Raw genomic sequence first — 57671 nt, 5'->3', positions numbered from 1 at the left:
CCAGTCGGCGAAGCGTGTGCCACGATAGTCGTGTTCCTCTAGACGGTAGCTTTGGATCATAGTGCCCATGCCGCCATCGAGAATCAGAATGCGCTCTTTGAGGGCTTGCTGAAGTGCTTGGAGACGAGCGCTGCGGTCAGACATAGGACTACCTGTTAGAGCCATGCAAAAGATGCGAAATCATAACAAACCTGCGTGGGATTTGAGCGTCTGCTGATTTACATGAATTTGATTCATGTTGTGACGTTTGTTCGACGGGTAGAATCGCGACATATTTTTGATATCAGGACACTGGCACATGTTTTTTCGCCTACTCACCAGCGCCGTGACGCTGGTGGTGTGCAGTACAGCGTTGGCACAGGCCCCGTTGGTTAGCCCGGCTATTTCCTATACCAGGGACATACAGCCGATCCTTACCGAAAAATGCGTGGCCTGCCATGCCTGCAACGACGCCGCCTGCCAGTTAAACCTGGGCAGTGCGGAGGGCGCGACCCGGGGTGCCAGCAAGGTGCCGGTATACAAGGGTGATCGCGTCGATGCCGTGGCCCCCACGCGGATCTTCTACGATGCCAGCGGCCCCACTGAATGGCGCAACAAAGGTTTTTACTCGGTGCTTGACGCCCAGGGCGCGCAGGCGGCCCTGATGGCGCGCATGTTGGAACTGGGGCACAGCACGCCGCTGACCCCGAATGCCAAATTGCCTGAAGAAATCGTTCTGGGCCTGAACCGCGAGAACGTATGCCCGGCGCCCGGCGAGTTCAATGCCTATGCCCAGAGCCATCCCAAAGAGGGCATGCCGCTGGCCGTTACCGGCCTGACCGACCAGCAATACAGCACCGTGCAGACCTGGCTGGCCCAGGGCGCGAAAGTTGATCAGAACGCCATCAAGCCCACAGCGGTCGAGGCGGCGCAGATTGCCGAGTGGGAAGAGCTGTTCAACCGCCCGGGTTCCACTGAAGCCCTGGTGGCGCGCTGGTTGTACGAGCACCTGTTCCTCGCCCATACCTATTTTGACAACGGTGTGCCGGGGCATTACTTCCAGTGGGTGCGGTCGCGCACGCCCAGCGGGCAACCTGTTGACCTGATTGCCACGCGTCGCCCCAACGACGATCCGGGCACAGCGTTTTACTACCGCTTGCAGCCGGTGCAAGGTGTGATTGTGCATAAAACCCACATCACCTACCCGATGGGTGCGCACAAGCTGGCGCGGGTCAAGCAGCTGTTCTACAGCGGTGACTGGCATGCCACCAAGCTGCCTGGCTACGGGCCACGCGGGCGGGCCAACCCGTTTGAGACCTTTGAGGCCATCCCGGCGGTCGCGCGCTATCAGTTTATGCTCGATAACGCCGAATACTTCGTGCGTACCTTTATCCGCGGGCCGGTGTGCCGTGGGCAGATCGCCACCGATGTAATCCGCGACAACTTCTGGACCGTGTTCCAGGAACCGGCCCGCGACCGTTATGTCACCGATGCGGTGTACCGTGGCCTGGCAACACCCTTGCTGGCCATGCCCGGGCAGATCGACGACGTTGGCAGCGTGATTTCCCTGTGGCACAACTACCGCGACAAGCGCAACGACTATGAAAAGCTGCGGCAAAAAGCCTATGCCGACATGCCGCCACCGAGCTGGTCGACCCTGTGGGCGGGCAATGACAACGCCTTGCTGACGGTATTCCGCCACTTTGACAGTGCCAGTGTCAGCAAGGGCCTGATCGGCGAGATCCCGCAGACCATGTGGCTGTTCGACTACCCGTTGCTGGAACGGACCTACTACCAGTTGGCGGTCAACTTCGACGTCTTCGGCAATGTCTCGCACCAGGCTCAGACACGTCTGTACTTTGACTTGATTCGTAACGGTGCCGAGGTCAACTTCCTGCGCCTGATGCCCGCCGATTCCCGCGCATCGATCCTCAGCGACTGGTATCAGAACAGCGGCAAGCTGAAGATGTGGATGGACTACCAGAAAATCGACACCGACACCCCGACCGGCATGAAACTCGACCCGGCCGACCCCAAGCGTGACTTTGCCCTCAAGCTGATTGAGCGCACCGGCACCCTCAATGCAAGGCCCGACCCGATCAACCGCTGTAATGGTGCCTACTGCTCACGGCCTAATATCCCACAAGAGTTCAGGTACGCCGAGCAATCCCTGAGCCGCTTGACCTCGCGCCCGGCAGCGGGGCTGGCGGTGATCAACCAGTTGCCCGAAGCCACCATGCTGCGTATCGAAGGTACAGACGGCAAGCGTGAGATGTACAGCATGCTGCGCAATCGCGCGCACACCAACGTGGCCTTTATGCTGGGTGAGGAATACCGCCTGGAGCCGGGGCTGGACACCCTGACCATCTACCCGGGCGTGCTGAGCAGCTACCCCAACTTTATGTTCAATATCCCGGCAGGCCAGGTCGAAGCCTTTGTCGAGGCGATGGAGCAATGCAAGGATCAGGCAACGTTCGACACCATCGTCGAGCGGTGGGGCATTCGCCGCAGCCACCCGCAGTTTTGGCAGTACTTCCATGATATAGGCCAGTACATCAATGAAACCGACCCGGTGGAAGCAGGCGTACTGGACATGAACCGTTACGAAAACCTGTAAAGGGACGGTTGAAATTGAACGAATGGGACGCAGCTTTCCTGACAAAAACACTAGGACTTTGTCAGGCGCGCCGATTGGCGTAAACTGCGTCCCATGTCTGCGAGGAGATTCCATGAGCGCCATAACGATTACCGACGCTGCCCACGATTACCTGGCTGATCTGCTGTCCAAGCAGAATACCCCGGGTATCGGTATCCGCGTTTTTATCACCCAACCCGGTACTCAGTACGCTGAAACCTGCATTGCTTACTGCAAGCCGGCTGAAGTCAAACCTGAAGACACCGCCATTGGCCTGAAAAGCTTCACGGCCTGGATCGATTCGTTCAGCGAACCGTTCCTGGACGATGCTGTGGTGGACTACGCCACCGATCGCATGGGTGGCCAGTTGACCATCAAGGCGCCCAACGCCAAAGTGCCGATGGTCAATGCCGACAGCCCGATCAACGAGCGCATCAACTACTACCTGCAAACCGAGATCAACCCCGGTTTGGCCAGCCACGGTGGTCAGGTGAGCCTGATCGAAGTGGTTGAAGACGGTATTGCGGTGCTCAAGTTCGGTGGCGGTTGCCAGGGCTGCGGCCAGGCAGACGTGACCCTGCGTGAAGGTATCGAGCGCACCTTGCTTGAGCGTGTGCCGGAGCTCAAAGGCGTACGTGATGTGACCGACCACTCGCAGAAAGAAAACGCCTACTACTAAAAAGGCGTTCGCTGCGAAGCTGAAGAAAAACGGTGCCCCGTGAGCACCGTTTTTTTATGCCTGCGCGACGGCTCAACCCTTGTGGGAGAACGCTTGATTGTGGGAGCGGGCTCGCCCGCGATGGAATCGCTGCGGTTTACCTGACAGACCGCAGCGCCTGGATCGCGAGCAAGCCCGTTTCCACAGCAAGCCAGTTCCTGCAAGGGGAAGTGCCGTTTATGGCCGGTACAAATGCGCATGCCCCGCGCGGTACAACGACGAATCGGCAAAGCTGTCACTGGCCAGCACCCGGCCCACCAGAATCAGCGCCGTGCGCCTGAAACCCTTGGCCTCGACCTTGGCCACGATGTCTGCCAGCGTGCCCTGTACCCAGTCCTGATCCGGCCAGCTGGCCCGATGGATCACCGCAATCGGGCAATCGCTGCCGTAATGGGGGGTCAGTTCGGCGACGATATTTTCCAGGTTCTTGACCCCCAGGTGAATTGCCATCGTCGCCTTGTGCTGCGCCAGGCTGGCCAGTTCCTCGCCTGCAGGCATCACGGTTTTTTCCGCATAACGGGTCAGAATGACGGTTTGCGAAATATCCGGCAGGGTCAGTTCAGCCCCCAGAATCGCCGCGCAGGCCGCGGTGGCCGTGACCCCGGGGATGATTTCAAAGGCAATGCCCAGCTCCCGCAGGCAGCGGATCTGTTCGCCAATCGCGCCGTACAGGCTCGGGTCGCCGGAATGCACGCGAGCCACGTCCTGGCCCTTGGCGTTGGCGGCCTTGATCAAGTCGATGATTTGCTCGAGGTGCAGCTCGGCGCTGTTGATCACCTGTTCGGCCTGATGGCCTTGCAGCACCGCTTCGGGCACCAGGGAGCCTGCGTAAATGATCAGCGGGCAACTGCGAATCAGGCGCTGGCCCTTGACGGTAATCAGCTCTGGATCGCCGGGGCCGGCGCCGATGAAATAGACGGTCATGGCAGTCTCTTGAAAGGGTCGAGGTAGAGCTGTTCTTGAACAACGCTCATAGTGAGGCGGGGGATTATCGCGGGTTTTGCCGGGCGCAGGCCAATGCAAAGGTTGCTTCGGCCGTATGTTGGCGTGTGACCAGCAGGCTGGCAGGTGTGCCGGCGAGTTGTTCGGCCAGCGCCAGGGCAGCACTTTCGGCAATGCCAAAACAGCCGGTTTGCTCGTAGGCAATAGCTGAATGATGGCTCAGTTGCGGAGCATACCGATCCAGCTGTGCCGCGCTGAACACCTCAAGCTCTAGTCCCAGTTGCGCTGCCAGTTGCACCAGCCCCGGTTCGTCACGCTTGAGATAAATACTGGCGAGGGCCTGCACCCCATCCAGTGTGAGCCCGGCCCGGGCCAGTGATTGTTCGATCAGCGCCCGCAGCGCTTGCGCGCTGCACCCCCGGCGGCAGCCCAGGCCAATCACCAGGATTGGCGCTGTGCGAGTTGCCGTCATGCCGAGTACTGGCCTTCAGCTTTGCGGCGGAACAACCAGGCGCTGATGACACCCAGGGCCAGCCAGAAGGCCAGGTTGGTCAGTTGCGCGGCAATTTTGAACTGCGACTCCAGTGCCTCCGGTGCCAGGCTGGAATGCACCAGTGGCTGCGGTGCGCCAAAGATATGCGGCACTACCAGAATCGCTACACCCAGTACCTTGAGTGCCCAATGCTTGCCAAACACCAGCAAGGCAATGCCTACGGCCGTCGAGGCGGCAGTGCTGACCCACCAGAGCTGGCGTTGCAGCAGATCTGCCGCGGCGGTGCCCGGCAGTTCAGGCGGCAAGCCCATCGTCGGTGCCAGGCAAAACACGGCGTAGCCAGCCAGGCCCCAGAGCAGGCCCTGGGACGTGCGGGTAGGGGCGCGCAGGGTGTACAGGCCTGCCAGCATCAGGGCAAAGCCCACCGCCACCACCAGATTGCCACCGGTGGTGGACAGCACGCGCTGCCAGCCGTCTTCCGGCTCCCAGGCTTCGGCATCGTGCTCATGGGCAGGCATGGCCATGTCGGCATGCTCATGCACTTCACTGGCGGCAGGTTTTTCGTAGGTTTCGGCCTGCAAAATCAGCGGGGCGACCCACAGGCTTTGCAGCAGGGTCAGCAGCAGGGCAGCCAGCAGGCCGGTAAAGCCTGCGGTTTGAGCGATACGCTTGATCATGGCAGGCAGTCTCAATGGCACGGGAAGGCGGAGCTGTGACGGGTGTCATGAGCTGCGTTGTGAACGGCATCGATATGGGAGAAACCGGCGAAGTAGACGAGGAACGCGCCCAGTACGGCAGCGCCGACAGCAGCGACGATGCGTTGGCTCTGGGTGGTGCTGGTAGCGGCGGAATGGGTACGGCTGGTGCTGACGGACATGGCGCTTGCCTCGGGTCGGACGACGGGCAGCAAAGCGCAAGAAAACCCCGCGAACGAAGCTCGCAGGGTTTAACAGCGCCCGCCCACCGCGGGTTTGTTATTCGAAATAATCAGGCCGGTCTCCGGGCTTGCGAGGGGCTCGTGGGTTGAGCCTGCAAACATCTCCTTCCCATGCCTTCGGCACAGTGGACGTGATGTTTCTCTCGCTTACCGTTGCGGGGGCAGCGCCGGACTTGTCAGGGCATAACGCCTGACGCACCGGTTTCCCGTTTCACCCTGTGAAGGGCACCTGATACAAGATGTGTAGGAAACCACAGCCCGTGAGAGCCGTCAATTCAAGGGGCCGTTGTAGCCGCTGTCGCAGGCTGCGAAAAGGGCCGCATTACCTTCAAAAAGCAGGGCCGCTGCGCAGCCCATCGCAGCCTGCGGCAGCGGCTACAGGTCAGACGTTCACCAACATGCTTTTGACTTTGGCACGCAGTTGGTCAATGGAGAAGGGCTTGCCGATCACCGCCATGCCTTCTGCAACCTCAAGGGTCTCGGCGTAGCCGCTGGCAAACAGCACAGGCAATGTCTGGCGTAGTTCCCTGGCCCTGGTCGCCAGGGTGCGGCCGTCCATGCCCGGCAGGCCAACGTCGGTCATCAGCAGGTCAATGTTACGGGCAGTGTCCTCAAGCAGTTCCAGGGCGCGCTCGCTGCCGTCGGCTTCAAGCACGCTGAACTCCAGTTCTTGCAGGACGTCAACGATCAGCATGCGAACAATGGCGTCGTCTTCGACCACAAGGATGGTGGAGGGTGTTGCGGACATAATCATGATCTCGATAAAAAATTAAACGCGGTTCTCACAGGCAGCAAGGATAGCCGTCACCTGCATCTGTATGTGTGTAAAAACGTATATAAAGGTAAGAAAATAGAACTATTGCTCGATAATCCGGCAAACTCCAGTTTTTTTATGACTTTCACGGGCCTGAAAATGAACTCACCTGCATCAATCGACGAGCGAAGCTTTCGCAAGCTCCTGAGTCGCAACGTCGGTTTGCCGCTGGCCGTCGGCGCGCTCAGTGCCGCCCTGTTTGTGGTTATGGTCAGCTATTTGCTGTCGGTAATCCGCTGGGTTGAGCACAGTGATCGGGTCATCAGCAATGCCAACGAAGCGGTGCGGTTGACGGTTGACCTGGAAACCGGCATGCGCGGCTTTCTGATCACCGGAGATGAGCATTTCCTCGACCCTTATGCGGTCGCCAAGCCGCAAATCAATGTGCAATTGAAAGGCTTGCAGGAACTGGTCAGCGATAACCCGCAGCAGATTGACCGCCTCAAGCGGCTTGAGGCACTGCAGGATGAGTGGAACACCTACGCACAGTCGATGGTCGAGCTGCGCCGTCAGGACGGCGATTACCGCTCGGCCGTGCAAGCCGGCCGTGGCAAACGCCTGAGTGATGAAATTCGTAAGGAATATGACGACTTCATTCAAATGGAGCAGCAACTGCGCGTAGCGCGCAGCGAAGATGTGAGTCGTACCACGATTATCAGTATTGCCCTGTACTTGTGTTTTGTATTGGGGCTGGGCGGCTTTTTGGCTTATATCGGTCGCCGTGATTTGCTCAGTCTTTCAGAGAGTTACAACAATGCTTTCGAGTCGCAGATCAAGACTGCGCAGCGCCTTGAACAGCAGGCCTGGTTGCGTAACGGCCAGACTGAACTGGCCGAACAGGTGCTGGGCCGTCTGACCCTGAACATGTTGGGGCGCAATATCCTGCAGTTCTGCGCCCAGTATCTGGGGTCGGTGGTGGCGGCAGTTTACGTGCGTGAAGACCACGGTGGCCTCAAGCGTGTCGCCAGCTATGGTTTCTCCCGTGAGCAAGAAGCGCAAGACCAGCTGATTCACAACGATGAAGGCATTGTCGGGCAAGCCGCACAGCAAGATCAGCTGATTCGTCTGGATAACGTGCCTGCAGACTACAGCCTCAAGGTAACCTCCGGGTTGGGTCAGGGCAGCCCGCACAGTGTGCTGGTGATCCCGACCAGTGATGATGATCGGGTTAACGGCGTGATTGAGCTGGGCTTTCTGCGCCCGCTGAACGAGCGTGATATCGAGTTGTTTGAACTGATTTCTGACAATATCGGCACTTCGATCGAAGCCGCCCGCTATCGTCAGCGCCTGCAAGAGGTGCTGGCCGAAACCCAGCAGCTCAACGAGGAGCTGCAAGTCCAGCAGGAAGAGCTGAAAACCGCCAACGAAGAACTCGAAGAACAGTCGCGTATTCTCAAAGAGTCGCAAACCAGCCTCGAAACCCAGCAGGCCGAGCTTGAGCAGACCAACGAAGAATTGGCTGGCCAGCGCGATGCGATGGACCGCAAGAACACTGAGCTTAACCGGGTGCAAATCCAGCTCGAAGAACGCGCCGATGAGTTGCAGCGCTCCAGCAAGTACAAGTCCGAATTCCTCGCCAATATGTCCCACGAACTGCGCACGCCGCTGAACAGCTCGTTGATTCTGGCCAAGCTGCTGTCGGAAAACCCGCAGCAGAACCTCAGTGCAGAGCAGGTCAAGTTTGCCGAGTCGATCTATTCGGCGGGCAATGACCTGCTCAACCTGATCAACGACATCCTGGATATCTCCAAGGTCGAAGCCGGCAAGCTCGAAGTGCGCCCCGAGAACACCAGTGTGGCGCGGGTGGTAGAAGGTCTGCGCGGCATGTTCCAGCCGCTGGCCGGGGAAAAATCCCTGAGCTTTGATGTGCAATTGCAGCCCGGCACGCCGCCGATGATCTACACCGACAGTCAGCGCCTGGAGCAGATCCTGAAAAACCTGCTGTCCAATGCGGTCAAGTTCACCGAAAAAGGCCAGGTCAGCCTGGTCGTGTCCCGCCAGCCGGGGGAAGGCGTTGCCTTTGCCGTGACCGATTCCGGCATAGGTATCGCCCCGGATCAGCAGGAAAGCATTTTCGAAGCCTTCCGCCAGGCAGATGGCACCAGTAACCGTCGTTATGGTGGCACGGGCCTGGGTCTGTCGATCTCCCGCGACCTGGCGACCCTGCTCGGTGGCTCGATCACGGTCAGTAGCGAGCCGGGGCAGGGCAGCACCTTTACCCTGGTGTTGCCGGAGCAGTATGTGGAGTCGGCCCAGGAGCTGGCGCAACTGTCCGCTGCTCCTGCGCCACGGCCGGCGGCAGTGGCCCACAGGCCTCAGCTGCTGCCGGCCGTTGTGCCGCCGGTAGACATTGCACGCTTTATGGATGACCGTGAGCAGGCACCGTTCACCACGCGCTGCATCCTGGTGATTGAAGATGAGCCCAACTTTGCAAACATCCTCTTCGATCTTGCGCATGAGCTGGGTTATCGCTGCCTGGTGGCCCACGGTGCGGACGAAGGCTTCAGCCTGGCCGCGCAGTTTATTCCCGACGCGATCCTGCTCGATATGCGCCTGCCCGATCACTCGGGGTTGACCGTGCTGCAGCGCCTCAAGGCGCTGGCGCCGACCCGGCATATCCCGGTGCATGTGATTTCCGTCGAGGATCGGGTCGAAGCTGCGATGCATATGGGCGCGGTGGGCTATGCGGTCAAGCCGACCACCCGTGAAGAACTGAAAAACGTCTTCGCCCGCCTGGAGGCCAAGCTGACGCAGAAGGTCAAACGCGTGCTGCTGGTGGAGGACGACGACCTGCAGCGCGACAGCATTGCCCGCCTGATCGGCGACGATGACATTGAAATCACCGCCGTTGGCTACGCCCAGGAAGCGCTGGACCTGCTGCGCAGCAATATCTACGACTGCATGATCATCGACCTCAAGCTGCCGGACATGCTCGGCAACGACTTGCTCAAGCGCATGTCCACCGAGGATATCTGCTCGTTCCCTCCGGTTATCGTCTATACCGGGCGCAACCTGACCCGTGATGAAGAGGCCGAACTGCGCAAGTATTCGCGCTCTATCATCATCAAGGGCGCCCGTTCGCCGGAGCGTTTGCTCGATGAAGTGACATTATTTCTGCACAAAGTTGAATCTCAGTTGTCCCATGAGCGACAAACGATGCTCAAGACCGCCCGCAGCCGCGACAAGGTCTTCGAGGGGCGCAAGATTCTGCTGGTGGATGACGATGTACGTAACATCTTTGCCCTGACCAGCGCCCTGGAGCAAAAGGGCGCCATCGTAGTGATCGGGCGTAATGGCCGCGAAGCCATCGAGCGCCTCGATGAAGTCGAAGACATCGACCTGGTGCTGATGGACGTGATGATGCCGGAAATGGATGGCTACGAGGCCACCGTCGAAATTCGCAAGAACCCGCGCTGGCGCAAGCTGCCGATCATTGCGGTCACGGCCAAGGCAATGAAGGACGATCAGGAGCGTTGCCTGCAGGCAGGCTCCAATGATTACCTGGCCAAACCTATCGATCTGGACCGACTGTTTTCGTTGATCCGGGTCTGGCTACCGAAAATGGAACGACTCTAAGTGCAACGGAACACCGATATCGAGTTACGGCTGCTGATTGAAGCGATCTATCTCAAATACAGTTATGACTTTCGCGATTACTCCGGTGCGTCGATCAAGCGCCGGGTCAATCATGCGCTGCGTCAGTTCGACTGCAACACCATCTCGGCCCTGCAGGAGCGCATCCTGCACGATCCCACGGCCTTTATGCAGTTGCTGCAGTTCCTGACCATCCCGGTGAGCGAGATGTTTCGCGACCCGGAGCACTTCCTGGCCATTCGCCAGGAGGTGGTGCCGATCCTCAAGACCTACCCGTCGCTGAAAATCTGGATTGCCGGCTGCAGCACCGGCGAGGAGGTCTATTCAATGGCCATCCTGCTGCGCGAGGAAGGTTTGCTCGATCGCACCATCATCTACGCCACCGATATCAACCCGCGGTCCCTGGAAAAAGCCAAGCAGGGGATTTTTTCCCTGGAGAATATCCGCGCCTATACCCACAACTATCAAAAGGCCGGTGGTCAGCGCTCGTTTGCCGATTACTACACCGCCGCCTACGACTACGCGATTTTCGACAAGAGCCTGCGTGAGAACGTGACCTTCGCCGATCACAGCCTGGCGACCGATAGCGTGTTCTCGGAAACGAATTTAATTTCGTGTCGTAACGTATTGATTTATTTCAATAAAGATTTGCAAAACAGAGCCTTTGGTCTGTTTCACGAGTCGCTGTGCCACCGCGGGTTCCTGATGCTGGGCAGCAAGGAAACCCTGGATTTTTCGGACTACAGCAAGCAATTCACCCCCGTGCTCAAACACGAACGGATCTACCGCAAGCTATGACAGCCCGGCACAGCCCTGTGGCTGACAACAGACAGGTAGCGGCAGTGGTGATCGGCGCGTCGGCGGGTGGGGTCGAAGCGTTGTTGACGATTTTTGCCGAGCTCACGGCTGATTTTTCCCTGCCGATCATCGTGGTGCTGCACTTGCCCGACGAGCGACGCAGCCAGCTCGCCGAAGTGTTTGCCCAGCGCGTGGCCCTGCCGGTCAGGGAGGTGCAGGACAAACAGCCGATTGTGCCGGGCACCTTGTACTTTGCCGCGCCCGGTTACCATGTCTCGGTGGAGCAGGATCAAAGTTTTTCCCTGAGTCAGGAGGAACCGGTGCATTACTCGCGGCCTGCAATCGATTACCTTTTTGAGTCCGCGGCCGATGTGTATCAACAGCGCCTGGCCGCGATATTGTTGACAGGTGCCAATCGCGATGGTGCGCGAGGGATGAGCCAGGTCAATCAGGCGGGCGGCCTGACCATTATCCAGGACCCGGACGAAGCCCAGGTGGCGACCATGCCCCGCGCAGCCCTGGAGCTTTTTCAACCGGACTGCATCCTTCCCTTGCGCGGCATTGGCCGTCTGCTTGTCGAGCTGGAACATAGCCAATGCTACTGAATGAAATCAAAGCCAAGCTGCTGATCGTCGATGATCTGCCGGAAAACCTGCTGGCCCTCGAAGCGCTGATCAAGCGCGAGGACCGCATCGTGTATAAGGCCCTGTCGGCTGACGAAGCGCTGTCGCTGCTGCTGCAGCACGAGTTCGCGATGGCCATTCTGGATGTGCAGATGCCCGGCATGAACGGTTTTGAGCTGGCCGAGCTGATGCGGGGTACGGCCAAGACCAAAAACATCCCCATCGTGTTTGTCAGTGCCGCCGGGCGCGAGATGAACTATGCCTTCAAGGGCTATGAAAGCGGCGCGGTGGACTTTCTGCACAAGCCGCTGGATATCCATGCGGTCAAGAGCAAGGTCAATGTGTTCGTTGAGTTGTATCGCCAGAGCAAGGCCATGAAGCAGCAGGTCGAAGCCCTGGAGCAGAGTCGCCGTGAGCAGGAAACCCTGCTGGCGCAGTTGCAGCTGACCCAGGTGGAACTGGAGCATGCAGTGCGCATGCGCGACGACTTTATGTCGATTGTCTCCCATGAGGTGCGAACGCCGCTCAACGGGCTGATTCTGGAAACCCAGCTGCGCAAGATGCACCTGGCCCGGGACAATGCCGCGGCATTCACCCTGGACAAGATGCAGGCGATGGTCGAGCGCGACGAGCGCCAGATCCAGAGCCTGATCCGCCTGATCGAAGACATGCTCGACGTGTCGCGCATCCGCACCGGCAAGCTGTCCATTCGCCCTGCGCCAGTTGACTTGACCCAGGTCGTGGCCCGGTTGCTGGAAAACTTTGCCGCGCAGATCAGCGCGGCGCAATCGAGCGTTAACTTCACGGCCGGGCAACCGGTTGTGGGGCAGTGGGATGAATTCAGGATCGAGCAGGTCATCAGTAACCTGCTGACCAATGCCTTGCGCTATGGCGCGAAAAAGCCCATTGATGTAGCGGTTTATATCGAAAATGACCAGGCCGTGGTGGATGTACGCGACCAGGGCATTGGCATCAGCGCAGAAAACCAGCAGCGGGTTTTCCAGCAATTTGAGCGGGTATCGGCCAGCCATGTGACCGCAGGGCTTGGCCTGGGGCTGTTTATTTCGGAGCAGATTGTCACTGCGCACAGCGGCACCATCAGCGTGCAGAGCACGCTGGGTGAGGGGGCCTTGTTCAGGGTTTGCCTGCCGTTGGTACAAAAGGCATAAACTGGGCGCAACCTATGACCGCGCCCGGGGTCATACTGGCAGCGATGGCATGAATTAAGGTTTCCCATGAGTGAAGATGCGCAAGATGTTGTTTTGATTGTCGAAGACGATCCCTCGATCCTGATGGTCCTCAGTGCCTATCTGGCGGGTGAGGGCTACAGGGTGTTGCAGGCCGAAAATGGCGAGCAGGCGTTCGAGATTCTGGCGAGCAAGCCGCATCTGGACCTTATGGTCACCGACTTCCGATTGCCGGGAGGGATTTCCGGGGTACAGATCGCCGAGCCTGCCCTCAAGCTGCGCCCGGACCTGAAGGTGATCTTTATCAGCGGCTACCCGGCCGAGATCCGCGACACGGGCAGCCCGATCACCCTGACTGCACCGATCCTGGCCAAGCCGTTCGACCTCGATACCCTGCAGGCGCAGATCCAGAAATTGCTGGCTTGACGCTTGATACCTTTGGGGGTGCGCTTGTGGGAGCGGGCTTGCTCGCGATTGCATCACCCCGAATGCTTCAGACAGACCGGGTTGCCTGCATCGCGAGCAAGCCCGCTCCCACAGGTTCAGCTGTTCACAACCCCTGCTGCAGCGCCGGGTCATCCGGGTTCTGCTGCTCCAGTTGCGCCAGCAGTACCTGCACATTTTGCAATTGCCCGGCCTCTTTCCAGTAACGAATCAACAGCACCCGCGCCCGACGATTGGCGGGCTGGCGTTGCAGCAGCTCCTCGAGCTGGCGTTGCGCGGCTTCCAGCTGGTCGAGGTCATGCAGGGCCGTGGCCAGTTTGTAGCGGTAGTCGCTGTTGTCGGGCTCAAGCTCCACGGCCTTGGCCAGGCCGAGCAGGGCGTACTCAGTCTGGCCGTGGTTGAGCAGCCAGATGCCCAAGGCATGTTGCAGGTACGCTGAATCCGGGTGCGCTTCGAGCTGACGGGCCAGCAATTCACGGGCCTGGTCAGGCTTGCCGCGCTTGTCCAGCAGATCGATCTGCGCCACCACGGCCTTGAGGTTGTCCGGGTCCAGGCGGGTGACCTGTTCCAGCGCCGCCTGGGCCTCATCCAGCTGGCCTTCGTGCAGGTACAGGCGAGCGAGCTGGCCCTGGGCCTGGGGGTCGTCAGGGCGGGTCTTGAGGTCGCGTTCGAACTCGTCGATCACTTGCTGCAACGGCCCGAAGTACAGGCCCTGTTCATCTGGCGACAGGCCGAGCAGGGCGTTGGCCGCGGCAAAGCGCACGCTTTGTTCCTCGTCATCGAGCAATGGCCCCAACAACAACGTGCGCTGGGCACTGGGCACGAGGCCGACAATGCTCTGGATCGCCGCTTTGCGCACCAGCGGTGACGGGTTGTGCAGGTCGGCGTCGGCCAGCTTCAGGGCTTGCGGGCTTGGGTAGTTGGGCAGTTCGGCATGCAGGCTGGCGCGACGGCTGTCGCTCAGGTCGGTGCGGGCCAATTGCTGATAGAGCACGCGGGCGGCACCGGGTTTGCCGTTGTGGGCCATGTCCAGGGCGATGGAATAGCGCTGGCTCACGGAGGGCGTGGGGACGGCAGGCGCAGGGGCCATCGAATACCAGAGGCCGGCGGCAACGAGTGCTGACACCAGGCTGATTACGAGGTAGCGGCGGGGCTGGGTCATCCAATATCCAGAAACAGGCTTACGTATGGGCTGCAAGAGTGGGTGAGTCGGGGGCTTGAGTCAAATCGCCATGCCCTCACCCCAACCCTCTCCCGCAGGGAGAGGGAGCTGACTGCGCAGAGATTCAAGACCGCCACAAATCAGTCCCCTCTACCTCCGGGAGAGGGTTAGGGTGAGGGGCTCTTGATGTTCAGGCAAAAAAAAGCCCCGCGACCGAATGTACGCGGGGCCAAAAATTTGGTTGGTTGCGGCCAACCAAAGGAGCTCGTTGAATCAGTGCGCGCTGGCCACGGTCTCGGCTTGCCAGCCACCACCCAGTGCCTTGTAGATGGCTACCACGCCGCGATACAGCTCAACCTCGGCTTGGGCCTGGCTGTCTTCGGCCGCCAGGCGCTCGCGCTGGGCATCCAGCAGCACCAGGAAATCCACCGTGCCTTCGCGGTAGCGAATCGCCGCCAAGTCCGCCGCAGTACGGCTGGACTCGCTCTGGCGAATCAGCGATACCAGACGCTGCTGACGTTTGCCGTAGTCACTGAAGGCGTTTTCCGACTCTTCCAGGGCCAACAGGACTTGCTGCTCGTAGCTGGCCAGGGCGCCATCGGCCTCGGCGTCAGCCCCGCGCAGGCGTGCCCGCACGCTGCCCAGGTCAAACGCCGGCCAGGTAATGCGCGGGCCCAGGGCCCAGGCATTGGCCGCCGCCGAGCCGATTTGCGAACCGCGCCCGGCGGTAAAGCCGAGGAAACCACTGAGGCTGACCCGCGGGAAAAGGTCGGCCTTGGCCACGCCAATCCGCGCCGTCGCCGCTGCCAGCTTGCGCTCGGCACTCATGATGTCCGGGCGACGTTGCAGCAAGTCGCCGGGGTTGCCGATATTCAGCGCCTTGGCAATGGCCGGCAGCTGTTTGGGGCTCAGATCGACGCTCAGTTGCTCAGGGCGCTGACCGAGCAAGGTGGCGATACGATTGCGCTCGCGCACCTGCTCGGCCTGCAACTGCGGCACGCTGGCTTCAACCGAGGCAAGGCGGGCATCAGCGCGGACTACGTCCAACTGATCGCCAACCCCGGCATCACGCAGGCTTTCGGTGATGGCCTTGGAGTCTTGCTGGTTTTTCAGGTTGTCCAGAGCGATGCGCTCACGCAGTTGGGCACCGCGCAATTCACCATAGGCATCGACCAGTTCGGCAATCATGGTGACTTGCAGCTGATACAGATCGGCTGCAGCGGCCTGTTCGTCAGCGTCGCTGGCTTCCAGCTCGCGCTGGATACGGCCAAACAGGTCGACTTCCCAGGCCATGTCCAGGCCCAGGTCGTAACGCTCGCTGTTGACGCGCTTTTCAGTCTGGCCCGGGATTTGGCCCTTGCCCAGATCGCTGCTGGCACGACTGGTGATGGTCGGCATGGCGTCGTTGCTGACATCATCGCGAATCGCCCGGGCCGCGCGCAGGCGGGCAAATGCCACGCGCAGCTCGCGGTTGCCGGCCAGTGACTGGGTCACCAGCTGGTTGAGGGTCGGGTCATCAAATTGCTGCCACCAGATCCCTTCAAAATGCGCCCGGTCAAAGCCCTTGAGGTTATCGGCGCTGATCTGTGCCGGTTCAGTGGCCGGGGTCTTGTAGTCCGGGCCCACGGCGCAGGCACTCAAGGCCAGCACCAACAGGCTCGGAAGAAAAACTTTCACGCTCATTGTTGCGACTCCAGCTTGAGGTGTTTGGCCGCCTTGCGCGCTTCACTGCGCTCCACATAACGGCGAATCAACACATAGAACACCGGCGTCAGCAGCAGGCCGAAGAAGGTCACCCCGAGCATCCCCGAGAACACCGCCACACCCATCGCATGGCGCATTTCGGCACCGGCACCGCTGGACAGCACCAGGGGCACCACACCCATGATGAAGGCGAACGAGGTCATCAGAATCGGCCGCAGACGCAGGCGGCAGGCTTCCAGCACAGCGGCCAGCGGGTCGAGGCCTTCTTCCTGTTTGTCCTTGGCAAACTCGACGATCAGGATCGCGTTCTTGCACGCCAGGCCCACCAGTACGATCAAGCCGATCTGGGTGAAGATGTTGTTGTCACCCCCCGACAGGATCACCCCGGTAATCGCTGACAAAAGTGTCATCGGCACGATCAGGATCACCGCCAGTGGCAGGCTCCAGCTTTCGTATTGGGCGGCCAGTACCAGGAACGCCAGCAGCACACAGAGCGGGAACACGAACAGCGCAGTATTGCCCGACAGGATTTGCTGATAAGTCAGCTCGGTCCATTCGTAGGTCATGCCGTTGGGCAGTTCTTCCTTGAGCAGTTTTTCCATTGCCGCTTCGGCCTGACCGGAGCTGTAGCCCGGTGCTGCGCCGCCGTTGATTTCAGCGGTGACAAAGCCGTTGTAATGCATCACGCGGTCAGGGCCTGCGGTGTCGCTGACCTTGATAAAGGTCGCCAGCGGGATCATTTCGCCCTTGTTGTTACGCACTTTCAGCTGGCCAATCTGCTCAGGCTCGAGGCGGAACTGCTGCTCAGCCTGCACATTCACCTGATAAGTGCGACCGAAGCGGTTGAAATCGTTGGCATACAGCGAACCCAGGTAGATCTGCAGGGTGTCGAAGATGTCGCTGATGGCAACGCCGTGGGTCTTGGCTTTTTCGCGGTCGATGGCCGCGTCGACTTGCGGCACGTTAACCTGATAACTGGTGAACAACCCGGCGAGTTCCGGCACGTTATGGCTCTTGGCGATCACGTTCTGCACTTCTTTGTACAGTTCGTCATAACCCAGGCCGCTACGGTCCTCGACTTGCAGGCGGAAACCGCCAATGGTGCCCAGCCCCTGTACCGGCGGCGGCGGGAAGATGGCGATATACGCTTCCTGAATATCGGCAAACTCCGCATTCAGCGTGGCGGCAATGGCCGCAGCTGACTGGCTCGGATCCTTGCGCTCATCGAAGTCCTTGAGTGCAACAAACACAATGCCGCTGTTGGGGCTGTTGGTGAAACCGTTGATCGACAGGCCGGGGAAGGCGATCGAGTTGGCCACGCCGGGCTGCTTGAGGGCCAGCTCGGACATGCGCTTGATCACTTCTTCGCTGCGATCCAGGCTTGCTGCGTCCGGCAACTGGGCGAAGGCCACCAGATACTGCTTGTCTTGCGGCGGGACAAAGCCTGTCGGGGTGTGGGCAAAGCCGGCCCAGGTCAGCGCCATCAGGCCTGCGTACACCAGCATGGCGATGCCACTGCCACGGATGATCCGTCGCACAGTACCGACATAACCGTTACTGGCCTTGACGAAGAAACGGTTGAACGGGCCAAACAGCCAGCCACCGAACAGGCGGTCCAGAAAGCGGGTAAAGCGGTCTTTGGGCGCGTGATGGCCCTTGAGCAGTACCGCCGCCAATGCCGGGGACAGGGTCAACGAGTTGAAGGCCGAGATCACCGTGGAAATGGCAATGGTCAGGGCGAACTGCTTGTAGAACTGCCCGGTCAGGCCCGAGATAAATGCCGCCGGAACAAACACCGCACACAGTACCAAAGCAGTGGCGATGATCGGCCCGGTCACTTCGCGCATGGCGCGCTTGGTGGCGTCCACGGGGTTGAGCCCCAGTTCGATGTTTCGCTCGACGTTTTCCACCACCACAATCGCATCGTCGACCACGATACCGATGGCCAGCACCAGACCGAACAGCGACAAAGCGTTAAGCGAGAAGCCGAACATATGCATCACTGCGAACGTACCGATCAGCGATACGGGCACAGCGACCAGCGGGATGATCGAAGCGCGCCAGGTTTGCAGGAACAGGATGACAACCAGTACCACGAGGATCAGCGCTTCAAACAGGGTGTGGACCACAGCCTCGATAGAACCGCGTACAAAGATCGTCGGGTCGTAGACGATGTCGAAGTCCATGCCTTCGGGGAAACTCTGCTTCAGCTCGGCCATCTTGGCGCGAACGTCATTGGAGATCTGGATGGCATTGGAACCCGGGCGCTGGAAGATCGGCAGCGCCACGGCGGGCTGGTTGTTGAGCAGCGAACGCAGGGCGTACTGGCTGGAGCCCAGCTCGACCCGGGCGATGTCCTTCAGGCGAGTAATCTGACCATCTTCGCCGGAGCGGATGATGATGTTCTCGAACTCTTCTTCATTGACCAGACGGCCCTGGGTGTTGACCGACAACTGGAAGCTGGTGGCATTGGGGGCGGGCGGGGCACCGAGGGCGCCGGCGGCGACCTGGCGGTTCTGCTCGCGGATCGCTGTCACCACATCAGTGGCGGTCAGGTTGCGCGACGCGGTTTTGTTTGGATCGAGCCATACCCGCAGCGAGTAGTCGCCCATGCCGAACATCTGTACATCGCCGATACCGTTGAGCCGCGCCAGTTCATCCTTGATATTGAGGATGGCGTAGTTGGACAGGTACAGCATGTCGTAGCGCTTGTCCGGCGAGGTCAAGTGCACAACCATGGTCAGGTCGGGGGAGGCCTTGTCCACCGTGATGCCGATACGCGTCACTTCTTCCGGCAGCTTGGGCTGGGTGCGGGTCACGCGGTTTTGCACCTGCACCTGCGCATTGTCCAGGTCAGTGCCCAGGGCGAAAGTGATGGTCAGGGTGATCTTGCCGTCAGCGGTGGACTGCGAAGACATGTACAACATGTTTTCAACACCGGTGATGGCTTGCTCCAGAGGTGCGGCGACGGTTTCGCCGATCACCTTGGGGTTGGCCCCGGGGAAGTTGGCGCGCACCACGACGGTAGGCGGGACCACTTCCGGGTATTCGCTGATCGGTAACTGGAACAGCGAAATGCCGCCCGCAATCAGGATAAGCAAGGAAAGTACAGCGGCGAAAATCGGCCGCTGAATAAAGAACTGGGAAAAATTCATCGGAGTTATCGTCCCTTAACCGCGAGGAGTCGCGACGCTGGCCAATTTCGGCGCGCCAGTGGCGGGCTTGATTTGCGGCAGGTTGCTGGCTTCCAGGGCTTGTCGTTGTTGTGCCAGTGCGGCGAGGGTCTGTTCGTTGGCCATCGGGATCACTTCAGGCGTTACCGGCGAGCCGGGGCGCACTTTCTGCAGGCCCTTGACGATGATGGTGTCGCCCTTGTTCAGACCGCTGCGAACAATGCGCAGGCCTTCGATTTTCGGCCCCAGGTCCACGGCGCGGTAGGTCGACTTGTTGTCGGCATCCATCACCAGCACGAACTTTTTGCCCAGGTCGGTACCCACGGCTTCGTCATTGATCAGCACGGCGGAGTAGGTGGCGCTGCCGACCAGCTTCAGACGCGCATACAGGCCGGGGGTGAAGCTGCCGTCGGTGTTGTCGAACACCGCGCGACCACGGATGGTGCCGGTCTGCGGGTTGACCCGGTTGTCGACGAAGTTCATCTGGCCCAGGTGCGGGTTGCCGTCTTCGTTGGACAGGCCCAGGTATACCGGCGTGGTCTGGCCGCGCTGGCCCTGGCGGGCAAGCTGGTTGTACTTGAGGAACACACGCTCGTCAGCGTCGAAGTAGGCGTACACCTTGTCAGTGGACACCAGGCTGGTCAGCGGCGTGACATCGGCAGTGACGATGTTGCCTGCGGTGATTTCGGCACGGCTGACACGGCCGCTGATCGGTGCGGTGACGCGGGTAAAGCTCAGGTTGAGTTTGGCCAGGTCCAGTTCTGCCTGGATGGCCGCGACGCCGGCACGGGCTTGCTGGGCAGCGGTGGTGCGCGAGTCGGCCAGCTCTGCCGAGATGGCATTGCTCTGGCGCAGGCGCTCGCCGCGCTGGGCTTCGTTATCGGTACGGCTGGCATTGGCGCGGGCTTGTTGCACCTGGGCTTCAAGCTGGCGCACGGTGGCCTGGAACGGGCGCGGGTCGATCTGGAACAGCAGGTCGCCCTTTTTCACCAGGGCGCCCTCGGTAAAGGCGACCTGATCAATCTGGCCCGACACGCGTGGACGAATTTCTACGGTCTCTGGTGCTTCCAGGCGCCCGGTGAATTCATCCCATTCATTGACCGGCTGTTCAAGCACCTTGGCCACGCTGACTTTTGCAGCTGGAGCCGGAGCAGTCGCTTGGGGAGTTTTGCCGCATGCGCTCATCACCACGATGGCCAGGGCCGCGAGTGGGAAGCGCAAATGTTTAAGTGACTGTTCCATGAGGGGGAGTCCGCCAATCTATTGAGATGGGCGGATAATGCTGGCGCGCGTGCCGGGGCACGAATCGAACCCAGCGAAGATCAATATCATCCGGAATGATACAAAGCGTTACCAAGCTCTCTAGCCTGCGCTTTTTGTTAGGACACTATCAATTAAATTCTGTGTCATGACGTGACGAAGGGTGTTGCCTATGCGGTCAGAACGGCCTGGTAAAAAAACCAATATGTACCGCCTGTGGCGATGCGGGTCTACCTAGGCTGGCTAAATCTTGCTGCCAGTCAGGTATGTGCTTATGGCTTCTCTACATCGTTTTACCCCTTCACTGACCGCCTTCGATCCCAGAGGGGCGAGTGTGCGTACGGTGGCCTACCAGCGCTTGCGCGTCGAGGATCAACCCGTGGCCCGGGTCCGCCGCAATGTGTTTGGTATCACCGGCGCGCTGCAGCAGCAGTGGGATCCGCGACTGCATGCCTTGCAAGGTCACAGCCCCGGTGGGCGGCCCGCCATCAGTCGTCAATACAGCCTGTCCGGGCGGGTGCTGCGCACTGACAGCGTGGATGCCGGGTGGCACATTGTCTTGTCAGGCAGTGGCGGGCAGGGATTAACCCGCTGGGACAGTCGGGGCTCCCGGCAACGCCATCAATACGATGGCTTGCTGCGCCGGGTGGCGGTGTTCGAGCAGGCGGGCAATGACGTGCGCGAGCGTTGTGTCGAACGCCTGGCATATGCGCCGACCAGTGCCGGGCATGCGGCGTTCAACTGCTGTGGCCGGCTGGTGCGCCACGATGACCCGGCAGGCAGTGTGACAATTGAACATTACGGGCTCGGCGGGGTCATGACGGGCCAATCGCGGCGCCTGCTGAAAGCCGATACGCCGCCTGACTGGCCGGCAGCCGAACACTTGCGCGAGCTGCAACTGGCCCCTGAGCGCTTTGCCAGTAGCTGGCACTACGATGCACTGGGCGGGTTGCAGCAATTGACCGACGCCAGGGGCAATCAGCGGCTGTGGCAGTACGGCGTGGAGGGTGAGCTGGCCCGGGTCGAACTGGTGTTCAGCAGCGCCAGGCGCAAGGTGCTGCTGGAACGCAGGGATTGCAACGCGCAGGGCCAGGTCACCCGCGAGCAGATGGGTAACGGTATGCTCGCCGAATTCAGCTACGACGAAAAAGATGGCAGCCTGCTGCGGTTGGCGGCCTATCGTTCGGCGCGTCGGGAAAACGCGCTACAAGACATGACCTATGCCTACGATCGCGTGGGCAATGTGCTTAGTATCCGCGATGCAGCACAGCCCACCACCTGGCACAGCAATGTGCGCAGCGATGCCACCTGTGTGTACGGGTATGACAGCCTGTACCAGCTGATAAACGCCAGTGGCCGGGAAAACGCCCGGCACGCTGGCGGTCCGGCCTTGCCCGGGCTGGTCGTGTTCGGTGCCGCCCAGGCTGACCTGTGGCGCAATTACAGCCGCCATTATCAGTACGATGCGGGAGGCAACCTGGTGCAGATGCGCCATGTGCCCTCAAGCGGACAGGGCTACACCCGGCGCATGGCCGTGGCCGCGCACAGCAATCATGCCTGGATCCAGGGCCAGGCCGTGGGCTTCGACCGCTGTGGCAACCAGCAGACGCTGACAGCGGGCCAGGCCCTGAGCTGGAACCTGCGCAACCAGTTGGCGCAGGTAAGCCAGGTGCTCCGTGACGACGGTCAGGCGGATACCGAGAGCTATGCGTACGACGCCCACGGCCAGCGGCTGCTCAAGCGCCGCGTGAGCAAGGCTGCAGGCATGACGCATCTGCGCGAAGTGATTTATCTGCCGGGCCTGGAGCTGCATCGCGACCACGCCACCGGCCAGTGGCTCAATGTGCTGACAATTGAAACTGGGCGCACGTCGATCAGGGCCCTGCAATGGCAGAAGGGCCGCCCTGCGGGAGTCAACGACGAGCAGTTGCGTTTCAGCCTGTCGGACCTGACCGGCAGTTGCACCCTGGAACTGGATGAACAAGCGGTGTTGCTCAGCCAGGAAGGCTTTTACCCCTACGGGGAAACTGCCTGGTGGGCCGCGAAAAATGCCGTCGAGGCCAGTTACAAAACCCTTCGCTATTCGGGCAAGGAACGCGATGCCAGCGGGTTGTATTACTACGGTTTCAGGTACTACGCGCCGTGGTTGCAGCGCTGGATCAGCCCTGACCCGGCGGCAGAGGTCGATGGCCTGAATCTTTATGCAATGGTGAGCAATAACCCGATGACGCTGGCTGATGCCGACGGACGTGCGGGCAGCACGATGAGTGAGCGAGTGAGTCTCGGCCTGTTTTTTGTTGGCTTTCTTGGCCTGGCGGGTCTTGCGCTGGGGGCTTTGGTTGATATGCCGGCCATTGGCGCGACGGCGGGTGCCTTGCTGGGTGGAGTGTTGCTGGGGTTGCTGGTGCATGAAGGATATCGCAATGCCAGAAGAAGGGCCGTGCACAACTCCGCCGAGAGCATTGCCGAATGGTTGTCGCAACGGGCCATCGACATTGCAGAGTCCCGGGGGTTGACCCATGAGGAAACCCATCGGCTGGTCAATTTTTTCTACGAACACCAGGGGGACAATGCCTTGTTGTCGGTCGCGGCCCATAGCACGCCAGAAGGCAAGATTTATGGTTTTGTCGGGCCGGCAGTCTCTGCGCAAGTGGCCAATAATCTGATGCAAGCCGGCAAGCCCATGGGCAGGGACATGCGCCGGTTGGGGTACAGCAATATCCTGCTGCGTGACCCGGTTCGGGCACAACCCGAACAACCTGCGGGGCCTTCTACTGCCGGGGCAGTCAGCACCTTTGACGTACAGGCCACCACCGGGCTGGCCAGGCGCAAAGTGGCCAGGGCAGGTGCGCCAGCCGCGAGCAGCGACAGCCCCGGCGTGCTGGCACGGGCACCTGCTTCGGCGTTCAGTGCCGATATGTCCGCGGTTGAACACTTGATGGGTGGCCCTGAAGGGCGAAGCATTGCCCTGACCATCGGGCATCTGCGTGAGGGCCGTACAGCCGCCGTGCATTGGCACAAACATCAGGACGAAGGCGGATTGTGGTCGGCGGACTTGCATGCTTACCCCGGTGGCGGCACCGGGCGTGGCGCATTCAGGCTGATGTTCGAACATCTTGGTGGGCGTCGCTACCGGGTGGTCGGGGTGCGCAACCCCCATCGGTAGGCGGCCCTTCCAAGCCTCTGTGAGAGCGAGCAGGCTCGCTCCCACAGAGGCGGTTTTTTGCTCTAGCCAAGTGAGCACCCAGCATTGGAGGCCGGGCGCAAGTTGGTGAAGGGCTTGCCCGCGATGGATGCTTCAGGAGTCGTCCTCTTCCCAGGTATCGTTTTCGTCCTCGCTGATGGTGTACCAGGTGCAATAGGTCTGGCGGCTTAAATGCCCTTTGCCGTTGAGCCTGCGGACAGGGCGGCCCAGGGGGTCATGGAATGTCTGGTCGCTGTAGCCATCCTTGCGAAGGGTTTCATCATCGATGTAGCGGTAGTGATCGGCGAAATACGCCCGGTAGTTTCTGACCACCAGCCCTTTGTTGTTGTATTCGACCCGGCCGCTGACACGCCAGCGCTGCTCGCTGTCCTGGCGCAATGGCTTGCCATCGCTGTCGAGGCTCAGGCGCCCCGACGGGGTGACCGCATAGGCCTGGCCCGGCGAGGTTTTCTGTTTGGTTTGCAGTTCGCGGCCAAAACCGTCGCTGAACGTCAGGTTTATGCGGATCTGCCGGGTAACGCCGACATCCTCAGCGGGGTACTGGTCTGCCTGTAGCACTGCGCTGCACACCGGTTCGCGACGGGCCTCAAGGATCTGTTCGGCGAGCTGGCGGTTGGTCGGTTGGGCCATGTCCAGGGCTGCAAGCCGGCTACGGGTGCTGGCGCGGATATGGCCGCCCGGGGTCAGGTAACCCTGTGCGATCCATTGCTCGCGCAGGGGCGATGGGGGGATGTGCCCCATCCAGTTGTAGGGGGCGTAAAAGCAGGCGCTGGCGGCATCGAGCAGCGCCCCCCGGGGGTTGTCGATGGCGGCCCGGGGGCTGTCGTCAGCCGGGCGCCGGTAGCTCGCCAGCGGGGCGAAGCCCGCCGCTTTGCCCTGTTCCTGGCCAAAAAGGCTGCTGGCCTGCAATTGCCCGAAAGCGTCATAGCGGGCCTGCTGGACACTGCCCTGGGCATCGGTGATGGCAATGGGCAGTTGCAGGCGATAGTCATACACCGCTTGCGTGCTGCAGCCGTCAGCGCCGGTCACCACGGCAAGATGGCAACTGTAACGGTCATGCTCCAGGGTGGTGGCCGCATGGCTTTCGGAGGGGCGCACCTGTTGGGGCCGATAGAACAACTGTTCGCCGGCATAGCGGGTAAATCCCTGTTTCAGCGACCACAGTGGGGGCGCCGCGGTGCCATCCGGGGTGTCAGGCAAAAACAGGCGCATGGGGTGGTAATGCTCCTGGGACAGGGTGGCGGCCAGATCGAAGGGGCTTTCTGCGGGCATGGTCGGCACCTCGTCATAAGCGCTGAGTGCCTGCTCGTCCAGTTCGGCGGTTTCCCGGTGTGCAGCCAGCGCCTGGAAACTGGCCTGGCCCGGTGGCAAAGAGGTATCGCTGTGGGGCAGGCAGTAGTGCTGCAGGCTCAACCCGGCCAACGTGCGTGCGGCTTGCGGCCCCAACGGGTTGTCGGCGGTGTTGCCAATCAGGTGTTCGTAGCTGATCCGCGTCGGGTCCAGGGCCGCCTTGGCGAGCACCAGGGCATTGCTGCGCTGGCGGTAAGGCAGTTGCAGGCGCCAGCGCTGGGCGTTGTCCAGATGGATAAATTGTGCGCGGACTTCACTGATGTAGTACGCCTGCTGGGCCGGGTCGTGGGTGTCGCGCCACCATGTCTGCTGATGGGGCTCGCTGAACGGGGGCGTGTCGCTGGCCTGCTTGCGCCGTGCGTAGTCGATGGTCAGGCCGTGGACCAGGCAGCCATAACGATCCCGGCGCAGGTTGATGGTGTGCTGGCAGGCCGGATCGGCGGGCTCGCGTTCGTAACGGTACACCTGCGACTCCAGCGGCAGTACCAGCATGCTGGCCGAAGGTTGCAACAGGCGTAGCAGGTAACGATGCTGGCTCACGGTATAGGGCACCCGCGACGCGGGCGGATCATCGGCGGCGAATACCTCTTCGCGCAATACCAGGCCGCTGAGCGCATGGCGTGCCTCGTCCTGCTGCGCCACAGGCAGGGCGGGCAGCACGCTGTCCTGCGTGGCGTTCGCCTCCAGACGGGTCAGCAGGGTATGGCCCGGCAGGTGGGCGTGGGCATCCCCCGCCCAGTAATCGTCGCGGGGCATGTCGAGGGATTTACCGGTGTGATACCAGGTTTTTCGCAATAGTGCCGCAGTATGGGCCTGGTCGTCGGGGGCTGTGGTGGAGTGCTCGGTGTCGGTGGCCAGGACCAGGCCATAGCCCTGGAAGCGGCGTTTTTTACCATCGTAGAAAGCGTCCCGGTATTCAAATCGCTGGGTCTGCTGGTTACCGCTGATCTGGTCAAGTTGTTGCTGCTCGCTGACCAGGTGCAGGGCAAAAGGCAGGCCGCTGCGGTGTGGCAGGCGCCTGGCGCGGCGTAGCTGTTTTTCATCCAGCCACTGCTGGGCGCTGCTGCGGTAACGCAGGCGGGCGACTGCCCCCATATTGTTATCGGTGCCTGTCAGCAAGTAGGGCTTTTGCGTGACAAAGTCGTAGCGCCAATGGCGCGGCACGGGGTGGGTCACGCTCAGGACCAGGCTGGTACAGCCCAGCCCTTGCAGGTCGGTGACGCTGACTTGGCACAAGCGGTCGTACCTCACCCCCGTCGGCCAGGGCAGCGGGGTGGGGGCCGTTTGCAAGCCGTTGCCGCACTGGTTCATGAAAATCAGCGCCTGGTCGGCTTCGAGATAGATCAGGTCGCTGGCGCCGGAGCCGTCAATATCGGCCAGCAACACCCGCGATGCCTCGAACCCGGTATATGAAAAAGGCAGGCTGGCGAATACAAAACCTTTGCCAAACCGGCCCCGGCCCAAGTTCGGCCAGCATTTGATCTCGTTGTGGCGGATACGCACCAGGTGTTGCTGGCCGCTGCCCAGCAGATCACTGAAGGCCAGGACTTCGCTGGCCTGGTCACCGGGCAGCGGCAGGCGGTCATCGTCATGGGCGTGGGGGATGTGCGTGGCTGCAGCAAAGCCCTGCTGGCCCTGGTTGGGGTATAAGCGCACGCTGTTGCTGCCGATCAGGACCAGGTCCTGCAGGCCACTGCCCATCAGCTCGGCGAGCTGGCCCATCGGCTGGAAAAATTCTTGCGGCAGGGCGGCGAAGGGGGTGAAAGGCGCCCATTGGCGATTTTGCTCAAGGGTGAAAAAGCCGCTCATGCCTGGCTGGGCAACCACCCACTCCAGGCGACCGTCGCCGTTGAGGTCTGTCAGGGCCTGCCGCAGCGGGCGGTTGCGGTCCGTCACGGGGATGCGTGCCAGCGTCTGCAGCGGGCCATAGGCCACATGTTCGGCGGTTGCCGCTGGCGCCCCCCGGAGCGGTTCACGGTAGTGCCACGCCTTGTCGCTACGGTAAAGCACCCCTGGCAAACCGTCGCTGTACAGGTCAACCAGTTGGTAGCCCTGGCCGTCGTGGGGCCCGTGCAGGGCATCAAATGGCTGATACCGCGCGCGGTCGGGAGCCAGCTCAAAACCGCTGTAGGTCAGCTCCAGGGGGGGCCAGTGGTTGATTGCTCCCGCCGTGTCCACTGCCTGTTGATGCACGGCCTGCAGCAGGCTGGCGCCAGTGCCGGTGGTGGCGTACTCCAGCAGCATGCGTCGGGTAAGCACCGGGGCGGGGCCGAGGCTGGCCTCTTCGGGGAAGTAGTGGAACATCAGGATCTGCCGGCACAGCCGCCGAGTGCCCAGTTCAAAACCGCAGGCATAGCTGCTGAACGGGTCGCTGCGCACCGGCCAGGGCTGTTGTTCGGCGTAACCGGGCGTCTGGTCCGGGGCCGTGGTGCGTTCGCCGTAGTCCAGGAGCAGCTCAAAATGCCACTGCCCGGCGGCCGGTGCGCGGTCGGTCCAGAGTGCCAGTTGCGCCCTGGGCGTGATGTTGCCATAGCCTATACGGCTCAGGTAACGCTGGGCGCTGTAGTCATGGGGGCCATCGCCGCGGGTATCGGCCTTGTAGCGATAGAGGATCTGCTCCCCGAGGGGGTTCAGGCTTTCTTCGAGCAGCCATTGCGCAACATGGGTGGGGGCCTGCGGATCGGCGATGCGTGCCGAAGCGGTTTTGCCAAACAGATGGACGTTGCCATCCGCGCCCTGAACAAGCCAGAACCCTGCAGGGTCTGCCGTCGAGGACCAGTGTTCGATGCGGTCGAAGCTGGTTTCAGTGCGTGGCAAATAACGCACCACGTTGTAGTCCGCGCCCAGTACCAGGCCGTTGAACTGGTTCACGCTGCGGCTTTGCAAGGCCCCGCTGGCCGCCCGCTCGGGCACCAGTTCCACGCCCGAAGGGCCGATAAAGCTGTCTTCATGGTCCCAGGCGGGCACGCCCCTGAGGGTGCTGCGCAGGATGGCACCGGCACTCGCCGTCCAGCCTGTGCCGAACGGACCGTTGCCCAGCGGGCTGTGATAGTTGAGGTCAATGGCCGGGGTGAACCCGCGCCCGGGGGACAGGGGCAGGGGAATCTGCAACGACGCCGCTCCGGTCATCCCCACCGCGCCCCAGCTGTTGCCGATACTGTGGATGGCACCCCCGCCCTTGGGCAGGGAAGGAGTTTGCACCTGATCATTGGCCGGTGTTTGAGTGCTCATTTCGGCTCTCCGGTACTCTGCGCGGTGTAGCGGATATGCACAATGATGTCGCTCAATGAGTTGAGCATGGGCAACTGGGCCGTGTGCTTGGGGAAGGCAAGCTGCCATGCGGACACCGCCCCGGTGTACTCGAAGGGCAGGTAGCGTTCGTCACTGTCGAAGTTGAGGGTGAACAGGCCGCTGTCATTAAGCCCGGTTGAGAGCACGACCTGCTCCCTGACCCGCAGGTCATCGCGGGTGTCACTGCTGGTTGCGGACAGCTGAATCTTGCTCGAGGTCTGGGTCAGGGTCGCGCGGATGTCTTCATAGGGGCCGAGCGTGGCTGGCAGGGATATGCTGATGCTTTTGATCCTGCGCAGGTAATGCCCGGGGTAGTCGTCGTCGAACAGGGCCTGGGTCAGCTCGAAGGCCACGCTGCCCTTGTCGAGCAGACTCTTGTGCATTTCGGCCCAGTCCTGGTTTACGTTCCCGCTACTGTCCTTGGCGCGCAGCAGGCGCAACGACACGGTCTTGCTGATCTGCAGTTCACGCTGGTTGCGCTGCAGATACGCGGCGAGCATGTGCTGCAGGTCAAGCTTGAGGGTTTCGCCTGCGATCATGCCCTTGAAGTGGTTATTCCAGCTGCCGCTGCGGATAAAGCGTGTGTCCCAGTCGGCACGCTCGAACTGCCAGCAGGCCTGGGCGGTCAGGCACAGCGCATGGGCCACGTCATAGGCCTGATAGTAGAGCGCCGCCAGTTGGTTGTTCAGCCACTGATACAGTTGCGCGTTGCCAAAGCGCCTGCTCAGCAGTTCGTAGGTTTGCCGTGCCTGTTCCAGGGCTGTTTCGCTGTACCGCAGTTGCAGGCGCAGTGCCGCGCTTTGCTGGGCGTGGGCCTGTAGTTGCATGTCGACCTGATGCAGTTCCAGCCTGCACTGTTCCAGGGCCTGGGTCCATTCCTGGGCGCGCCGGTTGAACAGGGCGGTGCGGTCCAGATGGGCAGCACTGGCGCGTTTTTCATTGGCAACACTCTGGGCTCCGGCCTGGACCGCATGAAAGGCGCCCTCATAACGCATCCCGCCGTTGGAGGTGCCGAAAATATTCGGTGCCAACATCGCCAGCCCCGCGCCGGCCTGGGCTACCGAGGCGGCCGTGTCCCATTGCGCGCTTTCCAGATAATGCTGGGTGGCCTGTGCCTCGGTTGCAGAAATTTTTTCCTTGAGCAGGCCTTCGAAGTACCGCATGCGGCCCTCGATCACCCGTCGCCCGGCCAGCAGGGCATCATGGCTGCTGGCGTCTGCGAGCAAACCCTGACGCTGCTGGTCGACGGCAATCCGGGCCAGGTCCCAGGCCTGCTGTTGCTGCAATTGCAGGTGCTCGCTCTGTTCCTTGCGTTCGAACAACAGCAGCAAGGTGTTGCCGAGCTGGATGACATTCTCGATCAGGCTCATGGCGTGTGCCTGGACGGTCTGGAAGCGGTAATGGCCGATGTCGGCGGCCGGAGCTGCGGGGAGGGCTGCAGCGCTGGTACCGCCGCCGCGGGCGTAGTGGCTCAGCAGCGTATGTGCTTGCAGGGCCGGGGCGAACAGGGGCTGCTGCAGGGGCCTGGCATTGATGTCGAGGTGATGCCTGAGGTTGTACAGGCGGCTTTCAATCTTGTCCCAGCGTGTCAGCAGTTGCGGGTTAAGGGGCTTGCACAGGGTGCTGGCGGGTTCGGTGGCCAACTCGTGCAGGGTTCTGGGCTCCCAGGGATCGCTGCGGGTGATGTCAGGGCGTGGCCCCAGCAGGCTCTTGACCCGCAGGTACCACAGCTTGGCTTCAGCCAGGCTGTCGCTGCTGGCCTGGCGAAAAGCGGCATCGCCGCGATTGAGCAGGATGTCCAGGTACAGCATGTACAGCGCCTGACGAAAATGCAGTGGCGTGCTGAGGGCGATCTGGTGCGGATCGTCGGGGTTGTCCAGGGCATAGCTGGGGTCGGGTGGGTCTGCGTGCAGAATATGCAGGCGCCAGTGTTGGCGATGCGCGCGCTGGCCTTGCGGGTCGAAGATATACCGCAGCCAGGCTTCGGCTTCGGCGTAGCGCTGTTCCATGTTCAAGCGGCAGGCCACCATCCAGGGCAGGTACAGGAACAGCTCCCAGAAGTACTTGCCGTGGGCACCATGAAAATCCAGTGGCTGGGGCGCGGCCCGGTTGCCCATGCCGGGTTCGTGCCAGTGGCTGGCCGTTGTTGCGAACAGATGGTCGAGGCTGACGTTGGCGGCTGCACTCAGTTGTCGGCCAACCCCAGTGTTCATGCGGATCGGTGCTCGCGGCTGGCGGGCCTGGGCATCGTCACCAAAGTGGATGAGCGAACCGCTGAAATCGATGTACTCGGCTGTTCCCTCGAATTGCACCCTGCTGCGGCTTATTCCGGGAGCAAGCGAGATGACAGGTGTGGCGTTGGCCGGGTCCAGGGTCAGTTGCAGGGCTTTGAGGGCGTAGCCGCGGATCACGCGGTCGTTGTGGCGGGTATCGGTGTCGTAGATCAACACCCCGTGGATGATCGTGATTGCCCCTTGGCCGGTGCCGCTTTGTTCGTCAAGAGGGCGCAGCGTACGGGGGTTGAGTTGAATATGGGCGTTGAACGGCTGCGCGGGGTCCAGGCTGGGGAACGTGCCGTTGAGTTCCCGGCGGGAGGTATTGGGCTCGCCGACCAGATGGCTGTTGCCACGATGGATATTGGCCGGGTGCGGGGTGCCCTGGTGACGGGGGATCATGATCACCCGCTTGTAATGGCGGGCATACAGCCTGGCCTCGGCATTGTCGAACAGCCAGTCGTTTTGCGGGTTGGCAGTGTCGTTTTGCAGTGAGTGAAAATGAACGGTAATGCTGTAGTCGGTATTGGTGTTTTCAAACAGGAAGTTGAAGGCGTCGTACTCGATGAACTTGTCATGCAATGGAACTTGCCAATCCCTGCGTATGGGCAAGGTTTGCTGAGGCCTGGGCAGGCCATCAGGGTCCTTGGCGGCGTCATAGATCAGGTTTTTGTAGCTGAGACCAGTCTTGTTGCAGGTAATGGCTAGCGAGACCCAGATGCACGGCGGCTTGACTTCGGTCTTGAGGGTCAGTTGCGAACCGTTTTGCAGTGCCACCTTGTCGGTCATGTTTGCCGGGGGGCTCGGCACGCTCAGGTTCAGCTCCAGGCTGAGTTCAGCCCAGTTGGTACGCGCCTTAAGCACGATACTGCGGTGCTCCTCGAATGGCTTGCTGAGCCTTGAGGTGACCTCCAGCACGCAGGATGTCTTGTTGAACACGATATCGCTGTTATCGCGCACTTCGCTGATATGCTCGTGCTTCTTGTCGAAGTTCCACCCGTCTGGTACGGGGGTGGGCGTACTGGCAGCAATGCCCGTCACGGCCACTGTTTCGCTGTGCGGTGCATGAAAATTGAAGCGTCGGGTGTTGCTGTAAACAAACTGTGACAAATAGCGCTTTGCCAATTTTTCATGCTCGGTAGTGTGCCGAGCATCCCACACGGTCCCCCTGGAAAACAGTCGCTCGATGGCAAAATCCTGATCGATGCGTACAGCCTGGTAAAAATCGCTGCGGGTGTGCTCCTGGGCTGCGGCAGGCAGTGGGCTGGCATGGGCGTTCAGCCCCAGGAACAGTGATGGAGGGTGGGTCGTGGAGTCGAGCACGGCCACGGTTTCAGTCGCCTGTTTCAGGGCTTCCTTGTCCAGTTTGTTGAGTTCTTTCATGACGCAGTATTCGTCGCTGCACAGCTGCGGCACGCTCCAGGTGCCATCGTATTTCAAATAAATAAAGTACAGGCGAAACTGGATAAAGCGGTTTTTGAGGTAGCTTTCCAGGCGAGCCTTGTAGTCCTTTTCCGTCTCATCGGGCTCCAGCCAGGAGTATTCCGCGCTGCCACTGACTGTGGTCGGGGACATGCACTGGGCCCAGACCACAAACAGGCGATGGTTGAAGTACACCGGGCGGATGCTGTGGTCCGGGATGTTTTCCGAGGCGGGCAGGGGGATTTTCTTCCAGTCCGACCAGGCGCCAGGCTCGGGGGCATCCTGCTTGTACCCTTGGCTTGCACCAGCTGGCAGGCTGCGCCGAGACATGTCCAGCGACCGCCAGTGATAGGTGTTGTCGACATTCGAGCGGGCAACAAAGCAGTAGGTGCTGTTGGCAAAGTTGTCCTTGTTGCCATCGATATAGCCATTGAGCGTTCTGAGGGTGGCGATCTGCTCGAAACGGGTCAGATAGCGCTGTACGGCCGGGAGCACGCTATCGGGCTCGATGCGACACTGATTGATGTCGTTTTCCAGTTGCTGAAAGCTGTCGCTTTTTTGGCTGCGCAGCATCGGGCTCAGGTAGTTGGCCGGGAAATGACGCAGTTGTTGCACCGTGCGCCAAACCGAGTAGGCGTGCAGGTTGTCGCGCCAGGTGGCGTGCTGGGCGGCGCTCATGCCCTTGATGTCATAACCGGGCTCCAGGCCCAGGGAAATGGCGTTGATGTATTGCTGCAGGCTGGCAATGGCACTGGCCACGCGACTGGTGGGCACGGCCTGGCTGACCTGCACGTCCAGCAGCCACCAGGCATGCAGGTCGTCATCAGTGACGGGCTTGCCATCAGTGGGCACGGCGGGCAGGGTGCTGTCATGACCCGATACATGGGTCAGGCAGAATGCGAGCAGGGCGTCGCGGGTCTGTTCATTGAGTTGTTGATGGATGTATTCAGACATGGTTACTCCTTGGCAGGTCCGCCACCGGCTGCGTTGAAGTTGGAGGAAGGGCCGCGAGAATGGCGTTGCCGACCCTGGTCCAGTCATCGGAGCCAAAGGTGGCGGTCAAACCGGTTGTCATCAGCAACATGCTGGTTGAGAGCCCTGTTTGTCGGGCGGTGTCATGGCAGCGCATCAGCCAGTCCAGCTCAGCCATCGAGCGCACGCGTTTTTCCGGTAGCCGATTGGCCAGCACTTCGATTTCGCTGATGCTCCAGCCCAGGAGCACGGACAGCTGCTGGCAGGTCTGCGCGGTCAAGCCCTCGCTCTGGCCTGCAGAGTTGGCCAACTGCAGGTAATTGAGCAAAGCTGGTTGCTGCACACCATAGGCATGGCAGCAGTGACGGAACCGTTCAAACAGGTACAGCGTGCCCAGGGTCAACTTCAGGGGCGCACTGGCTGGTTGTTCGTGATCCAGCCAGTGCGGGTTGAGCAGGAAGGCATGCAGAGCCGTGCGCTCAAGGGGCAGTAGCAGATCGGTCTCGGCATCGGGCAAATACAGCAACAGGTGCTTGAGTATTTCCTGCGGGTTTTCGCTGCCCAGGGCATTGGCGAAAATGCGCGCCGCCTGGCGGCACCCCTGCCTGAGCAGTTCACTGGTTTCAGTGGCAGTGGAGGTGTCTTTGAGCAGTTTTTCCAGCACTTGCTTGAACGGCAGCAACCGTGCATAGGCGTCGGCCAACAAGGGGTTGAGCTTGAGCTTGATTGTGGATTTGAAGGCCAGGTTACGCCCGGAATCCACACTCAGGTTTACATAACGATCGATGATGTAAACCAAACCCTTTTCCAGGCTTCCGGGCCTGGTTTCTCTGGGTAAGTGGGACTGGGCCCTGAGTAGCCCTTTGGCCAGCAAGGCGCTCCAGGTGTAGGCCAGAGGGCGTGCGCCAGCTTCGGGCTGCGGCAAGTCCAGGGCGGCGAGGGTGGCCTCGGGCATCATGAATTGCTGCATGCCATGCAAAATATCCTCGAGCTGCCTAAGCCGCAGCTGTACCCGCGAGGGGGGCGCTGCGCCGTCCAGTATCAAGTGTCGGCGTATCTGCTGCACGTCGGTACCACTGCCCTTGAACCAGGTTACTGCCCAGTCCAGTTGCATCAGTACATCAAGAAAATCCGCCGGGGCGTTGCTGCCCGAAAGCCGCAGGTTGGGGCTGACCAGTTGCTGGCGGTAGTCTTCGCCACCCAGCAGTTGCGCCAGGTGGTCGATGTCCTGCAGGGGCAGGCCGAACAGGGCGGGTATCGTGGCTTGCCGGTAAAAGCTGGAGAAGGTTGCCAAATCCCGGCGCAGCCCCTTCAGGTGCTTGTGGCTTCGCGCGGTGAGCAGACCCAGTGACTGCGGGGTGTCTTCCAGGCCCAGCGCCGCGCACACCTGATAAAGGGTCGCCGCGTCGGTGCTCAGGTCCAGACGACGGTTGTCCAGGGTCAGTGGTGAGCTGGAGCCGTGGGGCGGGTTGAAAACCCGGTCGAACAATGCCGGCGTCTGCCCTACGCCATGCACGGGCAACTGGTAAAGCCATGCAGCAAAGGTTTCGGGGGTGATGCCATAACGGCGGCGCAGATAACCAAACACGCCCAGCGCCCGCAGGCTGTTGTCATTGATGAGGATTGGCTCCTTCGCGCTGCCTTCGCAGGCCCTGGCGCTGTACAGCAGGGTGTCGAGGTCGGCATAGGGAATATCGAGCCAGCGTTGCAGGCGGATCATTCGTTGCAATCGGTCGTGCCGCTCAAGGCTGGTGTTGAGCAGGTGAACCGCCGCCGCAGTATCGCGGCCCAGCGCCAGGTTCTTTTGCCCCTTGTGGTGGGGGCCATTGATAAAACGGGCACCCACGGTATGGTCCTGGCTCATTTGATCTGCGGTTTGCACCACATTGGCAGACAGTCGCGGCCGAAAGCTGCCGCTAGCCAGCAGCTCCTGAAGCTGAAGGCTGTTGAGCCCGGTGTGCTGCATGAACTGCTGCTGCTCGGTGATCGGCTGTTCGTGGCCATAGTGTTTTTTGTAGAAGGCCGCAGGGTCGTTCTGTGCCTGCTGCCCGCCAATGTCTTCGGTTAGCAGGTTCTGCTGTGCCGGGCTGAGCAGGGTTAGCAGGCGCTGGGCAACATAGGCTTCCTGCAGCACAGTGCCGTACCTGTTTTCCGGCTGCTGGCTGTGGGGTAATTTAAGGCTGATGCGGTAGTTCAGCTCGCCCAGCCCCGGTTTTTTATCCCCCAGGCCCAGTACGCACTGGCGGTGGGCCAGATCGAAAGGCAGGGTAAAGGGGTAACGCAGTTCGGCCAGCACTTGCTCGACCGTACTGTCGCCATAGATGTCGCGGTTCTTCTTCAGGTATGCCTTGACGGGCTCGAGCAATGTTTCATTTACCAGGGTCAGCAGGGGCAGTTGCCGGGTGGTGTTTTCGGCGTCCACCAGCAGATCCTTGAGCATGGGGCGACGCCGAGCCAGGGTGATTTTTGCTGCAGTGCCCTGGCCGCTGCCCTCCAACTCCAGGGCGAACCGGTACAGCGCCTGTAAATACGCGGCAGGGGAGTCGACGGCGGCCAGGGAGGAGGGTGAACAGAAGCTGTTCCAGTCGTCCTTGAACAGGGCCGACCAGGTGGGGGGGGATTCGGGCACAAGGCCCGAATCAACGGGCGAGTCCGTCGGGGGTGAAGTTTCCTTGGGCATATTGAACATTCCTGTGCACACAGTGGGTCATCCACCGCGGTTACAGAAAATTAGCATTGCCGGGGGCCGCTTCTCGGCCAGCGACAAGCCCGGCAAACGCCAGGATTTGTCGCTGTTTTCAAGGCCCTTCTGGTGTTGGCAGCGCAGGTTTTTTTAAATTCACCGTGAAGGCAGCGTTACCGTCAAAAGTTGATCGATGCACTCAGGCGCGCGGTCAATGGCGCCCCCTGGAATACATAGTTATCGCCCATGTATTCCCCCACGTCGCGCCAGTAGCGCTTGTCGAACAGGTTGTCGACGGTCAGGCGAAACACCGTGTCATAACCTTCGATACGGGTGCTGTAGCGGCTGCCGATATTGAAGATGGCGTAGGCGTCGGCCTGTACCGTACCCACCTGGCTGGCGTATTTCTTGCCGCTGTACTGCACGCCGCCCAGCAGGGCCAGGCCGTCGACCCAGGGCAGGGCGTAGTCGCCGTAGAGGCTGGCGCGCAGGGTCGGGACGTTGATGGTCTGGTGGCCTTCATATTCGGGGGTGCCGCTGCCGCTGACCCGGGAGCGGATCGCCGCGACGCTGGCCGCAATCTGCAGGCGCTCGGTGGCCCAACCGTTGGCCGCCAGCTCAATGCCGGTGTTTTTCTGCTGGCCCTGTTGTACGTAAGTGAACTCGCCATTTTCGGGGCGAGCATACTGGTAAGCCTGGCGGATCTGGAACAGCGTGGCACTCAGGCTGATGCGCTGCCAGTCGTATTTGATCCCGGCCTCGATCTGCCGCGACACAGTGGGTGGCAGGATGTCAAAGGCATTGCTGGCAAACCACGGCGCTGTGCCACCCAGGGACAGGCCCTTGCTGTAGCGCGTATACAACGTCATGTTTTGCACCGGTTTATAGATCAGCGCGGCCTCGGGCAGAAATTCATAGCGTTGGGTGTGGCGGGTGGTGTCGCCCTGATCGTCGAAGGTCTTTTCATCCAGACGCACTTCGCGCCCGCCGATCAGGGTCTGCCAGTGTTCGTTGAAGCTGATCAGGTCATTGAAAAACACCCCGTACTGGCGGCTGTCCAGGCGGCGATGGCTGTCGTTGAGGGCGCCGTTATAGCGCTCGAGGTTGTCAGGCTCGCTGTCGATATTGCCACTGCCAAGCCAATGGTTGATGGCTTCACGATTATTCACTACGCGCCTGAACGCACTGCTGCCCACGGTCAGTTCATGGCCGATGGTGCCGGTATCAAAGTGGCCGCTGAGCGCTGCCTGTAGCTCATCATTACGCCGGGTATCGTCAGGGCTGCGAAAGTCGTAGATGTCGTAACCGCCCTCGGGGGTGAAGTAGTTGCCGACATTCGGTGTGACACAGCCGACCGTGCAGCCGCCCCAGGCAAACGAGCTGTAGTCGTCGATCACTACCTTGCTGCGCGAGGCGCTCAGGTTGCCTTTCCAGTTGTCGCTGAAGCGGTACTCGAAGTTGCCGTTGATGTTCAGCGAATCAATGGTGACCGGCTTGGAGCCGCTCTGGTGAGCCAGCAGTTTTTTCGGCGAAGCGTGGTGCGGCAACTCGCTGCCGCCGAGCAATTGATAGCCCGGTACCGAGCGCTGCTCCTTGTTCTGATATTCCACATCCAGTTGCAAAAGTGCGTCGGGGCTGATGTTCCAGTCGAATGCCACAGAGGCAAAATCGCGCTGGCCATTGGCGTGCTCGACGTAAGAGTGGATGTCTTCGTGGGCAACGTTGGCCCGCAGGCCGAACTGCTGTTCGCTGCCGAACCAGCCGCCCACATCGGTGGCGATGTAACCGCTACCGCGATCGTCGGTAGACACGGTAACAGAACGCACATCGGCGGCCCGCTTGGTCACGTAATTGACCGCGCCGCCGGGCTCGGAGACGCCGCTTTGCAGGCCTGAAAGGCCCTTGAGCAACTCTACCTGCTGCTTGTTTTCCAGGCCAACGTTCTGCTCGCCGGTGATGGTGCGGCCATTGATCTTGTAGCTGCTGGCCGAGTTCAGCGAAAAACCGCGCACCACGAAATTTTCGTAATAACCGACCGGCGCGTAACTTTCGCCTACCGAGGCATCGTTTTTCAGCACATCGCTGAGCAGGCGTGCTTGTTGATCTTCAATCAAGGCATCGGTGAACACCGCAATGGCGGCAGGTGTATCGAGCAAGGGCGCTGCTTCGAAGCCGCCCACCGAGGCGTTGTCGGCCTGCCAGGTGCCGGTTTCGTCGGCGGTCACGGCGGTGGCCGGCAGTTCGGTTTTGGCCGCGTATGCCGCAGGCATGGCACTGCCCAGCAGCAGGCTGAGGCTGAGCAAACTGAGAGTGAATCGCGGGGCGGACTCTCCCTCGGTGAAAGTCCGGTAAAGCATGTTCATGCACAGCTCCTGAACGATGGGCAGGCTTGAGACCCGAGCCTGTTTCTCAAGCCCGCCATCATACAGTTGCAAGCCAGGTTTCGCTTGGCGCCTGGCCACCGGGGAGGCTGCAGCTGTGGGCGGGAAGTGGCAGTCTGGCGGGAATTTTCCGAATGGGTCTTAGACCCTGCGGCGCAAGGCAAGCCTTGATTTAGACGTGCTGCATGGGTTATAGCTAAAAAGGTCTCCAGTGCTATTACAGGAAATATCAACGTTCTTATGGATGGAATCACACGTATCAATCGCCAGTTGGGCTCACACTTCGCATCCCTGATTGCAAGCTGTGGGCCTCACGTCAAATGCTGCATTCGTGCAGTCACAGGGTTTGTTCCCCGCCTTCTCGCCAATTTCGCTTTTCCTCACCTGAGACCCTGCTTCTCGGGCAGCTGCGCCAACTGGCGCCATTGTTACGTCCCTCCGCCTGACTATTTCTGATCACCAGCCGTTCCGGTGCACTCACGCCCCGCTGTCAATGGTGCGTTCTGCTGCCCGGCATTTGTATTTGAAACCACGTTTTCGATCCAAAGCGTTTGCGCGAGCAGCCAATAATCCCTCGCGCTACAAGGAGCTGTGTTCATGATTTATTTTCAGGGTAAACGAATTTTCAGTGCCATCTTCGATATGGACGGCACCATGTTCGACACCGAGCGCTTGCGCTTCAAGACGCTCAAGCAGGCCGCCGAGGAGATTTACGGTACGCCGCTGAGTGAAGCAACACTGATCGGCTCATTGGGCCTGAGTGCCAAAAAAGCCGAGGCGCTGGCCAGGGCCAATCACGGCGAAGACTTCCCCTATGCCCAGGTGCGTCGGCGCGCCGATGAGCTGGAACTGGCCCACGTCCGCAATCACGGCGTGCCGATCAAGGACGGCCTGCTCGAAGTACTGGAGCGTTTGCGCAAGTACGGCCTGACCATGGCGGTGGCCACCTCCAGCCGCCGGGCGATTGCCGAGGAATACCTGATCAACGCCAATGTGCTGAAGTACTTCGACGTCACCGTGTGTGGCGATGAAGTGGACCAGGGCAAGCCTCACCCGGAGATTTTCCTCAAGGCGGCCAGCGCGCTCAATTGCCTGCCTGAGCATTGCCTGATGCTGGAAGACTCGCAGAACGGCTTGCTGTCGGCCATTCGTGCCGGCGGCCAGCCGATCCTGATCGAGGACATCAAACCGCCGGCTCCTGAAGTCGCAGCCTGTGCCCTCAAGGCCTACACCGGTATGCACGGTTTTTTGGGTGACCTGAGCGAATGCATGCCCGACCTCGGCACCCCGGCACTGACCGAGAGCTTCCCGCCCACCCTCAACCAGTTCAGCGCCGCTATTCATGGCTTTGGCGCAATGGGCGGTGGCTACCTGACGCAGATTTTTTCCCACTGGGACGGCTACACGCGGCCCTGCGAGATTATTGCCGCGACCCGCTCGCGGATGCTGCGCGAGACCATCCAGGCGTTTGGCCGCTTCAGTGTGCGTTACAGCGCCACGTCCTTCGACCAGACCATCGATAACCTGCGCATGATCGACATGGACGACGCCGAAGCGGTGATCCGCATGTACGACGTGGCGGAAATCGTCGGCCTGAGCCTGCCTGAAACCGCTATTCGCAAGCAGGCTGGCGTGATTGCCCAGGGCCTGGTGCGTCGCTACGAGCGCCGGGGCCGGGAGCTGACCATTCTGATTGTGTTGAACAAGGTCGGCGGCGCGGACTTTGTACGCCGCCAGGTGCAGGCGCAGCTTGAACGGCTGGTTTCGCCCGAACTGTGCGGCAAGATTCTGGACAACACCCATTTTGTCGAAACGGTGGTCAGTCGGATCGTCTCCAAGCTGTCCAATGAAGCCTTGGTGCGCCAGTTGCGGATCAAGTCGAAGATGTTCCAGAACAGCCTCAACGACGAACCCGACGCCCCTCGCACAGCGCCGCGCACACCGGTGCCCGAGTACGAACGGTTGATCAGCCGCTTTCGGCCTTTTGCCCAGTCGAGCAACGCCTTGAGCCAGTTGCACCTGATCCTGTTTAACAGCGAGCCGGACATGCCCCTGTATGCCCAGCGCTGCAGCAATCTGCTCGAACGCTTGCGTCAGGTGAAGACGGTGGACGATATCACCCAGACCCAGGTGATGAAGAACCTGCTGTGGAATGGCCCCCACGCGATCATTGCCTGGTACGCCAGCCTGCTGGGGCATGACTGGTTGGGGCAGGGCATGGGCGATCCACGGGTCAATGAGCTGGCGCAGCGCCTGATCGGCGAGGCCGTCGGCCCGGCACTGGTAGCCGAAAACCCGCATATGGCTGAGGCTGTGGCCGCGTTTTCGAGCACTTTTCTGGAACGCTGCAACACCTCGTTCAAGGACCCCTGTGCCCGGGTCGGGCGTGATCCGCTGCGCAAACTGCAACGCAACGAGCGGATTTTCCGCAGTATCGACCTGGCCAGAAAACATGGCATCGACAGCAGCGCCCTGGAGTTCGGCGCCGCGCTGGCCCTGCACTATGCGCTGCGCAGCACTGACAGCAAGGATCTGGAGTGCCAGCAAATGCGCAGCCTGTATCGGGAAAGTGGCAGCATCGAGGCGGTACTGACCTGGACCGGCAGCTATAACGGCCAACCGTATCCGGGGCTCGATCCGCTGCAGGATGCGGCGCTGATCGCGTCCATCGCCGGGCACTTCCACGGCCCGCTCTGTGCTGAATTCGTCATGCAGGCGGCCTGAATCGATCAAGCCGCAAGCTCGGCGATGGTCCAGTCTGAAAGGTCTGTTCAAGGAGCTGACCATGAAACGACTGACCCTGGCCCAGGCTTATGAGCTGGCCGAATCGATCTTGTTGCATAACGGTTTCAACCCGGCCCATGCGCGTGCAGTGAGTGCCACGGTACTGGCCGGGGAACGCGATGGCTGCGCGTCCCACGGCTTGTACCGGGTGCTGGGCTGCGTCAATTCACTGCGCGCGGGCAAGGTGTCAGCCGATGCCGTGCCCCGGGTAATCGACCAGGCGCCGTCGATTGTGCGCGTGGATGCAGCAGGCGGTTTTTCCCAGCTGGCCTTTCAGGCGGGTTTGCCGTTATTGCAGGAAAAAACCCGGGGCAACGGCATTGCGGCACTGGCGATCAACCACTGTGTGCATTTTTCGGCATTGTGGGTGGAGATCGAGCAGTTGACCGCCGCCGGGCTGGTGGCGCTGGCCTGTAACCCGAGCCATGCCTGGGTGGCGCCGGCGGGGGGCAACCAGCCGGTGTTTGGCACCAACCCCATTGCCTTTGGCTGGCCACGGCCGGGGCGCGACCCGTTTGTCTTTGACTTTGCCACCAGTGCCATTGCGCGTGGCGATATCGAGCTGCATCGCCGGGCCGGCAAGGCTATTCCTGAGGGCTGGGGGGTTGATGCGCACGGGCAACCGAGCACCGATGCCAATGTGGTGCTCGACAGCGGCGCGATGCTCACGTTTGGCGGGCATAAAGGTTCGGCGCTGGCGGCGATGGTGGAGTTGATCGCAGGGCCCTTGATCGGCGACTTGACCAGTGCCGAATCCCTGGCCTGGGACGGGGGAAGCAAGTCGTCGCCATATCATGGCGAGTTGATCATCGCGCTGGACCCTCAGCGTTTTCTGGGGGCAGCAACCGAGGAACACCTGGCCCGGGCCGAGGTATTGTTTACCGGTATCGAAGGGCAGGGCGCGCGCTTGCCGTCGCAGCGCAGGTATGAGGCGCGGGCGCGCAGCGAGGTGGAGGGGGTGCAGATCCCGCTAGCCCTGTTCAATGACTTGCAGGCGTTGCTGAAGGGATAGGTGTGCGGGGTGGCGCTGGTTGTGGGAGCGGGCTTGCTCGCGATGGCAGCGCCGCGGTTTGACTGAAACACCGCAGCGATCCCATCGCGGGCAAGCCCGCTCCCACAGGGCATCCCCTATGGGTCAGGCCAGCGAATCGCCCTGACGTGCAGTCGCCACCGCCGGCTCATCCAGCGCCGAAATACGCGCTGCCGATTCGGCGTCCACCTGATGCAGCGACTTGCCCCGCGTCTCGCGGGTCAGGCCCACCGCCACGATGGAGATCAGCGATGCCCCCACCAGGTACCAGGCGATAGGCGTTGAGCTGTGGTACTTGTTGAGCAGGGTGATGGCGATCAACGGCGCCAGCGAACCGGCAAAGATCGGTGCCACCTGGTAGCACAGCGACAGGGCGGTGTAGCGCACATGGGTGGGGAACATTTCGGCCATCAACGCCGAGTAAGGTGCATAGGTCATCGACTCAATGGCCAGGCCCAGGGTAATGGCCGCCATGATCAGCCAGTTGTTGCCGGTGTCCATCATCGGAAAACCGACAAACCCCCAGAACGCTGTCAGCACCGCACCCACCAGGTACACCGGCTTGCGGCCCACCAGGTCGGACAGATAACCCATCAGCGGAATCATGAAAAAGTGCAGCAGGTGGGCACCGAACATCAACAACAGGATTTCTGAGGTGTCCTTGTGCACCACCAGTTTCAGGTAGGTGATCGAGAACGTGACCACGGTGTAGTAAAGAATGTTTTCCGCAAAGCGCGCACCTATGCCTACCAGCACCGAGCGCCAGTGATGACGCAGGACTTCAACCACCCCCAGTTGCTGTTGCTTGTTTTTTGCCTGACGGGCCTGGGCCTCCTTGAAAATCGGGGCGTCGTCGACGCTGGTGCGGATCCAGTAGCCGATCAGTACCACCACGGCCGAGAACCAGAACGCTACACGCCAGCCCCAGGCGAGAAAGTCCGCCTCCGAGAGTGTCGTCGACAGCAGTAGCAGGGCAACGGTGGCGACCAGGTTGCCCGCCGGAACTCCGGCTTGTGGCCAACTGGCCCAGAAGCCACGGCGGTTGTCCGGGCAGTGTTCGGACACCAGCAAAATGGCCCCGCCCCATTCACCGCCAAAGGCGAAGCCTTGAATCAGGCGCAGCAGTACCAGCAGCACCGGGGCGGCGTAGCCGATCGTGTCGAAACCGGGCAGGCAGCCCATCAGGAAGGTGGTGATGCCCACTACCACCAGGCTCAGTTGCAGCAGGCGCTTGCGGCCGAATTTGTCACCATAGTGACCAAACACCAGGCCACCCAGTGGCCGGGCCAGAAAACCCACGGCATACAGGGCGAAGGCGGCGATGATGCCGTCAATCGGGCTGTCGGTCTGGCGGAAAAACAGCTGGCCAAACACCAGTGCCGAGGCCGTCCCGTAAAGGAAGAATTCATACCATTCTGCGACGGTACCAGCCATGGCGGCTGCCACGACACGTTTGAGTCCTGCAGGGCTGGTGGTTGCGTGAGAGGGTTGTGTCGTCATGCGGGTATTCCTTAAAGGGCGCGAAGACAGGGGGCAGGGCGGGCACTCGCCGGCCCGCCCCGGCAATCAGTCAAAGACCGACGTCAGGCAAGTGCGGGCGGTTGGCCAGGGCCCTGGCCATGATCTGCTCGACAAACTCACGATCTTCGCGGGGCAGGGCCAGGCGCGGCGGGCGGGTCAGGGCGCTGCCGCGACCGGCAATGGCTTCGCACAGCTTGATGCACTGCACCAGGTCGGCACGCGCGTCCAGATGCAGGATCGGCATCAGCCATTCATAGATCGGCATGGCTTCGGCGAAGCGTCCGGCCTTGGCCAGGCGGAAGATGGTTTCGCCTTCTTTGGGGAATACGTTGGACATGCCCGAGACCCAGCCTTCGGCACCCACGGCGAGGCTTTCCAGCACCACGTCGTCGAGCCCGGCAAACAGCACAAAGCGGTCACCGACTTGATTGCGGATATCGATAAAGCGCCGGGTATCGCCCGATGAATCCTTGAAACACACCACGTTGTCGCAGTCAGCCAGGGAAATCAGGATGTCGGGGGTGACGTCGTTTTTGTAGATCGGCGGGTTGTTGTAGACCATCAACGGTACATCGGCATTTTTCGCCACATAGCGATAGTGCTCGGCGGTCTCGAAGGGTTTGGAGCCATACACCAGCGCGGGCATCAACATCACGCCATCCACGCCGACCTTGCGTACCGCATTGGCCACCTTGGCCGCCTGCACGCTGGTGAATTCGGCCACGCCGCAAATCACCGGCACCCGGCCGCGGGAGGCGTCCACCGCGACTTCGGTGACGGCAATTTTCTCTTCGGCGCTCAGCGAGGTGTTTTCCCCCACCGAACCGCACACCACCAGGCCGGACACACCGTCGCGGATCACGTTGGAAATCACCTGGTGGGTCTTGTCCAGGTTGATGCTGAAGTCATCGTTGAATTGAGTGGTCACCGCAGGGAAGACGCCACTCCAGTTGATGCGCTTGCTCATTGTTTATTGCCTCCGGTTGTAATAATCGTATTTCGTATACGTTTGCAGGGATGTTTTTTGCCCCTGTGGGAGCGGGCTTGCTCGCGATTGCATCGCTGTGGTGTGCCTGCCAGACCGTGTCGTCTGCATCGCAGGCAAGCCAGCTCCCACAGGGCGGGTTGTTGTGGGCGGGGTTACGCCCCCGGCCAGGTATCCGACAGGCGATAGCCCTGGGGCCACGGGTCGCTCGGGTCCAGCAGCAACTGGTGGGTACCGGTGATCCAGGCCCGCCCGGCGATGCACGGGTAAATGGCCGTGCGCCCGGCCACTTCGGTCATGGAATCGATACGGCAATGAAATTCCGAACCAATGATCGAGCGGCCAATAAAGCGCTCGCCCACCTTGAGCACGCCCTTGGCCTGCAACACCGCCATGCGCGCCGAGCAGCCGGTGCCACAGGGCGAGCGGTCGATCTTGCCCGGACGGATCACCACCGCGTTGGCGCCACTGGCCACGCCATTCTCGTATTGCACGGGTGCAGCAATCTGGCAGAAGGAAATATGCGACCAATCCGGGTTCAGCGGGTGCACAAAACCCAGTTGCTCGTTGGCGGCACGGGTGATTTTCAGGCCGACTTCAACGATATCTCTGGCTTCATCCGGGCTGATCGAAAAGCCCAGTTCCCTGGCATCGGCGAGCACGAAGCTGTCACCGCCATAGGCAGTGTCAACCTTGAGCGAGCCCAGGCCTTCGACTTCAATCCAGGCATCCAGGCGGTCAGCAAAGGACGGCACGTTCTTGATCTCGACCCGTTGCACCTTGCCGTCGCGGCAGTCGGCCACCGCCTCGATCAGGCCGCCGGGGGCTTCGAGCACCAGCCGGGTCTGCGGCTCGGTCATCGGCAGGATGCCGCTGTCGAGCAACACCGTGGACACGCACATCGAATTGGACCCCGACATGGGCGGGGTATCGGCCGGCTCCATGATGATCCAGGCCATTTGCGCCCGCGGGTCTTTGGCCGGCACCAGCAGGTTGACGTGGCGGAACACGCCGCCGCGAGGCTCGTTGAGTACGAAGTTGCGCAGGGTTTCATCCCGGGCAATCCAGCGCGACTGCTCCCATACCGTGGCACCCGGTGGCGGTGCCACGCCGCCGACAATCACGTCGCCGACTTCGCCCTCGGCGTGACAACTGACCACATGGATGATTTTCGATGAACGCATGCTCTGCTCCTATTTGACCGACTTGAGAAAGGCCGCGGTTTCCGCGTGCACAGGGTTGCCGATGACTTGATCGGGGGAGCCGATTTCGTGCACCAGGCCGTTGCGAAAGAACGCCACGCGGTCGGACACATCCCGCGCGAAGCGGATTTCATGGGTTACCAGGACCATGGTCATGCCGTCTTCGGCGAGCATGCGCATGGTGTCCAGTACCTCACCCACCAGTTGCGGGTCGAGGGCCGAGGTGGCCTCGTCGAACAGCATGTAGTCCGGTGACATGGCCAGGGCGCGGGCAATGGCCATGCGCTGTTGCTGGCCGCCGGACAATTTGCCGGGGAAGGTCTTGAGCTTGTCGCCCAGGCCCACATGGGTCAGTTGCTGCACTGCCAGCGCCTCGGCTTCGGCTTTGCTTTTACCCAGTACCTTGCGCGGTGCCAGCATCACGTTTTCGAGCACGGTCAGGTGGGGGAAGGCGTTCCATTGCTGGAATACGATGCCGATTTTCTGCCGCAGGTGGTTGAGGTTAGTGGCGCGGTCATGGACTTCGATGCCGTCGACGCGGATGTGGCCTTTCTGGATCGGTTCCAGGCCGTTGATGCACATCAGCAGCGTCGACTTGCCGGAGCCGGAGCCGCCGATGATTGAAACCACTTCGCCCTTGTTCACAGTCAGGCTGACGCCTTTGACCACTTCGAGGTCGCCGAAGGATTTGTAGACGTTGTCGATCTCAATCATTTTCTTGCCACCTTTTTTCCAGGCGAGCACCAAGGCGCGCAACCACCAGGCTCATGACGTAATAGATAAGGCCCGCAATGCACAGCACCAGCATTGGTTCCTGGATGCGGGTGACGATGGTTTGCGAGGCGCGCAGCAGTTCGACGATGCCGATCCACATCACCAGCGCGGTGTCTTTCATCACGCTGAGCACCAGGTTGAGCCAGCCGGGGAAGGCCACGCGCATAGCGATGGGCAGCACGATATAGCGCAAATCCTGCAGGTAGCTCAGGCCAAGCGAGCGACTGGCCCGGCGCACGGTGAACGGCACTGCCAGCACGCCGCTGCGCACGATCTCGGTGAAATACGCGGCGGCGTAGACCCCCAGCACGATGCAGCCGACGCTGAAGGCACTGATGTTCAAGCCGACGATGCTCTTGAGCGAGTTGAACAGCACGAACTGGATCAGCAAGGGTACGCTGCGAAACACATCCAGCACCCAGGCCAGCGGCAGGCTGGACCGTGGCAGCAAGGCGCGCAGCAGGCCGAACAGCAGGCCGGCAACGGTGCCGAGCAAAATCGCCCAACTGGTCAGTTGCAGGGTGACCCATGCCCCCTGCAGCAAAAACACAAAATCGTTCCAGGTAAAACTGGTGGAAAACATGGGCTAGTCCTCAGTAACGAAACAGCCGCCAGGCCATCAGCCGGGCTACTGCAACGATCGCCTTGGCAATCAGGTAATACAGCACCGCGGCAATGGCGAAGTATTCGAAGGTGCGGAAGGTTTTGACGTTGTAGTCCTGGGTCACGCCGGTGAGGTCGTTGTTCAGGCCCACGATCACCCCCAGCGAAGTCATCAGCACCGCCCAGACCATCTGGTTGGTCAGCGGATAGAAGACGATGCGCAGCAATTGCGGGACGACGATCATGCGGTAGGTCTGGAAGGCGCTCATGCCCAGCGAGCGGGCGGCGCGTATCTGGGTTTCGGGCACGGCCTTGAGGCCGCCGCGAAAGTTCTCCGCCAGATAGCCGGCGTTGTTGAACGTGATCCCGGCCAGCAGGGCGATCCATGAACTGACATGCAGGCCCAGGGAACCGAGACCGAAGTACAGGACATAGATCTGGAACAGCGAGGGCGTATTGCGGGCGATGGACACCCAGGCATTGCCGGTGCCGCGCAGCAGCGGGTTTTTGCTTTCGCGCATCACCGTCAGGGCCAGGGCGATCAAAACGCCGAAGATCATCGACAGGGCCGCGGTCTCGAAGGTCACCAGGGCACCGGCGAGCATGTCCGGCAAGGCGCGCAGGGCAGAGCGCCATTGGAAGGTGTAGTCAAACATGGGTTGCGTTCTCCAGTGAGGCAGCGGGTTGCAGCCACGCTGGCAAGCGCCCGCTGGCCGTGGCGCTGCAGGCCGCAGCCACACACTCGGCGAGGCTGGCGAAGTGAACTTTGCGGCCCACCAGACCGGGGGCGTAATGGGCGTATTTGCCCGAGTTGGTCATCAGGTTCCTGGCCGCCGGAGGAATCACCGGCTCACCGAGCATGCACCAGCAGGTGTCGCTGACGATCACGGCGCCAAAGGCTTCGAGCACCCCGACATGCCCGGCGGCACGGGCCTGTTCCAGCACGGCACGGCCACAGGTGATCGCCAGCACCACATCTGGGTGACGCTTGCGGCCCTGGCACAGGCGCGCCAGCCGGGCGAACTCGCTGAGGGAAAAGTGCGGGTTGCCCAATGACACCACGTCGACCTGCGGGTCACGGGCGCTGTTGAGTTCGTGCCAGCTGAGCAGCAAGTCTTCAAGGCTGACCTTGAGCACCGGCAGCGGACCGTCGAGCACCTGAGCCGGGTCTAGGGCTTCGGGGGTGACGCCGGCGATATGAAACAGGGGCGCGGCGCTGGTGGTGGCAAAGGCCGCGCCGAATGCCTTGAGATCGTCCAGGTCCGGATGCTGCTGCTTGAGCCCCAGAATCAACGGGATCCGGCTGCCGGCCAACGCGCCGATGTGATAACCCAGCAGGGGGTAAAACGCGTCATTAAGGTTGCCCAGGGTTGGCAGTTCGATCTGCAGGCGGGCCTTGCGCTGGTCCTCCAGATGGCAGCCGATCAGCGGTGCACGACCCGTGAGGGCAATGCAGATATCCAGATAGTCGGGGTACTTGAGTGTGCGGGCGCCGAGCACGCTGTTGGCGTAAACCACCGCGTTGGATTCGGCCCAGACAATTTGCTCGCCCGCCTTGGGCGCACTGTCGAGCAGGTAAGGGGCACAGGTGAAACTCAGTTGCGCACCCATGGCCATATAAGCATCGCCCAAGGCACTGGCAGGCACGCCGAGTGCCGGGTCGATACCCAGTTCGCGCCAGCGGCGCTGGTCCACGGAAATTGAATTGAGGGTGGTGGGCACGCGAACTTTTGCGCCCCATGCCACCAGCTGCTGCGCAAAGCGCAAACTCGCCGGCCCGGTATAGATGCCGCCGTCGATATGGGCCTGGGTGATGTCAACCAGTTGCGTGGCACCTTGAATCTGCGCCATGCGCAACACGATCTGCATGGCAACCTGGGCGGCTTTGCCGTAACTGCCGGCGAGCAGTGCACGGTCGTGTTCGGTCAGTTCGATCGAGGCATGTGCTTCTGCGGCCGGTGTGTCGTTGCGCGGTGGCGGAGTGTCGTCAGGTGCTGAGTCGTAGAGGCTTAGATGTGTGCCATCAACCCTGGCGAACGCGTTGCCGCGCAATTGGCCAAAGGCTTCCCTGCCGATGCACAGCACCGGCAGGGAGCGCTGGAACAGGGTCCGAGCGACCAGCACGCCAAGGGTCAGGATCTCGTCGGCTTCAGCCAGCACCAGCGCCGCGGGGGCATGGCCATTGCTGATCAGTTCCATCAGCACACTGCTGCCGGTGCAGGAGCCGCGTCCACTGGGGATCGCCAGCACGCGCCCCGCCAGGCATTCGCCGCTGAGGGGGTGATGGCGGTCGATCACTTCGCCACTGAACGGGTCGACCCCGCCCCAGAAACTCAGGCCGATATCGGCGTACAACAGCGGGGCTGATGCATGGCCATCAACCAGGCTGCGGCCTTCAAGAGCACTTATCCCGGACATGCTGGATACCTCAGTAGTAGACGTGAGGTACGGTCAGATCAGCCGGTGGAATCTCGGTCCCGACCCATTTGGTCCACAGCACCTTGTAGCGTCCGGTGCGTACTTGCTGGTTGACGAACAGGTTGAGGTAGTTGAGCAGGCCGTACTCGTTGCGCTTGGCGCCCAGGGACACGTAATCGACCACATAGGGCGCGTTACCGGCGACCTTGAGGTTTTTGTACTTGCCTGATTTAAGGGTAGCTGCGGCCACGGTATTGGTCACCACGGTGGCTTCGATATGGCCCTGGGCGACGGCCAGCAGGGTGTCGTTCTGCGACTGATAGGCACGGAACGAACCGCTGCCCCAGTTTTTCACGTCTTTTTCCAGGGCGATGGCCTCATAGGTGCCGCTGGTGTTGCCCAATGCCTTGCCCTTGAGGTCGTCGAAGCTGTTGATGCCCGTGTTGTCGCGGGTCAGTACGACCATCTGGAAGGCGAAGTAAGGGATGCTCAGGCCGACGGTCTTGGCCCGTTCCAGGGTGTCGGAAGTGGACGCCACGATCACATCGGCCCGCCCGGAGACCAGTGCCGGAATGCGGTCAGGGAAGGGGGTTTCAACGATTTCAGCATCCACGCCCAGCACTTTTGCCAGGTCGTTGCAGTAGTCCACATCGAAGCCCACCGGCTTGTTGGCTTCGTCACGCGAGCCCATCGGCGGGAAATCCAGGGTCACGGCACAGCGCAACTTGCCCGAACCGATAATGTCGTCGAGCTTGTCGGCCTGGGCCGTGGCAATAAAGGAAGTACTGAGAACAGCGCTGAGAGCTACGGCAAGTACGGGGTTTTTCATGGAAGCCTCGGAGTCGTTGAAGTGCTGTTGAAAATCGTTCTTTGGATTTCGTATACGATATTTGTTTAGCAAATCGTGTGCCGATTGTTCCTGCAAAGCTGTAATCAGCGCGGGAGAGGGTTTGTCACGGGTTTGCGCGGTGGGGTGTTGGGGAAGGCGGTGTTACAGAAGGGAGCAGTGACGTAGGAAATGCCCCACAAGGGAACACTTGGGGGGCTGTTCCTGACAATTAGGCCCACTCCTGTGGGAGCGGGCTTGCCCGCGATGGCATCAACGCGGTTTGGCTGGCAGCCCGCAGCGTCTGCATCGCAGGCAAGCCAGCTCCTACAGGGTATGCGGCGCTCGCACCATTAGGCACACACCGGTGGGAGCGGGCTTGCCCGCGATGGCATCAACGCGGTTTGGCTGAAAGACCGCAGCGTCAGTATCGCAGGCAAGCCAGCTCCTACAGGGTATGCGGCGCTCGCACCATTCGGCACATTCCGGTGGGAGCGGGCTTGCCCGCGATGGCATCAACGCGGTTTGGCTGGCAGACCGCAGCGTCTGCAGGCCAATCAATGGCTTTGCGGCAAATGCTCAAACAGGGTTTTGCACACACCGGCGATATGCTCATCCAGCAACTTGACCGCCAGCTCCACATCGCCGGCGCGGCAGGCATCGAGGATTTCTCGGTGTTCGTGGTCGGCGCGGTGCTTGCCCGCCGATAAACTCATCTGCATGCGCAGGTAACGCTCCAGCTTGTCATTGACCGAGCGGATCAGGCTGATCATGAACGGCCGCTGCGCAGGCTCGTACAAACAGGCGTGCAGTTCCCAGTTGAGCTCGGCCCAGCGCCCCACGTCATCTTCGCCGACAAACTCCTGGCAGATGCGTTCGGCACGGGCAAAGGTGTCTGCGGTCATGTTGGGGATGGCCAGGCGCAGCAACTTGTCTTCAAGGAGCATGCGCACTTCGAACATTTGCGCCAGTTCCGCCTCGGAGATCCGCGTGACCATCGCGCCGCGGTTACGCTGGAACATCACCAGCCCTTCCGCTTCAAGCCGCTTGAGGGCTTCGCGCACGGGGATCTTGCTGACATTGAACTGGCGGGCGATATCATCCTGGCGAATCGGTTCGTCTTCAGCGAAATGCCCGGCGACAATGGCGTCGCGCAGATGCAGGGTGATGATTTCCGACGTGGAAGGTGAGTTACCCAGGTCGGGAGCATTGAGTTTTGGATGGGCCACGGTGGTCATCGTTCGCTGGTAAAAAAGATATGGTATACGAAACGTAAATGGACGGGGTAATACCCTATCCACGCTGGGGTCATTGCCCTGTGATCGCGGGCGCCTGGCTTTTCAGGGTAAGCAGCGCATCCAGGCCGCCCTCGGGGCGATTGTGCAAGGTCAATGTGCCGCCGTGGGCGACTGCCACGGTGTGGGCGATACTCAAGCCCAGGCCATAGCCGCCGCTGCGGCTGTTGCGCGAAGACTCCAGCCGATAGAACGGCTCCAGCACCTGGGTCAGTTGCTGCGCCGCTATCCCCGGGCCGCTGTCCCTGACCGTGATGCTCAGGCCATCGCGGTGTTCGTCGACCAGCACCTGCACATTGCACGCATAACGCACGGCGTTTTCCAGCAGGTTCTGTATACAGCGTTTCAGGCTGCGGGCATAACCCGACACCGGGCGACTGGCGCGTCCGTTCAGGGTGATGGTTGCTCCCATGTCCTGCAGGTCGGCCTGCAGGCTTTGCAGCAAGGCGTTGAGGTCGATGTTCTGGCGCGGCTCGTTGATTTCACCGCTGCTGACAAATTCCAGGGTGGTGGAGACCAGCCCCTCCATGTCCGTCAGGTCATTGCGAAAACGCTGCTTGAGTGCTTCGTCGTCGAGCATTTCGGTGCGCAGGCGCAGGCGGGTGATGGGCGAGCGCAGATCGTGGGACACCGCCGCCAGAAAGCGCGTGCGCTCGGCCATGCTGGCCAGCAGGCGCTGCTGCATCAGGTTGAAGGCCTGGGCCGCACGCTGCACTTCCACGGGCCCTTTAATCGACAGTGGCTGGCGGCGGATATCCTGCCCCAGTGCCTGCGCGGCTTGCGCCAGTTGATTGAGCGGGCGAACGGCCAGGCGCACCGCGAGCAACACAATGATTGCCACCACGATGATGCGCACCAGATAGATGCGCAAAAAGTAATCGAGCAGCACATCGGCCGGCGCCATGCTGGTCCAGCCCTGATCCTCGGTGGCTTTCACGTGCAGCCAACGGCCGTCGGCCAGGCGCAGCTCAAGGGTAAATTGCCCGGCAGCGGGGCTGGAACCGAACAGGGTATCTACCCCGGCCTTGTGCCCCTGGCTGTCGAGCAGGGTGAGGTTAAGCAGGTTCAGGGCCGTGCGCGACGCGGTTTTTTCATCAACCAGGCTGCGCAGCAGCGATTCGGTGGCCTGGTCCTGAAGGGGCAGAGGGTTGCGCTGCATATCGGCGGCGTTGCGCAGTTCGAGGTTGAAGGTCGGGGTGCTGAGGTTGTGCAAAAAAAGCTCGATGTGCTGCGGATCGCTGCGGGCAACCCGCACGATATCGGCCAGGCGGCTGGCAATCAGGCGCGTGGGGATTTCCAGCACCTGACTGTGGCGCACGTCATACCAGATGCTGCTGGTCAGCACCTGGGCGGCGAGCATGCCCGTGACCAGGATCACCACCAGCCGACCGTAGAGGGTACGCGGCAACAGCGTCATGATTCGCTCGTCACACAGGCCGAAGTGAGCATATAGCCTTCATTGCGCACGGTCTTGATCAGGCCGGGGGCCAGTTGCTGACGCAGGCGGCTGACGCACACATCAATGGAGCGGTCGAAGGGCGTGCTGTCCTTGTCGAACACATGGTTGAGCAAAAAGTCCCGGCTCAGCGGCCGGTTGGGGTGCTGCAACAGCAGGCGCAGCACGCGATAGTCGGAGTTGCCCAGGCTGATCACCAGGCCTTCGGCGGACAGCACCTGGCGAGCGCGGGTGTCGAGGCGCCACTGGTCGAAGCGGACAAAGGGCGCCTCATCGACACGGGCGCGCTCAGGAAAACTCTGCGCCCGGCGCAACACCACCTTGATGCGCACCAGCAATTCACGCGGATCGAATGGCTTGGGCAGGTAGTCATCGGCGCCGATTTCCAGGCCGACGATGCGGTCGATCAGGCTGGCGCGTGCCGTGAGCATGATCACCGGGATATTGGAGCTGGCGCGCAGAGTTCGGCACAGGCTCAGGCCGTCTTCGCCGGGCAGCATCAGGTCGAGCACGATCAGGTCGATCACGTTCAGCTCCAGGCGCCGGCGCATTTCCTTGCCGTCGCAGGCCGTGCAGGTTTGGTAACCGGCGTCGCGCAGGTAGTCGGCCAGCAACTGGCGGATTTCGGGGTCGTCATCGACGATCAATATATGGTCTTGCCTGGACATGGGCTTCGGGTACGCCTTGGGGCTCGCAGCAATAGCGGATTTCACGCGGTGGAGCCAAACGAAATGTAATGGAATGTTGTGGGCGCTGTTTTCGTGCAGCGCCGATACAAAGTCGGGCCATCCGTGGCAATGACGCTCTTTAGAATGGCGAATCTAAATGCGAGTAATTGTAATTAAGGAAGGCCCGATGTCATCGTCACCCGATGCGGCAGTAGTTCGCAATACCCCTTGTGCATTGAACGGTACCCTGGCTCCGGTTATCAGTCTGCTGGCCCTGGGGGTTTTCAGCCCGGCCAGCGAGGCGGCGCAGCCGGCAAACAACGTGCTGACCCTGCCTGCGTCGAACGTCGAGGGGACTTATGACTCGCCGTTCAAGGTCGACGAAGTGTCATCGCGCAAGGTCATGACCCCGCTGCTCGATGCCCCGCAAAGCATCACCATCGTGCCGCAGCAGGTGCTCAAGGAGCAGAACGCCCAGAGCCTGCAGGACATTCTGCGCAATGTGCCGGGTATCACCTTTATGTCGGGGGAGGGCAACCTGGGCTGGGGCGACCTGTTTTCCATTCGCGGTTTTTCCTCCGAGCAGAGCCTGACAGTCGATGGCGTGCGCGACGCGGGCATGTCCAGCCGCAACGACATGTTCAACCTGCAACAAGCCGAAGTGTTCAAGGGCACCGGCGCCATCGAGTCGGGCATTTCGGCGGTGGGTGGCAGCGTCAACCTGGTGAGCAAGGAGGCCCATCTGGGGGATGCCAACCGGGTCTCTGCCGGGGTCGGCACTGACGGTTACAAACGCCTGACCGCCGATATCAACCACGAGCTGAACGACACCAGCGCCCTGCGTATCAACCTGATGAAGCACCAGAGTCAGGTGGCCGAGCGTGATGAGGTGGATTACGACCGCTGGGGCATTGCCACCTCCCTGGCCCTGGGACTGTCGACGCCGACCCGGGCCTTTGTTGATTTCTTCTACCAGAAAGATGACAACACCCCGGACGGCGGCCTGCCGATCCTGCGCGGCACCGATGGCAAGCGCATGCCCGGCGTCAAACGCAGCAATTGGTACGGCGATTCCAGCCTGTACACCCAGCAGACCGAAACTACCTCGCTGACCGGGCGCCTGGAGCACGACTTCGACAACGGCGCACTGCTGACCAACCAGCTGCGCTGGCAGCGCACCGACAACTTCTCGGTGCTGTCGCCGGCGCGCTTCAATGCCGCCAGTGCCGACGGCGCGAAAACCTGCACCGGCAGCCGCTGCGCCACCCTCGGCTATGTGGGCGTCGGCCCGGCGTCGACGGTCAACGGGGTCAAGGCCTACACCGACTACAGCAACACCGGCAGTACCGCCTACGGCATCCTGCGCGGCAGCGATTTCGGCCTGTCCAAGCGCTACACCATCCTCGATAACCAGACTGACCTGAGCTTTGCCTTCGATACCGGCTCCATCAGCCACAAGGCCGTGGCGGGGCTGGATGTGTACCACGAAACCTACGGTGGCCTTGAGCGCAACGCCAAGGTGCCGGCGGCCAACATGTTCTTCGACATGGCCAACCCGCAACATGACTTTGCCGTGGAGTACACCACCAAGGGCGTGGGCGAACCGCGTTCGAGCATCGACAACGCCGGGCTATTTTTTGGCGACACCCTGACGCTCAACCCGTGGTGGCAGGTCATGGGCTCGTTGCGCTACGACCACTGGAGCGCCGAGACCACCCAGCGCGGCCAGGACGATGTCAAGGACACCTCGGGCGCCTGGAGCGGCCGTGCCGGTATCGTGTTCAAGCCACAACCCAACGGCACGATCTACGCCTCGTACAGTGAGTCGACCCAGCCTTCGGCCATCGGTGCCTCAACCAACAACCAGATCTACGGCGCCGCCAGCACCAGCCGCTACACCCCGGCCAAGTCCAAGACCTACGAACTGGGCACCAAGTGGGACTTGCTGGACAAGGGCATCAGCGTCACGGCGGCGGTGTTTCGCACCGAACTGGTCAACTCCTGGGAGTACACCGAGGGCGAAGCGTCGCCGGTGCGTGCCTTGCCTGCCAAGCGCGCCGATGGCGTGGAACTGGGCCTGCAGGGCAACCTGACCAGTCGATGGACGGCCTACAGCGGTTTTTCGGCGCTTAAAAGCGAGCAGACCAAGGGGGTCAACAAAGGTGCAGAAGCCAAGAACGTCCCCGATCTGACCGCCAACCTGTGGACCACCTACGCTTTTACCGACGACTTGAGCCTGAGCTACGGCGCCAACTATGTCGGGCGCAGGCGCTATACCGACAACAAGTATGTCGGTGGCCTGAATAACAACAGCAGCTACGCCGACGGCCCGTCCGGGGTGCTGGCGATCTACACGCAAGACAAGGAAAAAGCCCCCGGTTACTGGGTGCATTACCTGGCCGCGCAGTACCAGGTTAATCCTCAGACCACCGTCCACCTCAACGTCGACAACCTGTTCAACACCTTCTACTTCAGCCGCGTCGGTGCCTCCCTCGATGGCTTCCAGCTGTATGGCGTACCGGGGGCCGGGCGCACGCTGACGGCGAGCATCGACTATGACTTCTGACCGCAACCGGTTGCGGAGCACGCCATGCTGATCGAAATCGCCGAGGTGTTGAGCGCCCATGAGGTAGACGAGATGCGCGACCAGTTGCTTGCCCGGCCGTGGGTGGATGGCAAGCAGACGGCTGGCGTGGGCTCGGCACGGGTGAAAATCAACCGCCAGTTGGCCGAGGACGATGCCGTCGGCGTCAACCTGGGCCAACGCATTCTGGCGCGGTTGTCCGAGCACGGGCTGTTTATGTCCGGCGCGTTGCCCAAGCGTATCTACCCGCCGCTGTTCAATCGCTACAGCGGCGGCGAGGGGTTCGGCTTTCATATCGACAATGCCATTCGCGGCATCAAGGGGGTACGTGAGCGGGTGCGCACCGACCTGTCCGCGACCCTTTTCCTGAGCGATCCGCACAGCTATGACGGCGGTGAACTGGTGATCCGCGACACCTTCGGCGAACGCAGCGTCAAGTTGCCCGCCGGGCATCTGGTGCTCTACCCCGGCAGCAGCGTGCACAAGGTCAATCCGGTAACGCGGGGCGAGCGGCTGGCGGCGTTTTTCTGGATCGAAAGCCTGGTGCGCGAAGACAGTCAGCGCGGCCTGTTGCTGGACATGGACGTGGCCATTCAACGCCTCACCGTCCAGCAGGCGGATGACGAGTCGCTGCTGCAACTGAGCGGCGTGTACCACAACCTCTTGCGCCGCTGGAGCGACGTATGAACCCTTTATTGAGCGGGAGATTTGCCGTGTCCAAGCTGTTTTTGCGTCAAGCCTGTGTGCGCCTGGGCGCCCTTATCGTCCTTCTGGGCATGGCGGTATCGACGGCCTGGGCCAGGGACGTCACCGATGCCCTGGGCCGGGTGGTCAAGGTGCCGGACACCGTACAGCGGGTGGTGCTGGGGGAGGGGCGGCTGATTTCGGCCTTTGCCCTGCTTGACCGCGACCGGCCGTTCCAGCGCATCGTGGGCTGGCAGAACGACCTGCGCAAGCTCGACCCCAACACCTATGCCGCCTATGTGGCGAAGTTCCCCCAGGTCAAGGACATCCCCTTGATCGGTCAGGCGTCGGAGCAGAGCGTCAGCGCCGAGCAGATCCTGGCGCTCAAGCCGGACCTGGCGGTATTCAGCATCTCCGGGCATGGCCCCACCGAACACAGCCCGGTGGCCGATGTGCTGGAAAAGGCCGGTATTGCGGTGTTGTTTGTGGATTTTCGGGTCAACCCGCTGCAAGGCACCCGTGACAGCATGATCGCGCTGGGCCAGGCTCTGGGCCGCGAAGCACAGGCCAGTGCCTTTGTCGATTTCTACAACCGGCATGTCGAACGTATTACCCGCACCCTGGGTACGCTCGATGACAGCCAGCGGCCCAGCGTGTTTCTCGAACTGCTGGCCGGGGTCTGGGCCAACCCCGGACACACTACGGGTAAAGGCGGTATGGGCGAACTGATCCGCCTTGTGGGCGGGCGCAATATCGCCGCGGGCGTGGTGCCCGGTGCACTGGGGGATATCAGTGTGGAAT

Annotated in this window: 38 protein-coding genes and 1 riboswitch (2 of these 39 running past the window's edge); of the genes, 13 read left to right on the top strand and 25 right to left on the bottom strand. The window is 61.3% G+C overall.

What is annotated here, in order from left to right:
* A protein-coding gene (metH, locus tag AB3G35_RS16000) for a methionine synthase (RefSeq protein WP_369781754.1) crosses the window boundary here: on the bottom strand, positions 1–144 show its beginning. Its footprint begins 3567 nt before the window's first position; only the first 144 of its 3711 coding nucleotides appear in the window; its start codon is at positions 142–144; its stop codon lies beyond the left edge, outside the window.
* A 154-nt stretch (positions 145–298) separates the two neighbouring features.
* On the opposite strand from metH, the gene AB3G35_RS15995 reads away from it, so the two are divergent.
* Both AB3G35_RS15995 and nfuA read left to right on the top strand, forming a co-directional pair.
* A complete protein-coding gene (locus AB3G35_RS15995) occupies positions 299–2596 on the top strand; it encodes a fatty acid cis/trans isomerase (RefSeq protein WP_369781753.1) in 2298 nt (765 codons plus the stop codon).
* A 112-nt stretch (positions 2597–2708) separates the two neighbouring features.
* Positions 2709–3293: a Fe-S biogenesis protein NfuA gene (gene nfuA, locus AB3G35_RS15990; protein WP_016781101.1), complete on the top strand. Its 585-nt coding sequence runs from the start codon at positions 2709–2711 to the stop codon at positions 3291–3293.
* A 216-nt stretch (positions 3294–3509) separates the two neighbouring features.
* On the opposite strand, the gene cobM is transcribed toward nfuA, so the two are convergent.
* From cobM to AB3G35_RS15965, 5 genes are all read right to left on the bottom strand, one after another.
* Positions 3510–4256 (bottom strand): precorrin-4 C(11)-methyltransferase, encoded by a 747-nt coding sequence (gene cobM / locus AB3G35_RS15985; protein WP_369781752.1) that lies wholly within the window; start codon positions 4254–4256, stop codon positions 3510–3512.
* Between the two features lie 64 nt (positions 4257–4320).
* On the bottom strand, positions 4321–4746 hold the full coding sequence (locus AB3G35_RS15980) for a cobalamin biosynthesis protein (protein WP_106116711.1): 426 nt from the start codon (positions 4744–4746) through the stop codon (positions 4321–4323).
* Positions 4743–5444 (bottom strand): CbtA family protein, encoded by a 702-nt coding sequence (locus tag AB3G35_RS15975; protein WP_016781098.1) that lies wholly within the window; start codon positions 5442–5444, stop codon positions 4743–4745. The genes AB3G35_RS15980 and AB3G35_RS15975 overlap by 4 nt, the downstream gene beginning before the upstream one ends.
* An 11-nt stretch (positions 5445–5455) precedes the next feature.
* Entirely contained in the window at positions 5456–5644 is a 189-nt protein-coding gene (locus tag AB3G35_RS15970) for a CbtB-domain containing protein (protein ID WP_081481042.1), read from the bottom strand.
* Positions 5645–5739: 95 nt separating this feature from the next.
* Positions 5740–5952: riboswitch (cobalamin riboswitch) on the bottom strand.
* Between the two features lie 134 nt (positions 5953–6086).
* Entirely contained in the window at positions 6087–6452 is a 366-nt protein-coding gene (locus AB3G35_RS15965; protein WP_016781096.1) for a response regulator, read from the bottom strand.
* A 165-nt stretch (positions 6453–6617) separates the two neighbouring features.
* Here AB3G35_RS15965 and AB3G35_RS15960 point away from each other — a divergent pair, with 165 nt between their 5' ends.
* The 5 genes from AB3G35_RS15960 (at position 6618) to AB3G35_RS15940 (ending at position 13146) form a co-directional block, all read left to right on the top strand.
* Positions 6618–10094, top strand: coding sequence for a response regulator (locus AB3G35_RS15960; protein WP_134048642.1), 3477 nt, complete (start codon positions 6618–6620; stop codon positions 10092–10094).
* Complete coding sequence (locus AB3G35_RS15955) at positions 10095–10910, top strand: protein-glutamate O-methyltransferase CheR (protein ID WP_016781095.1); 816 nt, start codon at positions 10095–10097, stop codon at positions 10908–10910. It begins immediately after the preceding gene.
* Positions 10907–11515, top strand: coding sequence for a chemotaxis protein CheB (locus AB3G35_RS15950; protein ID WP_016781094.1), 609 nt, complete (start codon positions 10907–10909; stop codon positions 11513–11515). Before AB3G35_RS15955 ends, AB3G35_RS15950 begins: the two co-directional genes overlap by 4 nt.
* Positions 11506–12702, top strand: a complete 1197-nt coding sequence (locus AB3G35_RS15945) for a hybrid sensor histidine kinase/response regulator (RefSeq protein ID WP_016781093.1) — start codon at positions 11506–11508, stop codon at positions 12700–12702. The genes AB3G35_RS15950 and AB3G35_RS15945 overlap by 10 nt, the downstream gene beginning before the upstream one ends.
* Before the next feature lie 66 nt (positions 12703–12768).
* Complete coding sequence (locus tag AB3G35_RS15940; protein ID WP_016781092.1) at positions 12769–13146, top strand: response regulator; 378 nt, start codon at positions 12769–12771, stop codon at positions 13144–13146.
* Positions 13147–13270: 124 nt separating this feature from the next.
* Here the strand turns inward: AB3G35_RS15940 and AB3G35_RS15935 are convergent, their stop codons facing one another.
* From AB3G35_RS15935 to mexE, 4 genes are all read right to left on the bottom strand, one after another.
* A complete protein-coding gene (locus AB3G35_RS15935; protein ID WP_086797323.1) occupies positions 13271–14326 on the bottom strand; it encodes a tetratricopeptide repeat protein in 1056 nt (351 codons plus the stop codon).
* Between the two features lie 273 nt (positions 14327–14599).
* Positions 14600–16009 (bottom strand): efflux transporter outer membrane subunit, encoded by a 1410-nt coding sequence (locus AB3G35_RS15930; protein ID WP_088377498.1) that lies wholly within the window; start codon positions 16007–16009, stop codon positions 14600–14602.
* Positions 16006–19185 (bottom strand): efflux RND transporter permease subunit, encoded by a 3180-nt coding sequence (locus AB3G35_RS15925; RefSeq protein WP_016781089.1) that lies wholly within the window; start codon positions 19183–19185, stop codon positions 16006–16008. Before AB3G35_RS15925 ends, AB3G35_RS15930 begins: the two co-directional genes overlap by 4 nt.
* A 15-nt stretch (positions 19186–19200) precedes the next feature.
* Positions 19201–20445 (bottom strand): multidrug efflux RND transporter periplasmic adaptor subunit MexE, encoded by a 1245-nt coding sequence (mexE, locus tag AB3G35_RS15920; protein WP_016781088.1) that lies wholly within the window; start codon positions 20443–20445, stop codon positions 19201–19203.
* Between the two features lie 292 nt (positions 20446–20737).
* On the opposite strand from mexE, the gene AB3G35_RS15915 reads away from it, so the two are divergent.
* On the top strand, positions 20738–23629 hold the full coding sequence (locus AB3G35_RS15915; protein WP_369781751.1) for an RHS repeat-associated core domain-containing protein: 2892 nt from the start codon (positions 20738–20740) through the stop codon (positions 23627–23629).
* 132 nt (positions 23630–23761) lie between these two features.
* Here the strand turns inward: AB3G35_RS15915 and AB3G35_RS15910 are convergent, their stop codons facing one another.
* The 4 genes from AB3G35_RS15910 to AB3G35_RS15895 all read right to left on the bottom strand — a co-directional run bounded on the left by AB3G35_RS15910 (position 23762) and on the right by AB3G35_RS15895 (position 38022).
* A complete protein-coding gene (locus AB3G35_RS15910; RefSeq protein ID WP_369781750.1) occupies positions 23762–28249 on the bottom strand; it encodes a SpvB/TcaC N-terminal domain-containing protein in 4488 nt (1495 codons plus the stop codon).
* Entirely contained in the window at positions 28246–32958 is a 4713-nt protein-coding gene (locus AB3G35_RS15905; protein WP_369781749.1) for a neuraminidase-like domain-containing protein, read from the bottom strand. Before AB3G35_RS15905 ends, AB3G35_RS15910 begins: the two co-directional genes overlap by 4 nt.
* Positions 32951–35656 (bottom strand): Tc toxin subunit A, encoded by a 2706-nt coding sequence (locus AB3G35_RS15900; protein WP_369781748.1) that lies wholly within the window; start codon positions 35654–35656, stop codon positions 32951–32953. The genes AB3G35_RS15905 and AB3G35_RS15900 overlap by 8 nt, the downstream gene beginning before the upstream one ends.
* 182 nt (positions 35657–35838) lie before the next feature.
* Positions 35839–38022, bottom strand: coding sequence for a TonB-dependent siderophore receptor (locus AB3G35_RS15895; RefSeq protein WP_369781747.1), 2184 nt, complete (start codon positions 38020–38022; stop codon positions 35839–35841).
* Positions 38023–38637: 615 nt separating this feature from the next.
* Between AB3G35_RS15895 and mtlD the strand changes: the two genes are divergently transcribed.
* Together mtlD and AB3G35_RS15885 are read left to right on the top strand one after the other, a co-directional pair.
* The gene (gene mtlD, locus AB3G35_RS15890) at positions 38638–40764 is read left to right on the top strand and encodes a bifunctional mannitol-1-phosphate dehydrogenase/phosphatase (RefSeq protein WP_369781746.1); all 2127 of its coding nucleotides are present in this window, start codon (positions 38638–38640) and stop codon (positions 40762–40764) included.
* Positions 40765–40825: 61 nt separating this feature from the next.
* Positions 40826–41836 carry an Ldh family oxidoreductase gene (locus AB3G35_RS15885; protein ID WP_315248496.1) on the top strand — a complete coding sequence of 337 codons (1011 nt, stop codon included), beginning with the start codon at positions 40826–40828 and terminating at the stop codon, positions 41834–41836.
* A 123-nt stretch (positions 41837–41959) separates the two neighbouring features.
* Here the strand turns inward: AB3G35_RS15885 and abaF are convergent, their stop codons facing one another.
* The 11 genes from abaF to AB3G35_RS15830 form a co-directional block, all read right to left on the bottom strand.
* The gene (abaF, locus tag AB3G35_RS15880; protein ID WP_369781745.1) at positions 41960–43354 is read right to left on the bottom strand and encodes a fosfomycin efflux MFS transporter AbaF; all 1395 of its coding nucleotides are present in this window, start codon (positions 43352–43354) and stop codon (positions 41960–41962) included.
* A 70-nt stretch (positions 43355–43424) separates the two neighbouring features.
* On the bottom strand, positions 43425–44342 hold the full coding sequence (locus AB3G35_RS15875) for a dihydrodipicolinate synthase family protein (RefSeq protein WP_095029416.1): 918 nt from the start codon (positions 44340–44342) through the stop codon (positions 43425–43427).
* A gap of 173 nt (positions 44343–44515) precedes the next feature.
* Positions 44516–45544, bottom strand: coding sequence for a proline racemase family protein (locus AB3G35_RS15870; RefSeq protein WP_315248489.1), 1029 nt, complete (start codon positions 45542–45544; stop codon positions 44516–44518).
* Positions 45545–45553: 9 nt separating this feature from the next.
* Positions 45554–46276 carry an amino acid ABC transporter ATP-binding protein gene (locus tag AB3G35_RS15865; RefSeq protein WP_016781078.1) on the bottom strand — a complete coding sequence of 241 codons (723 nt, stop codon included), beginning with the start codon at positions 46274–46276 and terminating at the stop codon, positions 45554–45556.
* A complete protein-coding gene (locus AB3G35_RS15860) occupies positions 46269–46919 on the bottom strand; it encodes an amino acid ABC transporter permease (RefSeq protein WP_369781744.1) in 651 nt (216 codons plus the stop codon). Before AB3G35_RS15860 ends, AB3G35_RS15865 begins: the two co-directional genes overlap by 8 nt.
* Before the next feature lie 10 nt (positions 46920–46929).
* On the bottom strand, positions 46930–47595 hold the full coding sequence (locus AB3G35_RS15855; RefSeq protein ID WP_016781076.1) for an amino acid ABC transporter permease: 666 nt from the start codon (positions 47593–47595) through the stop codon (positions 46930–46932).
* Positions 47588–49357: an aconitase X gene (locus tag AB3G35_RS15850; RefSeq protein ID WP_369781743.1), complete on the bottom strand. Its 1770-nt coding sequence runs from the start codon at positions 49355–49357 to the stop codon at positions 47588–47590. Before AB3G35_RS15850 ends, AB3G35_RS15855 begins: the two co-directional genes overlap by 8 nt.
* 10 nt (positions 49358–49367) lie before the next feature.
* Entirely contained in the window at positions 49368–50186 is an 819-nt protein-coding gene (locus AB3G35_RS15845) for a transporter substrate-binding domain-containing protein (protein ID WP_369781742.1), read from the bottom strand.
* A 554-nt stretch (positions 50187–50740) separates the two neighbouring features.
* Positions 50741–51421 (bottom strand): GntR family transcriptional regulator, encoded by a 681-nt coding sequence (locus AB3G35_RS15840; RefSeq protein ID WP_086797300.1) that lies wholly within the window; start codon positions 51419–51421, stop codon positions 50741–50743.
* 70 nt (positions 51422–51491) lie between these two features.
* The gene (locus AB3G35_RS15835; RefSeq protein ID WP_086797298.1) at positions 51492–52895 is read right to left on the bottom strand and encodes an ATP-binding protein; all 1404 of its coding nucleotides are present in this window, start codon (positions 52893–52895) and stop codon (positions 51492–51494) included.
* Positions 52892–53602 carry a response regulator gene (locus AB3G35_RS15830; protein WP_016781071.1) on the bottom strand — a complete coding sequence of 237 codons (711 nt, stop codon included), beginning with the start codon at positions 53600–53602 and terminating at the stop codon, positions 52892–52894. Before AB3G35_RS15830 ends, AB3G35_RS15835 begins: the two co-directional genes overlap by 4 nt.
* A gap of 187 nt (positions 53603–53789) precedes the next feature.
* Here AB3G35_RS15830 and AB3G35_RS15825 point away from each other — a divergent pair, with 187 nt between their 5' ends.
* The 3 genes in view from AB3G35_RS15825 to AB3G35_RS15815 are tightly spaced (at most 24 nt apart) and all read left to right on the top strand, a layout consistent with a single transcriptional unit that may run on beyond the window.
* Complete coding sequence (locus AB3G35_RS15825) at positions 53790–56168, top strand: TonB-dependent receptor (RefSeq protein WP_369781741.1); 2379 nt, start codon at positions 53790–53792, stop codon at positions 56166–56168.
* Positions 56169–56192: 24 nt separating this feature from the next.
* Positions 56193–56873: a Fe2+-dependent dioxygenase gene (locus AB3G35_RS15820; RefSeq protein ID WP_340079187.1), complete on the top strand. Its 681-nt coding sequence runs from the start codon at positions 56193–56195 to the stop codon at positions 56871–56873.
* Positions 56870–57671, top strand: the 5' portion of a protein-coding gene (locus tag AB3G35_RS15815; RefSeq protein ID WP_369781740.1) for an ABC transporter substrate-binding protein. It continues 347 nt past the right edge of the window; 802 of the gene's 1149 nt are visible here — the first part of the coding sequence; the start codon lies at positions 56870–56872; its stop codon lies beyond the right edge, outside the window. Before AB3G35_RS15820 ends, AB3G35_RS15815 begins: the two co-directional genes overlap by 4 nt.

The organism is Pseudomonas sp. WC2401, assembly GCF_041200115.1.
GTDB classification, from domain to species: domain Bacteria; phylum Pseudomonadota; class Gammaproteobacteria; order Pseudomonadales; family Pseudomonadaceae; genus Aquipseudomonas; species Aquipseudomonas fragi.
Note: the sequence above shows the minus strand (reverse complement) of the source record. Positions and strands in the feature narration are given on the sequence as shown.

Coding starts and splice junctions, on each gene's coding strand:
- AB3G35_RS15995 (WP_369781753.1), top strand. CDS start 299: ATGTTTTTTCGCCTACTCACCAGCGCCGTGACGCTGGTGGTGTGCAGT.
- nfuA (WP_016781101.1), top strand. CDS start 2,709: ATGAGCGCCATAACGATTACCGACGCTGCCCACGATTACCTGGCTGAT.
- cobM (WP_369781752.1), bottom strand. CDS start 4,256: ATGACCGTCTATTTCATCGGCGCCGGCCCCGGCGATCCAGAGCTGATT.
- AB3G35_RS15980 (WP_106116711.1), bottom strand. CDS start 4,746: ATGACGGCAACTCGCACAGCGCCAATCCTGGTGATTGGCCTGGGCTGC.
- AB3G35_RS15975 (WP_016781098.1), bottom strand. CDS start 5,444: ATGATCAAGCGTATCGCTCAAACCGCAGGCTTTACCGGCCTGCTGGCT.
- AB3G35_RS15970 (WP_081481042.1), bottom strand. CDS start 5,644: ATGTCCGTCAGCACCAGCCGTACCCATTCCGCCGCTACCAGCACCACC.
- AB3G35_RS15965 (WP_016781096.1), bottom strand. CDS start 6,452: ATGTCCGCAACACCCTCCACCATCCTTGTGGTCGAAGACGACGCCATT.
- AB3G35_RS15960 (WP_134048642.1), top strand. CDS start 6,618: ATGAACTCACCTGCATCAATCGACGAGCGAAGCTTTCGCAAGCTCCTG.
- AB3G35_RS15950 (WP_016781094.1), top strand. CDS start 10,907: ATGACAGCCCGGCACAGCCCTGTGGCTGACAACAGACAGGTAGCGGCA.
- AB3G35_RS15945 (WP_016781093.1), top strand. CDS start 11,506: ATGCTACTGAATGAAATCAAAGCCAAGCTGCTGATCGTCGATGATCTG.
- AB3G35_RS15940 (WP_016781092.1), top strand. CDS start 12,769: ATGAGTGAAGATGCGCAAGATGTTGTTTTGATTGTCGAAGACGATCCC.
- AB3G35_RS15935 (WP_086797323.1), bottom strand. CDS start 14,326: ATGACCCAGCCCCGCCGCTACCTCGTAATCAGCCTGGTGTCAGCACTC.
- AB3G35_RS15930 (WP_088377498.1), bottom strand. CDS start 16,009: ATGAGCGTGAAAGTTTTTCTTCCGAGCCTGTTGGTGCTGGCCTTGAGT.
- AB3G35_RS15925 (WP_016781089.1), bottom strand. CDS start 19,185: ATGAATTTTTCCCAGTTCTTTATTCAGCGGCCGATTTTCGCCGCTGTA.
- mexE (WP_016781088.1), bottom strand. CDS start 20,445: ATGGAACAGTCACTTAAACATTTGCGCTTCCCACTCGCGGCCCTGGCC.
- AB3G35_RS15915 (WP_369781751.1), top strand. CDS start 20,738: ATGGCTTCTCTACATCGTTTTACCCCTTCACTGACCGCCTTCGATCCC.
- AB3G35_RS15910 (WP_369781750.1), bottom strand. CDS start 28,249: ATGAGCACTCAAACACCGGCCAATGATCAGGTGCAAACTCCTTCCCTG.
- AB3G35_RS15905 (WP_369781749.1), bottom strand. CDS start 32,958: ATGTCTGAATACATCCATCAACAACTCAATGAACAGACCCGCGACGCC.
- AB3G35_RS15900 (WP_369781748.1), bottom strand. CDS start 35,656: ATGCCCAAGGAAACTTCACCCCCGACGGACTCGCCCGTTGATTCGGGC.
- AB3G35_RS15895 (WP_369781747.1), bottom strand. CDS start 38,022: ATGAACATGCTTTACCGGACTTTCACCGAGGGAGAGTCCGCCCCGCGA.
- mtlD (WP_369781746.1), top strand. CDS start 38,638: ATGATTTATTTTCAGGGTAAACGAATTTTCAGTGCCATCTTCGATATG.
- AB3G35_RS15885 (WP_315248496.1), top strand. CDS start 40,826: ATGAAACGACTGACCCTGGCCCAGGCTTATGAGCTGGCCGAATCGATC.
- abaF (WP_369781745.1), bottom strand. CDS start 43,354: ATGACGACACAACCCTCTCACGCAACCACCAGCCCTGCAGGACTCAAA.
- AB3G35_RS15875 (WP_095029416.1), bottom strand. CDS start 44,342: ATGAGCAAGCGCATCAACTGGAGTGGCGTCTTCCCTGCGGTGACCACT.
- AB3G35_RS15870 (WP_315248489.1), bottom strand. CDS start 45,544: ATGCGTTCATCGAAAATCATCCATGTGGTCAGTTGTCACGCCGAGGGC.
- AB3G35_RS15865 (WP_016781078.1), bottom strand. CDS start 46,276: ATGATTGAGATCGACAACGTCTACAAATCCTTCGGCGACCTCGAAGTG.
- AB3G35_RS15860 (WP_369781744.1), bottom strand. CDS start 46,919: ATGTTTTCCACCAGTTTTACCTGGAACGATTTTGTGTTTTTGCTGCAG.
- AB3G35_RS15855 (WP_016781076.1), bottom strand. CDS start 47,595: ATGTTTGACTACACCTTCCAATGGCGCTCTGCCCTGCGCGCCTTGCCG.
- AB3G35_RS15850 (WP_369781743.1), bottom strand. CDS start 49,357: ATGTCCGGGATAAGTGCTCTTGAAGGCCGCAGCCTGGTTGATGGCCAT.
- AB3G35_RS15845 (WP_369781742.1), bottom strand. CDS start 50,186: ATGAAAAACCCCGTACTTGCCGTAGCTCTCAGCGCTGTTCTCAGTACT.
- AB3G35_RS15840 (WP_086797300.1), bottom strand. CDS start 51,421: ATGACCACCGTGGCCCATCCAAAACTCAATGCTCCCGACCTGGGTAAC.
- AB3G35_RS15835 (WP_086797298.1), bottom strand. CDS start 52,895: ATGACGCTGTTGCCGCGTACCCTCTACGGTCGGCTGGTGGTGATCCTG.
- AB3G35_RS15830 (WP_016781071.1), bottom strand. CDS start 53,602: ATGTCCAGGCAAGACCATATATTGATCGTCGATGACGACCCCGAAATC.
- AB3G35_RS15825 (WP_369781741.1), top strand. CDS start 53,790: ATGTCATCGTCACCCGATGCGGCAGTAGTTCGCAATACCCCTTGTGCA.
- AB3G35_RS15820 (WP_340079187.1), top strand. CDS start 56,193: ATGCTGATCGAAATCGCCGAGGTGTTGAGCGCCCATGAGGTAGACGAG.